At 62.1% G+C, this 47,869-nt stretch carries 39 protein-coding genes and 2 tRNA genes; 16 read left to right on the forward strand and 25 right to left on the reverse strand.

From position 1 onward, the window contains the following. Nucleotides 1-42 precede the first annotated feature (42 nt). From GM79_RS13070 to GM79_RS13090, 5 genes are all read left to right on the forward strand, one after another. Complete coding sequence (locus GM79_RS13070) at nucleotides 43-1,104, forward strand: transposase (RefSeq protein WP_035562095.1); 1,062 nt, start codon at nucleotides 43-45, stop codon at nucleotides 1,102-1,104. A 105-nt stretch (nucleotides 1,105-1,209) separates the two neighbouring features. After that, entirely contained in the window at nucleotides 1,210-2,208 is a 999-nt protein-coding gene (locus GM79_RS13075) for a YihY/virulence factor BrkB family protein (protein WP_051718862.1), read from the forward strand. Nucleotides 2,209-2,344: 136 nt separating this feature from the next. Continuing rightward, nucleotides 2,345-2,431 (forward strand) — tRNA-Ser (locus tag GM79_RS13080). A gap of 53 nt (nucleotides 2,432-2,484) precedes the next feature. After that, nucleotides 2,485-2,569 (forward strand) — tRNA-Ser (locus GM79_RS13085). A 483-nt stretch (nucleotides 2,570-3,052) separates the two neighbouring features. Continuing rightward, nucleotides 3,053-3,877: a universal stress protein gene (locus tag GM79_RS13090; RefSeq protein WP_035564576.1), complete on the forward strand. Its 825-nt coding sequence runs from the start codon at nucleotides 3,053-3,055 to the stop codon at nucleotides 3,875-3,877. Between the two features lie 254 nt (nucleotides 3,878-4,131). Here GM79_RS13090 and GM79_RS13095 read toward each other — a convergent pair whose 3' ends face one another. After that, nucleotides 4,132-4,581: a hypothetical protein gene (locus tag GM79_RS13095; protein WP_035564578.1), complete on the reverse strand. Its 450-nt coding sequence runs from the start codon at nucleotides 4,579-4,581 to the stop codon at nucleotides 4,132-4,134. 185 nt (nucleotides 4,582-4,766) lie between these two features. Here GM79_RS13095 and hemA point away from each other — a divergent pair, with 185 nt between their 5' ends. Next, nucleotides 4,767-6,038, forward strand: a complete 1,272-nt coding sequence (gene hemA / locus GM79_RS13100; RefSeq protein WP_035564580.1) for a glutamyl-tRNA reductase — start codon at nucleotides 4,767-4,769, stop codon at nucleotides 6,036-6,038. A 105-nt stretch (nucleotides 6,039-6,143) separates the two neighbouring features. On the opposite strand, the gene GM79_RS13105 is transcribed toward hemA, so the two are convergent. The 11 genes from GM79_RS13105 to GM79_RS13155 all read right to left on the reverse strand — a co-directional run bounded on the left by GM79_RS13105 (nucleotide 6,144) and on the right by GM79_RS13155 (nucleotide 17,866). Further along, the gene (locus tag GM79_RS13105; protein ID WP_035564582.1) at nucleotides 6,144-6,851 is read right to left on the reverse strand and encodes a hypothetical protein; all 708 of its coding nucleotides are present in this window, start codon (nucleotides 6,849-6,851) and stop codon (nucleotides 6,144-6,146) included. 92 nt (nucleotides 6,852-6,943) lie between these two features. Next, on the reverse strand, nucleotides 6,944-7,864 hold the full coding sequence (locus GM79_RS13110; protein ID WP_035564584.1) for a universal stress protein: 921 nt from the start codon (nucleotides 7,862-7,864) through the stop codon (nucleotides 6,944-6,946). Nucleotides 7,865-8,001: 137 nt separating this feature from the next. Next, entirely contained in the window at nucleotides 8,002-8,736 is a 735-nt protein-coding gene (locus tag GM79_RS13115; RefSeq protein ID WP_035564586.1) for a sulfite exporter TauE/SafE family protein, read from the reverse strand. 90 nt (nucleotides 8,737-8,826) lie between these two features. Then, entirely contained in the window at nucleotides 8,827-9,306 is a 480-nt protein-coding gene (locus tag GM79_RS13120) for a FixH family protein (RefSeq protein ID WP_035564588.1), read from the reverse strand. A 73-nt stretch (nucleotides 9,307-9,379) separates the two neighbouring features. Then, nucleotides 9,380-10,789: a cytochrome c oxidase accessory protein CcoG gene (ccoG, locus tag GM79_RS13125; RefSeq protein ID WP_035564590.1), complete on the reverse strand. Its 1,410-nt coding sequence runs from the start codon at nucleotides 10,787-10,789 to the stop codon at nucleotides 9,380-9,382. Nucleotides 10,790-10,890: 101 nt separating this feature from the next. Beyond that, nucleotides 10,891-11,781, reverse strand: a complete 891-nt coding sequence (locus GM79_RS13130; protein ID WP_081867747.1) for a cbb3-type cytochrome c oxidase N-terminal domain-containing protein — start codon at nucleotides 11,779-11,781, stop codon at nucleotides 10,891-10,893. Next, the gene (locus GM79_RS13135; RefSeq protein WP_035564591.1) at nucleotides 11,775-11,972 is read right to left on the reverse strand and encodes a hypothetical protein; all 198 of its coding nucleotides are present in this window, start codon (nucleotides 11,970-11,972) and stop codon (nucleotides 11,775-11,777) included. Before GM79_RS13135 ends, GM79_RS13130 begins: the two co-directional genes overlap by 7 nt. A gap of 161 nt (nucleotides 11,973-12,133) precedes the next feature. Beyond that, nucleotides 12,134-14,353 carry a cytochrome-c oxidase, cbb3-type subunit I gene (gene ccoN / locus GM79_RS13140; protein ID WP_081867748.1) on the reverse strand — a complete coding sequence of 740 codons (2,220 nt, stop codon included), beginning with the start codon at nucleotides 14,351-14,353 and terminating at the stop codon, nucleotides 12,134-12,136. A gap of 353 nt (nucleotides 14,354-14,706) precedes the next feature. Further along, on the reverse strand, nucleotides 14,707-15,207 hold the full coding sequence (locus GM79_RS13145; RefSeq protein ID WP_051718864.1) for a DUF2199 domain-containing protein: 501 nt from the start codon (nucleotides 15,205-15,207) through the stop codon (nucleotides 14,707-14,709). A 59-nt stretch (nucleotides 15,208-15,266) separates the two neighbouring features. Then, a complete protein-coding gene (gene ccoS / locus GM79_RS13150) occupies nucleotides 15,267-15,428 on the reverse strand; it encodes a cbb3-type cytochrome oxidase assembly protein CcoS (RefSeq protein ID WP_035564593.1) in 162 nt (53 codons plus the stop codon). A 14-nt stretch (nucleotides 15,429-15,442) separates the two neighbouring features. Beyond that, a complete protein-coding gene (locus tag GM79_RS13155; RefSeq protein WP_051718871.1) occupies nucleotides 15,443-17,866 on the reverse strand; it encodes a heavy metal translocating P-type ATPase in 2,424 nt (807 codons plus the stop codon). A 132-nt stretch (nucleotides 17,867-17,998) separates the two neighbouring features. On the opposite strand from GM79_RS13155, the gene GM79_RS13160 reads away from it, so the two are divergent. Further along, nucleotides 17,999-18,421: a group III truncated hemoglobin gene (locus GM79_RS13160; protein WP_316930114.1), complete on the forward strand. Its 423-nt coding sequence runs from the start codon at nucleotides 17,999-18,001 to the stop codon at nucleotides 18,419-18,421. Between the two features lie 78 nt (nucleotides 18,422-18,499). Here GM79_RS13160 and GM79_RS13165 read toward each other — a convergent pair whose 3' ends face one another. Further along, a complete protein-coding gene (locus tag GM79_RS13165) occupies nucleotides 18,500-18,817 on the reverse strand; it encodes a cupin domain-containing protein (RefSeq protein WP_035564595.1) in 318 nt (105 codons plus the stop codon). A gap of 474 nt (nucleotides 18,818-19,291) precedes the next feature. Here GM79_RS13165 and GM79_RS13170 point away from each other — a divergent pair, with 474 nt between their 5' ends. Further along, nucleotides 19,292-19,861 carry a hypothetical protein gene (locus tag GM79_RS13170; RefSeq protein ID WP_035564597.1) on the forward strand — a complete coding sequence of 190 codons (570 nt, stop codon included), beginning with the start codon at nucleotides 19,292-19,294 and terminating at the stop codon, nucleotides 19,859-19,861. A gap of 175 nt (nucleotides 19,862-20,036) precedes the next feature. On the opposite strand, the gene GM79_RS13175 is transcribed toward GM79_RS13170, so the two are convergent. Both GM79_RS13175 and GM79_RS13180 read right to left on the reverse strand, forming a co-directional pair. After that, the gene (locus GM79_RS13175; RefSeq protein WP_035564599.1) at nucleotides 20,037-21,083 is read right to left on the reverse strand and encodes a response regulator; all 1,047 of its coding nucleotides are present in this window, start codon (nucleotides 21,081-21,083) and stop codon (nucleotides 20,037-20,039) included. Then, complete coding sequence (locus tag GM79_RS13180; RefSeq protein WP_035564601.1) at nucleotides 21,061-22,671, reverse strand: PAS domain-containing sensor histidine kinase; 1,611 nt, start codon at nucleotides 22,669-22,671, stop codon at nucleotides 21,061-21,063. Before GM79_RS13180 ends, GM79_RS13175 begins: the two co-directional genes overlap by 23 nt. Nucleotides 22,672-23,292: 621 nt before the next feature. On the opposite strand from GM79_RS13180, the gene GM79_RS13185 reads away from it, so the two are divergent. Beyond that, on the forward strand, nucleotides 23,293-23,628 hold the full coding sequence (locus GM79_RS13185; protein ID WP_035564603.1) for a hypothetical protein: 336 nt from the start codon (nucleotides 23,293-23,295) through the stop codon (nucleotides 23,626-23,628). A 208-nt stretch (nucleotides 23,629-23,836) separates the two neighbouring features. Here the strand turns inward: GM79_RS13185 and GM79_RS23135 are convergent, their stop codons facing one another. After that, complete coding sequence (locus GM79_RS23135) at nucleotides 23,837-24,598, reverse strand: LytR/AlgR family response regulator transcription factor (protein WP_161787175.1); 762 nt, start codon at nucleotides 24,596-24,598, stop codon at nucleotides 23,837-23,839. After that, a complete protein-coding gene (locus tag GM79_RS13195) occupies nucleotides 24,588-26,414 on the reverse strand; it encodes a sensor histidine kinase (RefSeq protein ID WP_152559986.1) in 1,827 nt (608 codons plus the stop codon). The genes GM79_RS23135 and GM79_RS13195 overlap by 11 nt, the downstream gene beginning before the upstream one ends. A 241-nt stretch (nucleotides 26,415-26,655) precedes the next feature. Here GM79_RS13195 and GM79_RS13200 point away from each other — a divergent pair, with 241 nt between their 5' ends. From GM79_RS13200 to GM79_RS13215, 5 genes are all read left to right on the forward strand, one after another. Continuing rightward, nucleotides 26,656-29,844 carry a T9SS type A sorting domain-containing protein gene (locus tag GM79_RS13200; RefSeq protein ID WP_035564607.1) on the forward strand — a complete coding sequence of 1,063 codons (3,189 nt, stop codon included), beginning with the start codon at nucleotides 26,656-26,658 and terminating at the stop codon, nucleotides 29,842-29,844. 85 nt (nucleotides 29,845-29,929) lie between these two features. Next, nucleotides 29,930-30,133: a PID-CTERM protein-sorting domain-containing protein gene (locus GM79_RS25795; RefSeq protein ID WP_081867750.1), complete on the forward strand. Its 204-nt coding sequence runs from the start codon at nucleotides 29,930-29,932 to the stop codon at nucleotides 30,131-30,133. A 558-nt stretch (nucleotides 30,134-30,691) separates the two neighbouring features. Next, nucleotides 30,692-32,152, forward strand: a complete 1,461-nt coding sequence (locus tag GM79_RS13205) for an OmpA family protein (protein WP_081867751.1) — start codon at nucleotides 30,692-30,694, stop codon at nucleotides 32,150-32,152. A 190-nt stretch (nucleotides 32,153-32,342) separates the two neighbouring features. Next, entirely contained in the window at nucleotides 32,343-33,605 is a 1,263-nt protein-coding gene (locus GM79_RS13210) for a zinc dependent phospholipase C family protein (protein ID WP_035564609.1), read from the forward strand. Nucleotides 33,606-33,744: 139 nt separating this feature from the next. Further along, entirely contained in the window at nucleotides 33,745-34,602 is an 858-nt protein-coding gene (locus GM79_RS13215) for a T9SS type A sorting domain-containing protein (RefSeq protein ID WP_035564611.1), read from the forward strand. A 27-nt stretch (nucleotides 34,603-34,629) separates the two neighbouring features. Here GM79_RS13215 and GM79_RS13220 read toward each other — a convergent pair whose 3' ends face one another. The 3 genes from GM79_RS13220 to GM79_RS13230 all read right to left on the reverse strand — a co-directional run bounded on the left by GM79_RS13220 (nucleotide 34,630) and on the right by GM79_RS13230 (nucleotide 40,590). After that, nucleotides 34,630-36,015, reverse strand: coding sequence for a TolC family protein (locus GM79_RS13220; RefSeq protein ID WP_051718867.1), 1,386 nt, complete (start codon nucleotides 36,013-36,015; stop codon nucleotides 34,630-34,632). Nucleotides 36,016-36,071: 56 nt separating this feature from the next. Beyond that, complete coding sequence (locus tag GM79_RS13225) at nucleotides 36,072-39,149, reverse strand: efflux RND transporter permease subunit (RefSeq protein ID WP_035564613.1); 3,078 nt, start codon at nucleotides 39,147-39,149, stop codon at nucleotides 36,072-36,074. A 244-nt stretch (nucleotides 39,150-39,393) separates the two neighbouring features. Next, entirely contained in the window at nucleotides 39,394-40,590 is a 1,197-nt protein-coding gene (locus GM79_RS13230) for an efflux RND transporter periplasmic adaptor subunit (protein ID WP_081867752.1), read from the reverse strand. Between the two features lie 182 nt (nucleotides 40,591-40,772). Between GM79_RS13230 and GM79_RS13235 the strand changes: the two genes are divergently transcribed. Continuing rightward, a complete protein-coding gene (locus GM79_RS13235) occupies nucleotides 40,773-41,129 on the forward strand; it encodes an MGMT family protein (RefSeq protein ID WP_035564615.1) in 357 nt (118 codons plus the stop codon). Here GM79_RS13235 and GM79_RS13240 read toward each other — a convergent pair whose 3' ends face one another. Beyond that, nucleotides 41,130-42,485 carry a hypothetical protein gene (locus GM79_RS13240; protein WP_035564617.1) on the reverse strand — a complete coding sequence of 452 codons (1,356 nt, stop codon included), beginning with the start codon at nucleotides 42,483-42,485 and terminating at the stop codon, nucleotides 41,130-41,132. Nucleotides 42,486-42,834: 349 nt separating this feature from the next. Here GM79_RS13240 and GM79_RS13245 point away from each other — a divergent pair, with 349 nt between their 5' ends. Continuing rightward, the gene (locus tag GM79_RS13245; protein ID WP_051718868.1) at nucleotides 42,835-45,495 is read left to right on the forward strand and encodes a TonB-dependent receptor; all 2,661 of its coding nucleotides are present in this window, start codon (nucleotides 42,835-42,837) and stop codon (nucleotides 45,493-45,495) included. A 196-nt stretch (nucleotides 45,496-45,691) separates the two neighbouring features. On the opposite strand, the gene GM79_RS13250 is transcribed toward GM79_RS13245, so the two are convergent. From GM79_RS13250 to GM79_RS25490, 4 genes are all read right to left on the reverse strand, one after another. Next, nucleotides 45,692-46,105 (reverse strand): response regulator transcription factor, encoded by a 414-nt coding sequence (locus GM79_RS13250; RefSeq protein ID WP_051718869.1) that lies wholly within the window; start codon nucleotides 46,103-46,105, stop codon nucleotides 45,692-45,694. Further along, the gene (locus GM79_RS13255; protein WP_035564619.1) at nucleotides 46,102-46,917 is read right to left on the reverse strand and encodes a sensor histidine kinase; all 816 of its coding nucleotides are present in this window, start codon (nucleotides 46,915-46,917) and stop codon (nucleotides 46,102-46,104) included. Before GM79_RS13255 ends, GM79_RS13250 begins: the two co-directional genes overlap by 4 nt. 367 nt (nucleotides 46,918-47,284) lie before the next feature. Next, the gene (gene xseB / locus GM79_RS13260; protein WP_081867753.1) at nucleotides 47,285-47,587 is read right to left on the reverse strand and encodes an exodeoxyribonuclease VII small subunit; all 303 of its coding nucleotides are present in this window, start codon (nucleotides 47,585-47,587) and stop codon (nucleotides 47,285-47,287) included. A gap of 55 nt (nucleotides 47,588-47,642) precedes the next feature. Then, nucleotides 47,643-47,869, reverse strand: a 227-nt coding sequence (locus GM79_RS25490; protein ID WP_035564621.1) for a hypothetical protein, incomplete at its 5' end; no start/stop codon positions are given.

The following is a 47,869-nucleotide window of genomic DNA, read 5'->3' on the forward strand; positions in this document are numbered from 1 at the left end:
CTGATGTTACGCAGTATTTTTCCGTTCTAACTACCGTTTTCGATGGCCTGCACCCTGGATTTGTACACGGATTATCTCATCAGCTCGACGGGCCAAACTTCGGCTACGGGCCTCTCACGCCTGTTCGATGGGCAGCTTAGTCACGACCAGGTGACGCGCTGGCTCAGCAGCGTACACTTGGATTCACGCCAGGTCTGGGGCCATGCCAAACCGCTGATTCGGCAAACCGAGCGGACGTTGGAAGCAGCCGATTTTGCTGTTCTTATCGTCGATGATTCTATTTTGGAGAAGGCCCACACCGATGCCAATGCCCTGCTCTGTACCCATTACGACCATAGCCTGGGGCGGTACGTGAAGGGGCTCAATTTCGTGAGCCTGCTCTATGTGGCCGGTTCGCTCGCCGTGCCGATTGCCGTGGAGCTGGTGGAGAAAACGCAGGCCGTAACCGACCCTAAAACCCAGAAAGTGAGTCAGAAAAGCCCGCTGACGAAAAACGAGATGCTCCGCGCCATGTTGCGCGTGGCCCAAGAGCAAGTGGCCTACGGCTACCTGCTGGCCGACAGCTGGTATGCCTCGGCTGAGAACATGAACCAGGTGCGCGCGTTGGGCCACGACTTTATTTTTGCCCTGCCCACCTCGCGCACCGTGGCCCTGAGCGAAGTGGGGCGCGGCAATGGGGAATTCCAGGCCCTTGATACGCTGGCTTTCCCGGATGGGCAGCCCTTGCGCGTCTGGCTACGGAGCGTCGTGGAGGCGGTGCTCGTGGTCCGGCAAGTCTTTACAAATAAGGACGGTTCGCAGGGCGTGTTATATCTGGTGAGCAGCGATACGAATTTGACCGGGGAACAAGTGACGGTAATCTACCAGAAAAGGTGGAAAATCGAGGAGTACCACAAATCGCTCAAGCAAAACACGTCGATGGGCAAGTCGCCTACGAAAACCATCGATACGCAGGCCAATCATTTCTTTTCTTCCATCCTGGCCTACATCAAGTTAGAGAAGATAACCCGACAATTAGGCATTGGTCATTTTCGCCTCAAAGCCCAACTTTATTTGCGCGGACTCAAAGCCATGCACTACGCGTTAACCAAAATGGCTGCGTAACATCAGTTAGTAATTAAGAATTAGTAATGAGCAATTGATGACTTTATAAATAGCTTCAATGCTTTAAAAATTGTTAATTATTCATTCCTAATTACTAATTAACTAATGAAAGCCCCCGCCCTCCGTCGTGCCCGCTTCCCCGATGTGCGCAAACAGCGGGCATACCGCCGGCTGATTGTGGGGCTGAAGCGGCTGCGGCTGCCCGGCGGCCAAGCCTCGCTCTACGACGTGCTCGACCGGATTTTGCACGAGCTGCGCCTCGACAGTCTGGAGAAGCGGGCCGCTTACATGGCCTTCAACCTCACGGTGGCGCTTTTTCCGACCATTATTTTCCTGTTCACGCTCATTCCGTACATTCCCGTGCCGAATCTGAACGTGGATATCCTGCTGTTTCTGAGTGACTTTATGCCGCGGGAGCTGTACGCGGCTACGGCCTCTACTATTGAAGACATCGTGAACATTCCGCACGGCGGGCTGCTCTCCTTTGGTTTCGGTACGGCCCTGGTGCTCAGCTCCAACGGCATCATGGCGCTGCTCGATGCCTTCGAGAAAAAATACCCCTGGTTCAAGCACCGCGGCTATTTCCGCAAGCGAATGATTGCCACAGCTTTAACCTTCGTACTGGCCCTGATTCTGGTGCTGGCTATTGTGGGCATTTTCTTCGGCACCTACCTCATCGATTGGCTGGTCTTCTATGAAATCGTACCCGAGCGTCTGACCGATTTGGTGCTCACACTCATTCGCTACGGCTCGTTGGTAGGCCTGTTTTTGAGCACCACCTGCGTGATTTACTACTTCGTGCCGCCCGTGCAGGACAAGTGGCCCCTGATTTCAGTAGGGGCCATTGTGGCCACGCTGCTCATCTTTCTTGTCTCGTTTCTCTTCACGCTCTACGTTCGGATTTTCAACTCCTACAACACGTTTTACGGGTCCATCGGCGCGCTGGTCGGCTTCATGGTATGGCTCGAATTTGTGTGTATGACCCTGATTATCGGCTTTGAAGTGAACGTGAGCATGGATGCCGTGACCGGCCGCCGCCGGAAGATGCTACTGGAGCAGCTGGCCGAAAAGGCCCGGCAGGAGGGAACCCCAACCGCCCGGTAGTATCGTACAAGCCCCTTATTGCAGGGCTTTCGTTCTGAGTGCTTTAGAAGAAATTTTACAAATATTCTTCATTATTCCTTCCGCATTCCCTATTCCTTCCTAATTTTGCACTCCCCAATCACTCGGGGAACCTGTTAGAGAGGTGGCAGAGTGGTCGAATGCGACGGTTTCGAAAACCGTTATACCGGCAACGGTATCGGGGGTTCGAATCCCCCCTTCTCTACGCTTGTTTAGTTAAGAATTGAGAGTTGTAGCAATACAACTCTTAATTTATTTAGAGAGCTGGCAGAGTGGTCGATTGCGGCGGTCTTGAAAACCGCTGACTGTAACAGGTCCGGGGGTTCGAATCCCTCGCTCTCTACATAAAACCCCGTTTCCAATATGGAAACGGGGTTTTTGATTTGCCGGGGGAGCCAGATGGGATTTCATTCCTGAGTAGTTTGGGTAGCTACTTTCAATATTCAGGGCTTGCGCACTCAAGCGCTGGCGCATGTCTGCGACGCGTTGCTCCCTGGTTTTGCATCTCCGACGCGCGGGACCAACGAGACCAACGAGAATAGCCGGTGCGAACGGTGGCGTTTGGAAACGCCAAGCCAGGAAGTCACGCGTCAGAGACGCGCACCAGCGCCTTTACGTAAGTCCTGACCCTGTACTATTGGGTTTTTGCTCGTTCAGGGCCCGAATAATAATCAAGCAGGGGGGGACAAGATTGGGCCAGGCATAGCCCCGCGCGCAGCCCACTCCTTGATAAAAGTCATGCGAAAGCCTGACATCGCGCATGCCACTTGTCGCCCGCTCCCCGGTTCTTTGCTGCTACTGTTGTGCCTGCCTCAAACTCCGCCTTATGACGCCTTCGCTGCTGATTCTCACCGATTTCTTCCGGGCTGCCAACAAGGCGCTCGACTATGCCACCAACCTGGCCGGTCCTCTTGGGGCCCGGCTTGTGCTGCTGCACGTGCGCCGCGATTCCATCCTCGACCCGGAGGTGTTCACCGGCAAGCTATCCAACCTGAGTAATGAAGCCACGGCGCTGGCCCTGAGCCAAGTAGCCGAGGACCTGGTCGTGCCGGTGGTGGTTGAAATCGGGCATGGCCGCGTGGCATTTGCCGTGGCCGATGCCGTGAGCCGGCATCACCCGCTGCTGGTGGTGCTGGGCCGGCCCGACTATTCCGCCACGCCCGACGAACTGGTGCGCACCACCGCCCTCGACATCTTGCGTACGGCGCCCTATCCCATGCTCGTTGTGCCGCATACGCTCACCAGCACGGGGCTGCCCCGGCGCGTGCTGCTGGCCGTCGACGGGGAGGATTTTACCATCGGTCCGCACGCCGGGGCCATGCGCCGGCTGTCGCGCACGCTGGGCGCGGAGCTGACGGTGCTGCACGTGACGCCGGATGCCGCCGCCGATGTTGCGGAGGACGAAATACTGGCGTCGGTGCGGCGCACAGGGCTGGGCATCGACTTGGAGACTGCGATGCGCTTCCGGCGTGTGGTGGCAGCCAGTCCGGCCGAAGGAATTCTGCACGCTGCCCAGGCCGACGAGGTGGACTTAGTGGTGTTGCTGGCGCGGCCCCGCAGCTTCTGGGGGCAGCTGTTTCACCACAGTGCGACGGCTGAAGTACTGCTGCACAGCCCGGTGCCTGTGTTGGTACTGCCTACCCTGGCCTGAAACCAACCACTGTAGCCATATCTGATACGTTCTAGTCCGCCGCCCGTCACCCCCCGGTTTTACATTAACTGAACACTCTTCGCGTAGTCAAGTCCGAACGCAAGCTCCGGGCAATATTTTTAACAAAAAAATATGGATTATTGACTATTGAAAATGCCTGTGGCCGACGTAGCCACGTTCAGGCCGGCCGATGGGCAGCAGGAAACCAACGCGATGCTGCTGCTTGAGCCAGTCGTTTTAGCAGCGGCCTGAACTTACCTTCTTTCGGCCCGCCGCTGCTTAAGGCCGTCGGCCGTGAAGACCAGTGTGCGGCTGAGGTTGCTTTCGCAGGTCGCGGTTTCGTAGGTGATGGCCGCCGTGCGGGCATTCACGAATTTGGCGGCCTGGCATATTTTCCGGCTGGGGTAATGCGCAGTTAGGGTGTGGCGCACGCTGGCCGGCAGGGCGCTCAGGGCCAGGGGCGTGCCCGTGGCTTCCACGTCGCCATTACTGGTAAACCGAACGAATTGCTGGCCGGGTCCCTGATTAAAACTGACCTGATATAGTCCCTGCGTCTTTTTCCACTGTATTTGGGTGGCGTGCGGATAATGCTGCTGCAGGGCCACGAAGGCCAGCGGCGGTACCTGGTCGGGGCTGATGAGCTGGGCGTGGACGGCTCCGGCCGTTAGCAAGAAGGCCGCGCAGCATAAGAATAAGGTTTTCATAGCAGGCACGGTCGATTTAGCACAATGGTAAAGGTGGTGCGGCCCGGCGCGGTTCCCCATGATGTTTATCAGGCGGACGGGTGAGATGCGTCATGCCTCGCACCTTGGGTAAAAAGGACCTTTGTCGGTGGCCGGCCGGCTCGGGAGTAACCGCCGGGCCACTTCTTTTTTCTTTGTTTCCTCGCATGAACCAGCGCTTTAAAGTTGTCAGCCTCACCCACCGGCACGCGCCGCTGGCCATCCGCGAGCTGCTGGCCCTGGACGCACCCGCCTGCCGCGCCCTGCTGCTCGTCATCAGCCGGGAGCTGGGGCTGGCCGATGTGCTGGTACTGAGCACCTGCAACCGTACGGAAGTGTATTATAGCGACAGTCGGGACCAGAGCGCTGCCATTGTCGGGGAGCTGGCCCGGCTGAAAAACCTGCCCGACAGCGCTTCGGTAAGTGGCTGGTTCACCAGCATCACCAGTGCCCCGGCCGCGGTGCGGCACCTGTTCGAGGTGGCCCTGGGCCTGGATGCGCAGGTAATTGGCGACCAGCAAATCGGCCATCAGGTGAAGCAGGCCTACCAATGGTCGGCGGAGGCTGATGCGGCCGGGCCGTTTCTGCACCGGCTGCTCCACACGGTGTTTTTTACCCACAAGCGGGTGCGCCAGGAAACGGGTTTCTGCGACGGCGCGGCATCGGTTTCCTACGCCGCTGTGCAGCTGGTGGAGGACCTGACGGCACACCTAGCCAGCCCGCGGGTGCTGCTGGTGGGCGCGGGCACCTTCGGGGCGGATGTGGCCCGGCATTTCGGGGCCAGCGACCGGTTTGCGCACGTCACCATCTGCAACCGGACGCGGGATACCGCCGAGGCGGTGGCCGCTGAGTGCGGGCTGCAGGTGCTGGACTTTGCCGATTTGGCCCAGGGCATTCACACGGCCGATGTCGTTATCTGCTCCGTAGCAGCGGCTGCGCCCATCATCACCCTGCCGCTGCTCGAAAACCAGGCCGTGCTCAGCCATAAGTTTCTGGTGGACCTGTCGATGCCCCGCAGCATTGCGGCCGAGGTGGAAACTGTGCCCGGCGTGCTGCTTTATTCCCTCGATGCCATTCAGAGCAATGCCTCGGCAGCCCTGGAGCGGCGGCTGGCGGCCGTGCCGCAGGTGCGGGCCATCGTTGCCGAAAGCATGGCCGGGTTGCAGGACTGGAGCGAGGAGATGGAGGTTTCGCCCACCATTCAAAAGTTGAAAAATGCCCTGGAGCAGCTGCGGCAGGAAGAAATGAAGCGCTTCGCCAAGCGGATGAGTCCTGCCGAAGCCGGCTTGCTGGATGAAATCACGAAGTCGCTGATGCAAAAGGTGCTCAAGCAGCCCGTGCTACAGCTCAAAGCCGCCTGCAAGCGCGGTGAGCCCGGCCAGCTGGTGGAGCTGCTCAGCGAGGTATTCGACCTGGAGCGCCAACCGGCCCTGACCTGACCCAGCCAGTGGCAGTGGGCTGCGTGCCGCTCAACTGCTTAACCTTATCAAAAACACCCGGCCGATGCTTCAGCCGGGTGTTTTTGGGTAGCCAGCCCCGGTACCTCAGGCGGAGCAGGGCTCGCGGAGGTCGATGAAAATGAGGCGCCAACGCCCTCCAACCCCGGCCGATTTGGCAAAGTGAAACCGGAAGCCCGTGCGGGTTTGCAGCACCGTGCGCATGGTGCGGCCCTGCGCGGCCTTGCCCTGGGCCGCCGTGCCGCCCTTCACGGTCGCGCCGGGCCAAAAGTCCAGGCTCCGAAACGTGATGGCGGGGCCGGATAAGCAGCCCGATTGGGCAAAGCCCGCGTTCTGCCGGGTTTGCAGGTCGCAGTCGGGTTCGGGCAGCTGCGGCACCGTGCGTAGCTGCGGGCAGGTCATGAGCTGTTTATCCAGCGAAAACAGGGGCAGGTTCTGGGTGGCGCGGCGGAAAACGGCCACTTCGGCCACCCGCGTCACCAGCGGCATGGCGCCGGGCTGTTCCAGAATCCAGAGGCCAAACTCCGGGTCGATGAGTTGGTTGAGCACCCCGGCATCGTGGCCGCGCAGGGCGCCTTCGAGCAGCAGCCAGGCCCCGGCCACCGACGTGTCGGCGGGCATCACCGCTTTTTCGGTGCGCGCGGCGGCGGAGTCGGGCTTGGGAACGGTGGCCGGCAAGGCCTGCACCGAGGCCTGAGCGGGCACCTCGTCGGGCATGCCGTTGGGGTTTTTGGCATCGCAGGCGGCGAGCAGCAAGGCCAGCGCGGCGCAGGGAAGGAGGGCAGAAATGCGCATGGAATCGGGAGGTAAGGGGTTGGAATGGCCTGGGCAACCTTTGCGGCTGGCAGCTGGGCGTGAGGTCTTTAAGGCTATCGTGGCGCTGCTGCCTACACCCACGGAATGGTGTGGTAAACCGAACGGGCGCTGGGCGGTGCCAATGTTTCCGGGTGCTGGGCGCAACGCGCGCAGCAGGCTTCCTGCGCCTTGTGGTACCCGGCGGCGCGCAGCACCAGCACCGGAATCTGGGTGTGGTAGGCCTGCGTTTTGGCATAGCAGGTGGCAAAGTGTTGCGCCAGCTGCCCGGCACTGGTGGGCGCAATAACCAGCAAATCGGCGTGTTCCCGGTCGCAAAAATCGTCCAGGCCTTCCAGCCGGGCCTCGTCCTCCACCAGGTGTTCGGTAACCGGTGCGGGCCAGGCCAGCTGCGCGGCGGCGGCGTGCAGGGCTTGTTTCAGGGGCCGCCGCTGGGGCCGGTCGTGGGGCGCGTAAAATTGCACCAGCTCCAGCGGTACCGGAAAAGCATCCGCCAGGGCCGAAAGCCGGTGCATCAGGCTGTTGTCCAATACCCCAAAATCGGCGGAGAATACCACGCGCCGGGGCAGGGAGCGCCGGCCCGGCGGCACCACCAGCACCGGGCAGGTTAGCAATTCGGCCAGTGCTGCGGCATGGTCGGCGGGTGTTGCCTGCTGGCAGCAGTCAATGGGTTCCAGGCCCATTACCACCAAATCGGCCGCGCACCGGATGGCCTCGGCCTGCATGTGGTCGGGCAGTACGCCCGCCAGCACCCGGTAGCTGTAGTGAATTCGCCGGCCGTTCTGGCGGGTGAGCTGCTGGTAGCGCAGACGCTCGACTAAGCTGCGCAGTCGCTGCTCCTCGGTGGCCAACACGTTGGCTGCTCCGGCGGACGCGGCGGGAATGCAGTGCAGCAGCACCACTTCGGCCGGCCAGCGCACGGCCAGCTTGTTGGCGTAGGCCAGCGCGTGTTCGGCGGCCGGCGTATGGTCGATGGGAACAAGAATGGTTTTCATAAGCAGAAACGGTGGTTGTTAGGCAAAAAAGTGGGGGCTTGAGCGGTAAGCTGCAAGCTTTTATTTTGATTGTCAATTGGTTGCTAGCGACTAAATGTGCGTTTGTCTTTGCGCAACTATTCGATGGAAGGAGGCGGTTAATGGCAATCGTACACCGGGGCTGGCTGGGCGGCGCTGGCGGTAGTCGTGGCCGGCGGGGGCAGCTGCGGGCTGAGGTAGGGAATGCCCAGCCCCAGGCCCCGCACGATGAATACCACCGCCAGCACCGAGGCCGCGTAGGGCACCGCCCGGCGCATGCGCGTGCGCCAGAGCAGCGGCACCAACCGTCCGCTCAGCGAGAGCCCGAACATGAGTGGCAGCGTGCCCAGCCCAAAGCAGGCCATGTACAATGCCGCGCCCGCTACGCCCGGCGCACTCAGCGCCCCGGCCAGTGCGAGGTACACCAGGCCGCAGGGCAGCAGGCCGTTGAGCACGCCCGTGGCGTACAGGGCAGGCAGCGTGGGCCGCTGAAACAGGCGGCCCAGGGTGTTTTTCACCCAGGCCAGCGGCCGGTTCAGCCCCAGCGCCCCGGCCAGGCGGCCGGTGTAGCGCTCCGGCACGGCCACCAGCAGCAAAATCAGCCCGCCCGAAGCAATGGACAGGCCCTGCTGCACGCCGGCCAGGCGCAGGCCCTGGCCGGCCAGCCCCGCCCCGGCTCCCAGCGTGGCATAAGTCGTGGCCCGGCCCAGGTTGTAGAGCAGGCGGCCACCGGCGTAGCGCAGCGGCGACGTCGTTTTATCCACGCCGCCGGGCAGCGCCAGGGCAATGGCCCCGCACATGCCCACGCAGTGGAAGCTGCCCAGCAACCCAAACAGGAATCCAGCGAGAATCAATGGGGGAATGGAGGAATGGAGGAATGGGTGAGTGGGTGAATGGGGCGCTTGGGTGATGACCTGCTTTCATTCACCCATTCGCTCATTCACTCATTCACTCAGCGTGAGGTCTTGTTGAAAAAAATAGGCTTGCCCGCCCGCCGTGAAATCGAGCTGGACCCGCCAGAAGCCGGGCGCCATTTTGCTGGTGTTGATGAGTTGCCGCAGGTCGGCGGTGGGTTGCAGGGGCAAGGCAAAATCCAGGGCCTGATTGGAGGGGCGGAAGAAGCGAACCTGCCCCTGCGCGGCCTGGCCCGCCAGCGCGGCGGGCAGCTGCAGGGTGAGGCGGCGGCTGGCGGCATCGTGGCGCACCTGCACGGGCGTGGGCAGGGCGGTGGTGCGGGCCACGGCGTCCATGCGCTGCTGGTGGGCCAGCTCCTGTTGGTAGTAGTCGGCGCTCACCAAGTTCACATCGGACTGCATGGCCTGGTACACCATGAAGCCGATGTAGAGGGCAAAAAGGACAAATACCGCAACGATGGCATAAGGCCAGGCGCTGGATTTGGGAGGGGAGATGGCCGGGTTAGTCATGGGTTGTTGTGATTCTGGAACGGTCGTGCTGAGCGCAGATGAAACACACCTGCTTGGTTTAGCCAGCGGCGCATCACTGCGAGGGCCCGAGAAACTTGGTGCTGGTTTCCGAAATCAGCTCGCCGTTGCTGAACAGGCCGATGCGGATTTTCTGGTTGGTGCGGTGCAGGGCGGTGCGGGGCAGCTCGGCAAAAAAGACGCCCTCGGTGCTGCCCTGCGCGGGCAGCTTCAGGCCGGTGGCGCCGACGAGCGAAATCTGGCCTTCTGCGGGTTCGATGATGCGCAGGGTAATGGGGTAGCGGCGGTTAGTTTTGTTGATAACCGAGATGTTGTAGAGGTTGGTGATGGTGTTGCGGTCGGTTTTCTGGAAGAGCTGGCCGGGCGTGCGCAGCACGGTAGCTTCCACGTTGGAGCGCGAGACGAGCAGGCCCGTGAGCACGGCCAGCAGCAGCACCAGCCCGCCCGAAAGCGCCTTCACGCGGCCCGTGAACCGGAACTTGGTGCCGTTGGCAATACCGTTTTCCGAGGCGTGGCGAATCAGCCCTTGCGGCAGGTTCACGAGGTCCATAATGGAGTTGCAGGCATCGATGCAGGCCGTGCAGTTGGTGCATTCCATCTGGGTGGCGCCATCGCGGATGTCGATGCCGGTGGGGCACACCTGCACGCACTGGTGGCAGTCGATGCAGTCGCCGGCGGTGCGCGCCTGGTTTTTGTGGAGCTTTTCGCGCGGCTCGCCCCGCTGGTAGTCGTAGGCCACCACGAGGCTGTCCTGGTCGAGCAAAACCCCTTGCAGGCGGCCGTAGGGGCACACAATGGTGCACACCTGCTCCCGAAACCGCGCAAATACGGCGTAGAACACACCCGTGAAGCCGACCATGGCCGCCAGCCCGCCCAGGTGGGCCGTGAGCGGGTCGGTCACGATGGCCACCAGCGCATCCGAGCCGATGATGTAGGCCAGAAACGTGTTGGCAATCAGAAACGAGAGGGCCAGAAATAGGACGTGCTTGGTGGTTTTACGCCAGGTTTTGTTCCAGTCCCACTCGGCGCGGTCCAGGGCCTTTTGCTGCGCCGAGTCGCCTTCCAGCCAGTACTCGATGCGCCGGAATACCATCTCCAGAAAGATGGTTTGGGGGCACACCCAGCCGCAAAACACGCGCCCGTACACCACCGTGAAGAGGATGATGAAGACCAGAAACGTGAGCGTGGCCAGCAGCAGAATGAAGAAGTCCTGGGGCCAGAAAATCTGACCGAGGATGATGAACTTCCGGGCCGGCAGGTTCCACATCAGCAGCGGCAGGCCGTTGAGCCGCAGCCAGGGCCCGGCAAACAGCACCGCCAGCAGGCCGTAGCTCAGCCACTTGCGGGCGCGGTAGAGCCGGCCGGCGGGCTTTTTGGGGTAGAGCCACACCCGCTTGCCCGCCGCATCCACCGTGGAGATGTGGTCGCGGTACGTGTCGTCGGGCTTGAATTGGGGGGAGGCCATGAGCTGATTAGTGGATAAAAAAGCACGTCATGCTGAGCGAAGGGGAGCGCAGTCGAAGCATGACGTGCTTATAAAATGGCAAACCGCTCATTACCGCCCGGCTACCGGCTAGCCAACGGCTTACCCGCCGCTTCCTTTTCGCCCTGCGGCGGCTTGGCATTGGCCGGCTTGGAGCCTTGTAAACTCAGGGCGTAGGAGGTTACCTGCAAAATCTGCTTGCCCGAGAGCTTGCCTTTCCAGGCCACCATGCCCTTGCTGGGGATGCCGTATTTGATGGTTTTGTAGACGTGGTTCACCTCGCCGCCGTGCAGCCAGAATTCGTCGGTCAGGTTGGGGCCGACTTTGCCCTCGGCGTTGGCCCCGTGGCAGGGGGCGCAGTTGGTGAGGTAGATGCTTTTGCCGCTGCTCAGGTCGGTGGCGGTGGTGAGGGCCGCGTAGGTGGTGAGCTTGGTGGGGTCGTCGGCGCCGGCCGAGACGAGCAGGGCCGCCTGGCGCATCTCGGTGTCGTACTCGGCTATCTGCAGCTGGCCATTCGTGGTGAAGTGGTAGTAGCCCACGTACCCGAAGGCAAAGGCGATGGTGAAGCCAAACCCGTATTTCCACCACGGTGGCAGGTCGTTGTCGAACTCGTGGATGCCGTCGTAGTCGTGGTCCAGCACCTCGTCCCGGTACTCGCCGCGCACCAGCCTGGCATCGCCCACCAGCAGGCCCAGCACCTTGCCGCTCCAGGTATCGTGCACCGTGGGCAGGTCGTAGAGCTGGCGCAGCTGGGGCTTCATCTGGAAGATGACGGTGAGGCCCACCAACAGCAGCACCAGCAGCAATAGCCCCAGCACGCCCAGCAGCAGCCAGAACAGCAGCTCCTGCTCGCTCATGGTGGCGGGCTTGGCGGGCGCGACGGCCGCCGGGGTTTGGGCACTTGCCAAGCCGCTCAGCAGCAGGCCGGCGGCGGTCAGCCACCCCAGCCGCATGGTTCTGATGGGCGTTAGCATGACGGTTCGGGCTTAGCGGGGGTGAGCGGCTCGTCTTCCAGCAGCGGCAGCATGCTCATGGCGGTGATGTGCTGGCGGTTGACGACCACCACGTACCCCAGCAGGCCCACGAAAAAGACGAAGAAGATGACGAAGGAAATGAGCGGGTAAATGGCAATGCCCGTGATGGACTGCAGAACTTCTCTGTACATGGTGCTTGGGATTTTGGAGGATTGGGAGGCGTTAGGCCGTCATGCAGAGCGTAGCGAAGCATCTCGCGTGCAGCAGTAACTCAATCGTTGGCTGCACTGACCTTCGGTTCAACGACGCGTGCGAGATGCTTCGCTGCGCTCTGCATGACGTTCCTGCGTGGCTACTGCGCCGCTTCGGCCGAGGCCGCCACCTGCTCGGGCTTCACCTTGATGTCGGTGCCCAGGCGCTGGAGGTAGGCAATCAGGGCCACGATTTCCCGGTCGGATTTCACGTCGATGTCCTCCTTTTTCAGCTCGGCCACAATGCCCTGGGCTTGCTTTTGGGCGTCGGCCACGGCTTGCTGGTCGTAGCCGGCGGGGTAGGGCGTGCCCAGCTGCTGGAGCACCCGGATTTTGGCGGGCAGGTCGGAGTAGTCAATCTCATTGTCGAGCAGCCAGGGGTAGGGCGGCATAATGGAGCCGGGCGACATGCTGGTGGGGTCCATCATGTGGTTGTAGTGCCAGGAGTGCGGATACTTGCCGCCCACGCGGTGCAGGTCGGGGCCGGTGCGCTTGCTGCCCCACAGAAAGGGCCGGTCGTACACGAACTCGCCCGCTTTGCTATACTCGCCGTAGCGCTCGGTTTCGGAGCGGAAGGGGCGCACCATCTGGGTGTGGCAGTTCGAGCAGCCTTCCTTGATGTAGAGGTCGCGGCCCTGTAGTTCCAGCGAGGTGTAGGGCTTCACCGCGGCAATGGTGGGCACGTTGCTTTCCACCAGAAACATGGGTACCATCTCGATAACGCCTCCGATGAGGATGGCCACCGTAGCGCCCACGGCCAGCTGAAACGGGCGGCGCTCCAGCCAGCGGTGCCAGTGGCCGCCGGTGGCGTGCGGGTCCTCGGCGGCGGGCAGCAGCGCGGGCGCTTCGGCCTTTTCGTTCACCAGCAGCGTGCCGCCCTTGGCCGTCTTGTACAGGTTGAACATCATCAGAAACACGCCGCTCAGGTAGAGCACCCCGCCGATGCCGCGCAGGTAGTACATAGGCACCAGCTGCAGCACAGTTTCGAGGAAGTTGGGGTATTGCAGCATGCCCTCGGCATTGAACTGCTTCCACATCAGGCCCTGCGTAAAGCCTGCCCAGTACATCGGAATGGCGTAGAAGAGGATGCCCAGCGTGCCCAGCCAGAAGTGCGTATTGGCCAGCTTGGTGGAGTGCAGCGGCGTTTTGTAGAGCCGCGGCCACAGCCAGTAAAGCATGCCAAACGTCAGGAAGCCGTTCCAGCCCAGGGCGCCCACGTGCACGTGCGCCACAATCCAGTCGGTGAAGTGAGCCAGGGCGTTCACGTTCTTCAGCGAAAGCATCGGGCCCTCAAACGTGGCCATGCCGTAGGCCGTGATGGCCACCACGAAGAACTTGAGCACGGGCTCGGTGCGCACCCGGTCCCAGGCGCCGCGCAGGGTCAGCAGGCCGTTTATCATGCCGCCCCAGCTCGGCGCAATCAGCATAATGCTGAAGGCCACGCCCAGGCTCTGGGCCCAGTCGGGCAGCGAGGTGTAGAGCAAATGGTGCGGCCCGGCCCAGATGTAGATAAAAATCAGCGACCAGAAGTGAATGATGCTCAGGCGGTAGGAATACACCGGCCGTTCGGCCGCCTTGGGCAGGAAGTAGTACATCAGGCCCAGGTAGGGCGTGGTGAGGAAGAAGGCCACCGCGTTGTGGCCGTACCACCACTGCACCAGCGCGTCCTGCACGCCGGCGTAGGCCGAGTAGCTTTTCATGAAGCTCACCGGCAGGGCGGCCGAGTTGACGAGGTGCAGCACGGCCACCGTGAGAAACGTGGCGATGTAGAACCAGATGCCCACGTACAGGTGCCGCTCGCGCCGCTTGGCAATGGTGCCAAACATGTTCCAGCCAAACACCACCCAAATCACCGTGATGGCAATGTCGATGGGCCACTCCAGCTCCGCGTATTCCTTGCTGGTGGTGAGGCCCAGGGGCAGCGAAATCACGGCCGAAACGATGATAAGCTGCCAGCCCCAGAAGTGAATCTTGCTGAGCACGTCGGAGAACATCCGGGTCTTGCACAGGCGCTGCAGCGAGTAGTACACCCCCGTGAAAATGCCGTTGCCGACGAAGGCAAAAATAACGGCGTTGGTGTGCAGCGGCCGGATGCGGCCGAAGGTGGTGTAGGCGTTGCCCATGTTCACCTCGGGCCTGGCCAGCTCGAAAGCCGCCAGCACGCCCACCAGCATCCCGATAATGCCCCAAACCACCGTGGCAATGCCAAAGTCGCGGACAATCCGGTTGTCGTAGAAGAAGGTTTCGATGCTGCGCGTGGGTGGCGGCACCACCAACAGCGGCAGCGAGGCCCTGATGGGTGATTCTAATTCAGCTTGCATGGGCCTGAGTAGCGTATTTTTTACTGCTTCAAAGGTCCCCCAGGGGCATTTTCGAATAGCTGACAAACGTCAGGTGAAGAGCTGATTGATGTCAGGCGGACGGGGGCTAACATCAAAAAAGGTGATTTTTGATGTTAGACGAATGCTTGTTTAATTTAGATAGGACTTACGCATTCAGTAGCTGGCGCGCGTCTCCGACGCGTTGCCCACTGGTTCCGCGTCTCTGACGCGCGGAGCTAACGAGACCAGCCGGGGCGAACGGCGGCGTTTGGAAACGCCAAGCCAGCAAGCCACGCGTCAGCGACGCGCGCCAGCTACTGAATGCGGAAGTCCTGTTAGAGATATCCGCAGTGCTATCCGTGCATAGCAATTTCAACGAGTTCTGTAACCCGCTGCCACGTTATTCCTGTCTGCTGCTCCTGCGTTAAAACGTGTCCTTCCTCAATTATCTCGACCACGGGGATGATGCCGATTTCCTGCGTGTGCAGCATCGTTTGAATATTGAGTGTTTCCGGATAGCCCGGTAGGGTGGTCTGGAGCCAGCCAAAATAAGCTGGGTCGTTCATGCGCTCCGGCTCATTCCATATTTCATTGGTGCGGCGGAAATTCGTCTCGCTCACACTCGCCCAAACGTTCCAGCAAAATCCTTCATCCGTATCGATAACCGGAATTTTAATGCGGCCCCTGATGAAAAAATGGGCGTCGTCTACCACGCACAGGCTTTCTGTGAGTTCTATTCTCTCTTTCCTTTCTTCCAGCGGCACACTGAAGTAATAATCGGGAAATTCTGCCCCGAAACACATGGGGAAATCAGCGTGAAATTCTCCGCAACGGGAGCAAGTGAAACCTTTCATAGGAGCAGTTTGGAAACCCGATTTAAGTAGCAGTGAGGCTCCAAAGATACTTTTAGCAGCTAAGGTTGCTTCTCCTGTGTAGTCTCGTCCTCAAACAGCATCCGCACGGCGGGCGTGTAGGTGTCCTCGTACTGGCCCGAGCGCACGGCCCACAGGAAACCGCCCAGAAACGTGAGAGCCACCAGCAGGCTAATGGCGATAAGCAGGAAAATGATGGTCATGGGGCGAGTGCAGGTTATAGCTGGCGGCGGCGGGCGGCGTAGCGCACCAGCAGGGTGGCAAAAACCATCACGCTGAGCGAGCTGATGGGCATGAGAATGGCCGAGGCAATGGGCGTGAGCAGGCCCCGCACCGCCAGGCTGAGGCCGATGCCGTTGTAGCAAAAGGAGAGCCCAAACGTAGCCAGCACGATGAATCGGCAGTCGCGGGCGAAGCGCAGGATGGTGGCCAGCCGGCCGAAGCTGCCGGCTTCCAGAATGGCGTCGCAGGCGGGCGAGAAGTTGGTGAGCGTTTCGGTGAGGGCAATGCCGACGTCGGCCCGCTGCAGGGCGCCGGCGTCGTTCAGGCCGTCGCCCACCATCACCACGCGGCGGCCCTGCTGTTGGAGCGCTTCCACATAAGCCAGCTTGTCGAGCGGCGACTGCTGGAACCGCAGCTCGGCCCCGGCCCCGAAAAGCTGGCGCAACCGGGTTGCATCGGCGGCGTTGTCGCCGGTGAGCAGCGCCAGCTGGTAGTGCTGGCCCAGCTCCCGCAGCAGCGCCGGCAGGTTTTCGCGGTACGGGCTGCGGATGTCGTAGCAGCCGCCCGGCTGCTCATTCAGGGCCACATACACGCGGCTTTGCTGCTCCGGTGGGGCCGTTTCCGAGGCGTTGGCCCCAACAAAAGCGGCCGAGCCCACGCGAACCCGCGTGCCGGCCACCACGCCGCCAATGCCCTGGCCGGGGATTTCGGCGTACGCTTCGACCGTAAAACCAGTAGGCCCCAAGTGCGCGGCCAGCCGCTGACTAAGCGGGTGCGTGGATTGACTGACGAGGGCCGCCACGCGCTGCGCATCGTCGGGGGAAAGGGCCGGGCCGGAGAAGCTGACGGGGGAGAGGTGGGTGTCGGTGAGCGTGCCGGTTTTATCAAAAACCAGCGTGTCGGCCCGGCTCAGGGTTTCGATGACCGCGGCGTTTTTCAGGTAAAGCTGGCGGCGGCCCAGCACCCGCAGCGCCGCGCCCATGGCGAAGGGCGTAGCCAGCGAGAGCGCGCAGGGGCAGGCAATAATGAGCACCGAGGTGAAGGCGCGCAAGGCCATTTGCGGGTCCTGGGGGTACCAGTATAGCACCGAACCCACGGCCAGCGTGAGCGTGAGGGCCACGAAGTAGCGGCCGACGTGGTTGGCGTAGGTTTCCAGGGTGGGCCGGGCTTCCTTCTCGAAGGCGGGGTTGTTCCAGAGCTGGGTGAGGTAGCCCTGCGACACTTCGCGCACCACTTCCAGCTCCACGGCCTCGCCCACCTGCCGCCCGCCGGCATACACCACTTCGCCCACGGCCTTGGCCACCGGCACGCTCTCGCCCGATACGAAGCTGTAGTCAATCAGCCCGGTACCGCGCAGCAGCACGGCATCGGCCGGAATGATTTCCTGATGGCGCACCCGGATGCGCTGCCCGGCCAGCAGCTCTTTCACCGACACCGACTGCTCGCCGGCTTTGGTGAGCAGCGTCACGGCCACGGGAAAGTAGGAGGTGAAGTCGCGGTCGAAGCGCAGGGCGTCGTAGCTGTGCTGCTGCACCCATTTGCCGATGAGCATGAAGAACACCAGGCCCGTGAACGAGTCGAAATAGCCCGGCCCGCGCTGCGTGAGCACCTCAAATACGCTGGTCGCAAACAGGGCCGTGAGCCCCAGGCTGATGGGAAAATCGAGGTTGATGTAGCGCTGCCGCAGCCCCTGCCAGGCCGACTGGTAGAAGCTCCGCGCACTCACCACCAGTACCGGCAGGGCCAGCAGCAAACTCAGCCAGCCAAAAAACCGCCCGAAGGCATCGTGCAGGCCTTCGGTGAAGGAGAAGTAGTCGGGAAAGGCCAGCAGCATCACGTTGCCGAAGCCGAAGGCGGCCACGCCCAGCTGGTAATACAGCGTGCGGCTGGCGGCGTGGGGCTGGGCGCCCAGCTCGGCCAGCGTAATCTGCGGCTCATAGTTGATGGCGGCCAGCAGCGCCACCACGTCTTTGAGGCTGGTGCTGGCCGGCTCATAGCTCACCGTCAGTTCCTTGCGCAGGAAATTCACCCGCGACTCCCGGATGCCGGCGTTCAGCTTGAACAGGTTTTCGAGCAGCCAGATGCAGGAGGCGCAGTGCATCTGCGGGATGCTGAGCGTGAGCCGGGCCAGCGTGGGCGACCGAAACGCCAGCAGCTGGCTTTGCACCGATTCCAGGTCGAGGTAGTCGAAGCGGCCGGGTAGCTCCACGGTTTTCACGCGCTGGCCGGCCTGTGCGTCGAGGCGGTAGTAGCCGCACAGGTTGCTGGCCGCCAGCAGCTCGTACACGGCCTTGCAGCCGGCGCAGCAGAAATGCAGCTCGGTCTGGCTGGTCAGCTCAATGGCCTCGTCGGGGCAGTCGTCGCCGCAGTGGGTGCAGGCAATGCGGGTCAGGGTTTCGGGGGCGGCGGTGAGGGGCACGGGCGGGCAGGCTATTGGCAGCCCCAAAGCTCCGGCCTGCGGTGCCCCGGAAAGCTGATGAATGTCAGCATGGGAGCTGATTCATTTCAGCGGCGCGTTGTTCCAATTATGAGACCTTTGCCACCTTGTCGTGTGCAGACAACCGACCGCCTCGTTTTTATCACCATGCTCAACTCCCGCCCCGACATTGCCACCGAAGCCGACGTGCGGCTGCTCGTGGATACGTTCTATGCCAAAGTCAACCACGACGCCCTGCTCGACCCGGTGTTCAACGGTTTTGCCCACGTCGACTGGCCCCGGCACTTGCCCCGGATGTACGATTTCTGGAGCGGCCTGCTGCTGGGTACCGCCCGCTACCAGGGCCGGCCCTTCCCGAAGCACATCCCGCTGCCCATCGATGCTACCCACTTTCAGCGCTGGGTGGCCTTGTTCCAGGCTACGGTCGACGAGCTGTTTGCCGGGCCGACGGCGGCGGAAGCCAAGCTTCGGGGCCAGGCCATTGCCCAGGTATTTGAAGCGCGGCTGCGGGAGCGCGGCTCCCTTAGCATTCTCTAGTCGCCGTAGTTGATGCCAGTAGAGCGGCCCTTCTCCGATATTTCGGAGAAGGGCCGCTCTTACAGATGGTAGCTGCCGTTACCGGTATATCAGAATCCGGGCCGCTTCCAGGCAGTGCAGCGCGTGGGGCGCCCCGCTGGGAATAATGACATAGTCGCCGGCTGTTACTTCGGTGGGCACGTCTTCCTGGGTGATGATGAGCCGGCCCGCCAGCACCGTCACAAACACGTCGACGGCGGCGTGGTGGGTGGGCATGGTTTCGCCGGCCACAAAGGTTTTGTAGATAATCTTCTGGCCGCTTTTGTCGAGAAGCACGAGGGCTTTTTGTTCGCCGGCGGGGGCGTGGCTGCCTGCCAGCAGGCTGCCGGATTTCAGGGGTGGGTAAGTCAAGGTCATGGCAAACAGATTTGGGATCGCAGCGAAAGTGAACCGGCGTTAGCAGCCCGCGCCTGCGCTCCCTCCGCGTTGTTCGCCAAGTCGGATTGTGGTTCCTGGTTCCTGCGTTCACAGGCGGGTGCGTGGCGGTTGCTCAGCGCAAAACTACCGTCCTCTTTCCGGCCCCCACCTGATAAATTTCACCCCCCGGCCTGAGCTTCATCAGTTGCGGCAGAGGCACTCAGCAGCCCGCGAAACGCGTCCGCCGCGTCCGCCGTGCTGCTTTATCGGGGCTGTAGGGTTGGGCATTTGCGAAACGCATTCCTAACGCGGTTTCGTAAACTTTAATTGGTAGACGAGTTTCTTAAACTCGCTAAACGCAACAGAGAAATGTTCCGAGTGCTCACGGAACGAGATGGTTGTTTAGTTTAGTGGTTTATGATAAATAGGGTACATTCAGAGTAATTACTCCTGCTTCTTGTCGAGCCCCCTTTCATGAAGACGCTCTTTAACACTCTATTCTTCTTTCTATTAGCCTATCATCAGGTTTATGGTCAGACGACTAATATTTTGGGGTCCGCAAATTCTAAAAAAGCAATTGCCATACGTACCCACACCCTTGGTGGCGTGACGCGTATTCAGGTGACTTATGCGAAAAGAAACTTTTGGGGCAGCTACGTGGCGAATGAAAGACAAAGTTTTTTAGACATTAAGACAGTGCATCAGGGGGACACTCTGATTGTCTATCCGACTCTAAATAGCGTCTCTGAAATCGACCATTCTTCCTGTTCCGACAAGCGCCCGCTCTTCATATTATCGGACTCTTTAGGCTCAGAGCGAAAAATTAACTGGCTTGTATGTGAGTTATCCCTGAAGGCGAAGCTGGTCCAGCAACGCCAGGTGGGGGCCAATGTCTTCTGGGATTATGAACTCAGCTCTCCTTTGGTGGCCTCCCATATCCCCTTCATGCGGAGATTGACGCTTGATAAAGAGTGCAACGTGTTGGAGGTGAGCATCTACTCGGATGAGGACAATAAGGACCACGATTACCACCATAACCTATAAGTAAGGTGGGAGAGCGGGCAACTAGCCGTGTTTCACCGACGCTTATGCCGGGCGCTTACCTGCTATTAAATCGCCTGCCTTCGTTGAATATTGTAGGAACCAGCATCCCTGATGCTTAGTCGTTCTAGTTTAGCGAAACGGTGGTTTCCGTTTCCTGCCAACACCCCAACCACCCCTACCACCGCGCCCGGCGCAGCTTCTCGGGCTCCAACACCCGGATGCACTTGGGCATCAATTCAACCAGTCCGTCGGCTTTGAACTCGCTGAGCGTGCGAATCAGCGACTCGGGCGCGGTGCCCACCATGGCGGCCATGTCGTCGCGCGCAAGCTGAATGCTGCCTTCGGCCCCGGCCTGTTCGTGCAGGCGGAGCAGCACGTCGGCCACGCGGCGGCGGATGGAGCTGTAGGCCATGGCCAGCAGCTGCGTTTCGCGCTCGCGCACCCGGCCCGCCAGCAGGCGGATAAACTGCTGGCCCACCGCTGTGTTGCGTAACAGCAGCTGCGTAAAATCATCCTGCGGAATGTACACCAGCTCCGCGTCATCCACGGCCACGGCCGAGTCGGTGTGCGGGGTGTGGTCGAGCAGGGCGAGGTAGCCGAAGAACTCGCCGGGGCCGTAGAGGCCGGTTATCAGCTCCTTGCCGCCGTCGGTGATTTTCACGGTTTTCACGCGGCCGGCCTGCACGAAGTACACCCGCGTGGGCTCGTCGCCTTCGAGGTACACGTCCTGCTTTTTGCGCACGGCGTGGGCTTTGCGGTCGGCCGAGAGGCTGCTCAGGTTGCCCAGGGCGCTGGCATCGTCCAGAAACTCGCCCAGGCCCTGCGTGGTGGGCGCATACTCCGGTTTGAGGTGCTGGAAGCGGTTCAGCCGCCCGCCAATGGCGCTCAGCAGCTCAGCTTTGTCGAAGGGCTTGGTGAGGTAGTCGTCGGCGCCCAGGGCCATGCCGCGGCGCAGGTCGGTGCGCTCGGTTTTGGCGGTGAGGAAGATGAAGGGCACGCCGGCCAGGTGCTTGTTCTGATTGAATATCTGAAGCACGCCGTAGCCGTCGAGCACCGGCATCATGATATCGCAGACCACTAAATCGGGCTTCGTGGCCAGGGCCTGGGCCACGCCCAGCTGGCCGTTTTCGGCCGTGAGCACCGCGTAGCCCGCCATTTCGAGCAGCTCGGCGGTGTTCTCGCGGATAATTTCGTCGTCTTCAATTAGCAGAATCGTTTTCATAGGGAATGGCGATGGTGACGGTGGTGCCCACGTTCAGGGCGCTGCGCAGGGCCACGGTGCCCCCCATCAGCTCGAGGTATTTGGCAATGATGTAGAGCCCGAGGCCGGTGCCGGGCACGGTGCTCACGTTGCGGGCCCGGAAAAACCGCTCGAACAGGTGTTCCTGGTCTTCCGGCGAAATGCCCACGCCCTGGTCCTGCACCGTGAGCGTGAGCTGCCCCGCCTGGCAGGTGGCGCGGACCTGCACAACGGTATGCTCGGCGGAATACTTGATGGCGTTGGAGAGCAGGTTGACCAGGATTTTGCGCAGCAGCGAGGCATCGAGCCGGATGAGCCCGGTGCACGTCGCCTCGTGCTCGATGCGCTGGCCCTTTTTGAGCAGCGCCTGCACATCGGCCACCGTTTCGACCAGCAGCCCGGCCATGTCCAGCGGGGCCGGCGTGGCGGCCACCCGTCCCTCCTCAATGCGGCCCACCGAGAGGAACTCCTCCAGAATGTCGTTCAGCTGCTTCACCGAGGAGCGGATGCGGTCCACGTGCTTGAGCTGCTTGTCCCTTTGCGGGCCCAGCGCGTAGTCGGCAATGAGCTCGGCTGAGGTGAGCACGCCGGTGAGCGGCGTGCGAAACTCGTGCGAGGCCATGCTCACGAAGCGCGATTTCATCTCGCCCAATTCCTGCTCGGCGGCCAGGGCCTGGGTGAGTTCGCGGCCGCGCTGCTCCAGTTGCTCCAGGGTGTTCATCAGGGCGTGGGTGCGGTCGGCCACTTTCTGTTCCAACTCGGTGTTGAGGCGGGCCACGCGCTGCTGCTGGGCCACCAGCTCCAGCTCGGCATCGTGCTTGGCCGTCACATCGAGCACGTAGGCCACCACGTAGAGTTCCTTGTCGAGATGAAAGTAGCTCAGGCTCACTTCCACCGGAAAATCGGTGCCGTCCTGGCGCTGGCCGCGCAGCACGCGGTTGTGGCCCATGCCACGCACCTGGGGGTGGGCGTTGAAGCTCTCGCGCAGCTGCTGGTGGTGGCGGCCGGCAGCGTTGGGCACCAGTACTTCGATGCGCTGGCCCAGCAGCTGGCCCGGCGCATAGGCAAACTGCCGCTCGGCCAGCTGGTTAGCCGATACGATGTCGCCCGCCCGGTCGCACACAATAATGCCGATGGTGGCGTTGGTCACCACGGCCTCGAAGCGGCGCACGCTGTGGGCCAGCTCGCGCTCGGCCTGCTGCAAGCGGCTCAGCTCGGTGATGTGGATGAGGAAGTAGGGTTTCGGGCCGTCCAGGTAGTACGTCAGCTCCAGGTGGGCGCGAAAGGCGTCGCCGGTGTGGCGACGGAGGTTGGCTTCCACGGTGTGGCGGCCTTCGCGCTGCGCCTGGTCGCATAGGGCTTGCCACTGCAGGCCGGTCCAGGGCGGGGTGCGCAGCGAGTGGTCGGGGTCGGCCAGAAACACGTCTTCCGAGGGGTAGTCCAGCAGGCGCACGCCGGCCGGGTTCACCTGCGTAAACCAGCCCAGGGCCGGGTCGTAAATCCCGAAGAATTCCTTGGACTGTCGGTAGAGCAGCTCGGTGAGGACGCTGGAAGAAGAGCTGGCGAGCATGGAAGAGGAGGGGTGCGGTGAATGCCGGCGGCGGCCTGTTTTTTGGCAAGGTCGGCACTGGCGCGGTTTCAGGCCCGGTATGTCGTTCTGGTTACAAGCCAAGAAAGCAGAAGTTGAAATCCCACGGACCGTCTTTCGGTTTGAACGCTGTTTACACCGATATGGACTGCTTCCAGCTGCTTTAAGCAGCCGCGCAGAAGTAGTCGTATTTTAACGTAGTCTGTCATGCTCTATCTGGCGTCCGCCTGCCGAATCATTTCTACCACTGCGTCAATACCGTTCAACGAGGCGGTAGAGCTGCTTCGGCTGCGCTCAACATGAGAACTTTTACTACGCAAATCAGCCGCTGGCGCGCGTCTCTGACGCGTTGCCCACTGGCCTGGCGTTTCCAAACGCCGCCGTTCGCCCCGGCTGGTCGCGTTGGCCACGCGCGTCGGAGACGCGAAACCAAGGGGCAACGCGTCGCAGACGCGCGCCAGCAGCTGAGTGCGTAAGTCCCAACTACGGTTTTTTTGCGCGAGTGCTCAAACCTGACAACTGTCAGCCCGGCGCCTGATGGGCATCATCCGGACAGCTGCCGTCAGTCGGTAAATTTGCAGCCACTTGATTTCACGGGGCCCGATGCCAGCCACCTCCTTTCCATCTTCCGTGCCCGCCGATGCCGCGATGCTACTGGTGCTGCTGCCGGCCGTGGGCCCGTCCCCGCAGGGGCGGGCGGCCACGCTGGCCGCGCTGGCGGCCTTGCAGCGGGAGCTGGGGGCGGCCATCCGGGTACTCACCGTGGACGAGCTCAGCCACCTCAGCGTGGTGCGCAGCTTCTACGCCACCGACCTGCCGTGCTTCGTGCTCGTGCAGCAGGGGGTAGAGCTGCTGCGCCAGAGCGGCCTGCCCGAGGGCGAGGGCATTGTGCCGCTGCTGCTGGGCAAGCTCGGGCGCAGTGGGGTAGCCGTTGCCTAGCGACTGGTTCTTTTTGTGGGAGAGGACGTTACGCGCAGTCGGCAGCTATTCGCCGCCGATTTCGTTGGGAACCAAGCCGAAGCGGGCCGGTGCGCTACGCTTTTGCTTTTTGGATTCCAGCTCCTGGGTTGTAAGCTAAGCAGTTGCGTAAAAGCAACCGTATGGCGCTCGGCATGACGGTGCTTGTTTTACCTATTTGGACCGGCTTTTAACCTAGCAGCTCCCGTAGCTGGTGGGTAGCCAGATGGCCGTTTTCGAAGCTTTCGGGGCCGCAATACACATGGTGGTCGTCGTAGTGGGTGATGAATTTGGCGTTGAGCACCGTGCCCCGGTTCACCCTGAAAAACTGCTCGTGCAGCTCCGGCGGCAGCAGCTGGTCGAGCACGTAAGTGAGCGAGCCCCGCATGGCGTAGGAAAGGCGCAGGGCCGGGGCCCGGAGGGTAACGTAGTTCTTGCCGGCCTCCAGGCTGGCTACTTCGCTCCAATACAGCTTCACGATTTGCCCGCCCACCTTCACGTAGAAATAGTGCGTGGGGCCGGTGGGAGGCTCGTCGGGCAGGGGGAGGGACGCCGGGGTCCGAACCATGTTGTGCGCCAGCGCCGTCTGGATGGCCGCAAACAGGGCCGCATCATTCACCGGCTTGATGAGGTAGCCGCTGGGCTGCAAGCGGGTCGCCTGGCGGATGGTTTCGAGGTCGCTGTAGGCGGTGAGGAAGATGAACGGGGGCGGCGTGGGCTGCTCGCGCAGCTGCTGGGCCAGGGCCAGCCCGTTGAGCAGCGGATTGGCATTGTGCAGGTTCAGGTCGAGCAGCACCAAATCGGGTTGGTACCGGGCAAAGGCCTGCTGGGCTTCGGCGTAGGTATAGCAGGTGGCCAGCACCTCGTAGCCCAGGTCTTCGAGCGTGAAACATAGCTCCTGGGCAATCAGGGCTTCGTCTTCGACAATGAGAATGGTGATTTTAGGCTCCATGAGGCGGGGGGCTGGGGGCGGTTTCCGGGGCGCCATCCGGAATGCACAGCTCGTAGTGGTACGGCTGGTGGGGGGGCGTGGTGAGGGTGGCCCCCAGCTGGCGGGCAAGCAGCGTAATAATCTGGGTGCCCAGCCCGCTTTCCGGGTCCGCATGGGGGAATGGGGCGGCGAGCGGCGAGCGGCCGTTGTCGGCGTATTCGATGCAGGTGCCGTGGGCGTGGCGGTGCACGCTCACCATTATTTCGAGGGTCTGCCCGTCGGTGTCGGCGTACTTAATGGAGTTGGTTACCCATTCATTGAGGATGAGCGCCAGCGGGAAATAGCTGTCGGGGGGCAATTGCAAGGCATCGGTTTGCAGGTGCGTCACCACCTGGCGGTCGTTGGCCAGGCACGCCGCTACGGCGGAAATGAGCGTGCGCAGGTGCTGGCCCAGGTTCAGGCCGGCGGAGCTGCGCAGCAGCTGGTTGTGCAGCGCGGCAATGCTTTCCACGCGCAGGCGGGCGGCCTGGAGCTGGGCCAGTACTTCGGCGTTGGTGGTGCGGCGCTCCTGCATGCGCAGCAGGCTGTAGAGAATGTGCAGGTTGTTTTTGACGCGGTGCTGGATTTCCTTGTTCAGTAGTTCTACCTGGGCCACTTTGTCGTCGAGCTGCCGGTTCACGGCCGCCACTTCCTGGTTCACGCCGGCCAGCTCCCCATTCACCACCGCGAGGTGCTGCGACTGCACCCGGGAGCGCCGGCCCTGGCGGGCCAGGTAAAAGCTCAGCAGCGAAATGATGACCAGGGCCGCACTCAGGCCCCCGGTGGTGCGGGCGCGGGCGGTGCGGGCGTCCTGGGCCTGGGCCTGCTCGCGCTGCCCGCTGGCCACCAGCTCGCGGCGCAGGCGGTCCAGGTTGCCGCCATCCACGAGGCTGTCGCCGATGCGCACAGCGATGCCCTGGTATTGGTAGGCGGCCTGGTACTGCCGGGCGTCGGCGTAGAGCCCGGCCAGCTGCTGGCTCAGGAAAAGGCGGTCGAGCCGTCGGGCCGATGTGCGGTAGGCCTGGTCTAGCGAATCGAGGTAGGGCGACGCCAGACGGCGGCGGTAGTACACGTCGAGCCGGGCCTGCACCAGGTAGTAATGCGTTAAAAAATCGTAGGAACCGGGGTCGTTGACCACGCTGGGGCGGTGCGCGAACTCGCGCAGCAGCGAGTCAGCCAGGGCATAGTTCTGCACGCCGGTGCTGCTCAGAGCCATTTCCACTACAAACAACAGCCGCCGGCGAATGGAATCGGGGTAGGTCCGGAGCGCGGGCCGGAGCTGCCGCAGCGTTTGGACGGCGCGGAGGCTGTCGGGTACTTTTTCGTAGGCGTGGGCCACCAGGTAGCGGGCGTAGAGGGCGCGGCTGCCCTGGCCCGGCAGCCGCGCCAGCAGCGTGGCCGCCCGCTGGAAATAATCGATGGTTTTCTGGGGCTCCTTGTTCCAGGCATCGTAGAAGCGGCCCCGCGCAAAGGCGGCTTCGGCCAGCAGCAGCGAGTCGCGGCCTTGGTCGGCCAGGGCCTGGGCGCGGTCGTAGTACGTCAGGGCTTGGGCGAAGGACTGGTAGCCCGACTTTTGAGCGTACACCGAGTCGCCGGCCCGCAGCAGGGCAAAGAAGGTAGCTTGCTGCGGGCGGAAGCCTGGAGTCAGGTAATCTGTGGGGGTGGGGGTAGGGGAGGCGGCCTGGGCGGTGGGCACTGGCGGCGCGGGCTGGCAGGCCGCAACCAACAGCAGCCCCAGCACACACCCGCCGCACAGCCACTGGCGGGCTAGTGCCCAGACTGTTACAAAACAACTCATGCCGCGAATTAGTAGCAAAAAACAAAGGTAGCCCGCCAGGCCCGCCGTCGCCGCCCCGACCTCAAAAATTGAGGTCGGGCCTCAAATACCTTGCTTCGGGGTGGCTTTCAGGCCCTGTTTTGTATTCCCAATCGCAACACCCGCCCGGCCGCCCGCCGGGCTTTTTGTTTTTCCGGGCCGCTGAACCCGGTGAAGCTGGTGGGCTATTCGAATCATTTTTTACCCTTTGACCCCTGTTTTTATGGAAAACCCCTTCTCCTCATTATCACGCACCAAGCTGGCCCGGCGCTGGCCGACGCTGGCGCTGCTGGCCTTGCTGCAATGGGTGCTGCCCCTCAGCACCCTGCTGCTGGCCAGTGCCTGCTACACCACTGCCTACGGGCAAGCCAGTGCCAACTCCATCTCCAGCATTGAGCCCAGCAACGGGCCAGTAGGTACCGTCGTGACCATCACCGGGTTTAGCTTCACGCTCTCTTCCACCATACAGTTTAACGACGTAGGGGCGACGAATGTCACTTATATATCAAACACTCGAGTGACAGCAGTAGTACCGGCCGGAGCCACTACGGGCCCCGTAACTGCAGTAACGAAGGGTGATAAATTCGGCGGCCCCACCTTCACGGTGGGCACGGCTGCCACCGCTCCGAGCGTGACCACGCTCGCCGCCACCGATGTGGCTGCCATGGCCGCTTCCTTCAACGGTAATGTAACGGACGATGGCGGCGCCACCATCACCCAGCGCGGGGTGGCCTACAGCAGCACCAACAGCGTGCCCACCGTTGCCGACTCGCGCACCATTAACACCGGCACCACCGGCACCTACACGCAGTATTCGGCCGGGCTCACGCCCAGCACCCTGTACTACACCCGCGCCTACGCTACCAATTCGGTGGGCACCACTTACGGCAGCGTGGTCACCTTCAGCACGGCGGCCTCCGCGCCCTCGCTCACCAGCATTGCGCCCACCAGCGGCCCGATAGGGACGGTTATCACCCTCACCGGTACGGGTTTCACCAACGGCAGCACGGTTAGCTTCGATAATACCTTCGCCGCCACCAGCGTCACCTATTTTTCGCCCACTAAACTGACGGCGATGGTCCCGACGGGGGTGAGCCCGACCTTTACCTACGCCGTGAGCGTGAGCAACGCCAACGGCACCAGCTTCGGCGGCGGCTCCTTCACCGTAACCAGTGCGCCCATGGTCACGACCAATACCCCCGACGACCTGACGAGCACCAGCGCCACGCTGGGCGGCTTCCTGCTGACCAACAACGGCACCGTGACCGAGCGCGGCGTGGTGTACAGCGCCACCAACGCTACCCCCACCACGGCCAACGGTACCAAAGTGGTCATGGACAACACGCTGCGTAACTTCTCGCAGACCGTGACGGGCCTCACGGCCGGCACCACGTACTACGTGCGGGCCTACGGCATCAATGAAAACGGCACCGGCTATGGCGGCGCCCTGAGCTTCGTGACTACGGCCGCTGCTGCCCAGGACCTGACCATCAGCACGGGCAGCGTGGACAGCCCGGTGAGCATCGCGGCCGGCACTTACGGCAGCATCAACGTGACCAGCACCGGCTTTGCCGTGCTCGGCGGCGCGGTGGTGGTGAACACGGCCTTCACGGTGGATGGTAGCCTCGATACCAACTGCCAGGCCCTGACCGGCGCGGGCAGCTTTACGCTGGCTAGCGGAGCCACGCTCGTGGTATGCGATGCCGACGGCATCAGTACTGCCGATGCCACCGGCGCGGTGCAGGTAACGGGCACGCGCAGCTTTGGTGAAGAAGCCAACTACTACTATAGCGGGCCCACGGCGCAAAGCACCGGCGACGGCCTGCCCGCCGAGGTGCGTAGCTTGACTACCGACAATAACCGGACCCTCACCCTCACGCAAAACCTGGATATCCGCCAGGTGCTGGCCCTGGATGGGGACGCCGATTTCGCTACCAACGGCCAGGACCTGACGCTGCTCTCCGACGAAAGCGGCACGGCCCTGCTGGCCAACCTGGGCCAGGGCAAGACCCAGGTGCGCGGCGAAATCACGGTGCAGCGCTACATCGACCCCAGCCTGAATGACGGCCTGGGCTACCGCCACCTGAGCGCTCCGGTCTTCAACCTGACCGTGGGAGCCTTTGCCCCGTTGCGCCGTGTCCTGGTAACGAACCCCGACTACAACACGGCCAAAGCGCCCGGCACCGTTTCGCCCTTCCCCACCATTTTTCGCTACGACCAGGCCCGGCTGGCTACCTCGATGGCCACTACCCTTTCGGCTTTCGACAAGGGCTGGCTCTCGCCGACCGACCGCAGCGACGACGCCCCCCTGGGCAGCACCGGCTTCACGGTGCAGCTGCCTGGCGCGGCCACGCTCCGCTTCATTGGCATACCGAGTCAAAGCGCGGTTCGGCTATTTCTCGACCGGGCCAGCGGCGCCACGGCTGCTGACGCGGGCTGGAACTTCATTGGCAACCCCTTCGCCTCGCCCCTGGATTTCAGTACCATTACCGCCAGCCAGCGCACCAACGTGGATGCCGCCTTCTACACCTTTGAGAGCACCAGCCAGTACGACGGGCAGTACCGCAGCTACGTCAATGGCGTGGGCGCAAACCCGCTCATCGGTTCCAGCCAGGCATTCTGGGTGCGCGTGAGCGCCGGCCAGACCGAAGGCAGCCTGCTGCTGACTAATAACAACCGGGTGACCGAATACAACCGGCAAGCCCCCGTGCGCCGTGGCACCGCCGACCAGCGCCCCCAGGTGCAGCTGCAGCTGGCCGGCCCCGGCAACAAGCAAGTCGACAACCTGTTCGTGTACGCTCAGGCCGGTTCCACCGCCGGTTTCGACGGCGAGTTCGACGCGGCCAAGCTGGCCAACACCACCGGCCTGAACCTGGCCACGCTCACCCCCGCCGGCCAGCAGCTAGCCGTTGATGGCCGGGCGGACTTCGCCACCGCCACCAGCATCCCACTGTTTGTGGGCGTGCCCACCGCCGGCCGCTACACCCTGAGCGCCGCCACGCTGGCCAACCTGGATGCTACTCACGTCGAGCTGGTCGATAACCTGACCAACACGCGCACGCTGCTCACGGCCGGTAGCAGCTACGCCTTCACCCTGACGGGCTTCACCGCTCCCGGCCGCTTCTGGCTGAACCTGCGCCCCACCGCGACCCCGCTCGCCACGGCCGCCCAGGGCCTGGCCGCGCAGGTACTGGCGTACCCCAACCCGGCCCACGGCCAGTTCACGGTGCTGCGCCCGGCGGGCAAAGTAGCCGCCGCCGTGCTGCTCAACAGCCTGGGCCAGACGGTGCGCACGCTGACGCTGCCCACCGCCGAAACGGTGGTGAGCCTGCGGGGCCTGGCCAGCGGGGTGTACACCCTGCGCTTCACGCTCGACGGCCTGCCCGTTACCAAGCGCATTGTTATCGAGTAATGCCGCTTTCCCGGCGTCCCGGCCCGGATGGGGCGGGACGTTCAGGGATACCTTTTCGCCGCTTTCACCTGTTCTTATTTTCTTTATGAAACGCATCTGTATATTTCTCTTGGTGCTGGCGAGCGCAGCAATGGCCCAGCAAGCGCTGGCCCAGCCCAGCAGCGGCGGCCCCCGGCCGGGCGACGCCGCCGGCCCCACCACGGTGCCCATTGATGGGGGCGTGAGCCTGCTGCTGGCCAGCGGGGCCGCTTACGGATTGCGCCGCCTGCGCCCGCGCCGCATCAGCTAGGCTGCTGGCTCCATCCCGATTGCGGCCCCGGTGGGCTGCCTTCCTCAAACCCAACTGTAGGGGCCGTTCTGGCTGCTGCAGTTGGGTTTGTCGTTTCTGGTGGGTAACGCAGGGGCATTCACCACCATTTCCGGCCGCAGCCCCTCTTTTGAAAAGCCAGGAAATAACTGTGCGTAAGTTCTGGGTTAGCAAAAACACTGCGTAATTCCGCTTCGGAAATGGTAGAGAAGACAGCTTCCAGCTTTCATTTTTAGCTCCCCAAAAACCATGGCAGACAATTGATTGGAGCCGGATGGGTGCCCGCAAGTGCCCGCTGCCTGGGGAGGTAAGTCCTCTTTTGGGGGCTGCACCCGAAAGCTATGGGCTGTTGGTAATGCCTTGGATTGCTACGCGTAGCTTATGCAAAACAGCTCCTGAGAATGTAGCGCGGTCGTGTGGACTACTAAATCTTCCTATAACCTTGGAGAGAAAGTTTGGGTATAGAATCGAAGCCTGGTCTGGTTTTTACCCTCGTGGTTTACTATTTACAGGCTGCTTTTACCACCCAAACAGTTTTCTATGAGTTATTTACGTACCGCAAAAGCGGCGTTGCTGGGCGTTGCCCTACTGGGAAGTTTACCCGGCTACGCCCAAACGGCCGACCGCAAAACGGCCATCAGCCTTTCCGGCAGCGCGTTCCAATACAAAGGCAACTATGGCTCCCATTTCTGGGATTTGGGCAAAGCCAACGGCGGGCCCGGCCTGGGCATCAGCCGCTACCTCACGCCGGGCCTCGACCTGGGCCTGCACCTGGGCTACGTGGAGCTGAAAGGCAGCCAGCCACAGAGTGCCGCCAACAGCTTCAGCACCAACCTGGCCACCGCCAACCTGGGCCTGAAACTCAAGCTAAACAACGGCTGGGCCATTAAGGAAGACGCCGTGGTTCAGCCCTACCTGATGCTGGCGCCGGGCCTCTCGTACCTGAGCCGCGAAGGCACCGTGCGCGGCAACAACGTGGAAGGCAACGCCATGCTGTTTGATATTTTTGGCGCGGCGGGTATCAATTTTCAGATAACCGACGGCATCGGCCTCTTCATTCAAACCGGCCAGCACGTGCCGCTGGGAGCCAATATCGACGGCGAGCCCAACCGCGACGACGACAGCTTCGACGACCGCTACCTGCAGCACACTGCCGGCCTCACCTTTTCTCTGGGCAAAGCCAAGGACACCGACGGCGACGGGGTTTCCGACCGCAAAGACAAGTGCCCCAATACGCCCACCGGCGTAGCCGTGGACCCCACCGGCTGCCCCCTGGACGGTGACGCCGACGGTGTGCCCGACTACCAGGACAAATGCCCCACCGAAAAGGGCCTAGCGGCGCTCGAAGGCTGCCCCGACCGTGACAACGACGGCGTGCGCGACGGCGACGACGCCTGCCCCGATACCCCCGGCACCATGGCCCTCAAAGGCTGCCCCGACGCTGACGGCGACGGCGTATCGGACCCCAACGACAAGTGCCCCGACACCCCAGCCGGCACGCAGGTAGACGCCTCCGGCTGCCCGCTGGTGCTGGACCAGGACGGCGACGGCATCCCCGATAACCTGGACAAGTGCCCCGACACCGCCGCCGGGGCCCGCGTTGATGCCACGGGTTGCCCAATGGTTATTGACCCCGCCATTCAGGGCCTGGAAGTGCCCATCCGCTTCAAAACCAACAGTACCGTTATCGAGCGCAGCTCGTATCCGGCCCTGAATAAGATGGTGAACGCCCTGAACGAGCGGCCCGACTACAGCCTCCGCATTACCGGCCACGCCGATAGCCGCGGCACCGACGAGTACAACCAGGGCTTGTCGGAGCGCCGGGCCGAAGCAGTGAAACGCTACTTCACGGGCAAAGGCCTGGATGCAAGCCGCATCCTGACCGAAGGCCGGGGCGAGGCCGAGCCAACCGCGCCCAACACGTCGGCCGCTGGCATGTCCCGCAACCGGCGCGTGGAGTTCAAGTTTGACTTTGTGCCCACGCCCACGCCGCTGCCCTAGTCAGGCGTAGCTGAAGCAGTAGCAAGCCGGCGGATTGAGAAGGGGAATACTCCTCTTTTCAATTCGCCGGCTTTTTTTGCGTGGTTCCCGGCCCGAACACCGGGCTTGGGCCGGATGCGCCGGCCGAAGTGGGGGCAACGGTGGCGGGTCATTTGCCGTTGGAGAGCTTTCGGTTGTGCTTAAATTTCCTATGGTTCGTTTTCTTTTTCTGCTGCTGGCTGCATCGCTGGCTTTTGCGGCCCGTCCGGTGGCGGCGTATTCCGTGCTCACCCACCAGGCCAACATCGATTCGACCTGGGAGCGCACCCTAATGCCGGCCCTGCAGCGGCGCTACCCCGGCGGTACCGACGAAGAGATGGCAGATGCCAAAGCCTACGCCTACGGCGGGGCCATTATCCAGGACATGGGGTATTATCCATTTGGTAATGAGCTGTTTACCAATCTGACGCATTATGTGCGGTCGGGCGATTTTGTGCGAAACCTGATAAGTCAATCGGAGAACCGCAACGACTACGCTTTTGCGATGGGGGCCCTGGCCCACTACGCGGCCGACATCAGCGGGCACGCCGACGGCACCAACCGCGCCATGGCCAGCGTGTACCCGGAGCTGGCCGCCAAGTTTGGCCCGTCCATCACCTACGAGCAAGCCCCCAAGCAGCACACGCAGCTGGAGTTTGCCTTCGATGTGGTGCAGCTGGCCAGCGGCAAGTACCGCACCCAGGAATACCACAAAAACTTTGGCTTCAAGGTGAGCAAATCGGTACTGGAGCGCGCTTTTTTGCAAACCTATGGGCTGGAGATGGGCAAGGTGATTGCCAACGTGGACCTGAGCATTGCCTCCTTCCGCTTCGCGGTGAGCCAGCTCATTCCGACGGCCGCCCGCGCCGCCTGGCACTACAAGCGCAAGGACATTATGAAGCTGAGCCCCGGCGCCCGGCGGCGCGACTACCTCGAACGCACGAGCCCGCGTCAGTTCGAGAAGGAATACGGCACCGAGTACGAACGGCCCGGCTTTGGGGCCCGCATTATTTCCTACTTCATTCGGGTGCTGCCCAAAATCGGGCCGCTCAAGCCTTTTGCCTTCAAGCTGCCTACTCCCGAAGCCCAGGCGTTGTTCAAATCCAGCTTCCGGGGGGTTATGGCTAATTACCGGGCCGATATAGCCCGGCAGCCGGCCGATACCTCCGCTTCGCCTCTCACCCTGCCCAATACTGACTTCGATACCGGCCGCCCCACCCGCGCCGGCTCCTACGCCCTGGCCGACGAAACCTACGGCGAATGGCTGCGGATGCTGGCTAAGGACAAGTTTGAAAAAATCAATCCCAAGGCCCGCCAAAATATCCTAACCTTTTACAATGACGAACCCAAAACCCCGGCTTCGAAGGAGGAGAAGGAGGCCAGCAAAATGCGCGAAACGCAGGAAGCCCTGGCGCAGCTGCGGGCCCTGAAGTAGGCTGCGGCAGCCAGGGGGGCTTGTCGGGCAGTAGAGGCGGCCGGCCGGAGGTGCTTACCTTTCCACAGCGCCGGGTAAGCGTTGTGGCCGGCTATTGGCGATTGAAAACCTTTTGAACCACCTGATATTGCTACTCCGTATGAAATCAAACGTACGCTTGCTCGTGCTGCTGCTGCTATTCGGGCTGGGCGCCGCCCCCGCGGTCGTGGCCCAAAACCGGGCTGCGCGTTCTGAGAAACACGCTTACCACCAAACCCAGGTGGTGCCGGTGTTGGGCCAGCAGCGGCTAAAGCTGGAGGCCCAGCTAACCGCCGCCGACCAGGCAGCGCTGGCCACTTACCGTCGCCAACTGAAAGAGCTGCGGCAGCAGCGCCACGCCCTGCGGCAAAGCCTCGCCCCGGCCGGCCCCGGCACTACCCGCCCCGCGCCCACCGCTAACCAGTTGTTGCTGCGCCAACAGTTATCGGCCCAAACCAAAACCCTGATGCAGGCCGTGCGGGCCATGGCCCAGCGCTACCAGCCCGTTATCAAGCAGCTAGCCGAGGAGGTGCAGCCACAGCAGCAGCAATGGGTCGCCGACTTGCGGGCCATCACCTTGCGGTATGCTACGCCCGAACAGCAGCAGCGCCTGGCCGCTCAGGCGCCGCGCCGGCTGCAGCGCAGCGCTTATTTTAGTCCCACTGCCTTTTTGCTTCGGGAGGCCCCGGCCGCCCTGGCGGCAACCATTGCCGCGCGCCGCGCCGTCAGTTCCAGCCTCTATCCTAATCCCGTGGCCACCACCGGCCAGCTCGATTTTGAGGTAGCAGCCGCGGGTGCTGTGGCAGTGGCGTTGCTCGATGCCCAGGGCACCCAACTGCGCACGATGATGGCCGAGTCCCAGGCCGAAAAAGGGCCGCGTACCCAGCAGCTGGATTTGCGCGACCTGCCCGCCGGCCTGTATTTCTACAAAATCACCACCCCAGCCGGTAGCGAAACCAAACGCTTTATAAAAGAATAAAGCCAGCTACAGAACTCGCAAGCCTTGCTACTCTCGCACCAGCCCGCCGCTCAGGCGGCGCAGGGCAATTTCGGCCTGCTTGGCGGCATAGCGAATGTCGAGCAGGCGGGTTTCGGCATCGAGCTGGTTGCGCTGGGCTTCGCGCAGTACCAGCGGCGTGAGCAGGCCCAGGCGGTAGCGTTCCAGGGCAATGGCCACGTTCTGGCGGGCCAGCTGAATATTGGTTTCTTCGAGGTCGAGCAGCTGCAGGAAGTTCCGGTACTGGGCAAATGCCGAGGCCGCGTCGGCGTCGAGTTGGAGCGTGGTTTGGCCTAGGCGGAGTTCGCCTTGCTCCTCGGCCACGCGGGCGTTTTGTTCCAGCCGCCGGATGTTGAAGCCGTTGAAAATGGGCACGCTGGCCGTAATGCCGTAGTTCAGGCCCTTCACGTTGTTGATGCTGGTGGTGAGCACCGGGCCGGTGGGCAGGTTAATGAACTGCGCGTTGTTGATGTTGCGGTTCAGGCCGTAGCCCGTCACAAAACCGATTTGGGGAAAGCGCGAGGCCCGCACCAGCCGGCGGTTGTACGTGGCCACATCGAGCCCCAGCTGGGCCTGGGCTAGGCGCGGGTTGTTGGCCTTGATACCGGCCGTGATGGTTTCCTCGCGCAGGTCGCGGGTCACGGTCAGGCTGTCGCTGGGTGCGAAATCGAGGCGTGGGGTGCGGCCCAGCAGGTTGTTGAGGGTGATTTTGGCAGCCGTCAGAGCTTGCTGCTGCTGCAGGAGCAGGCTGCGGTCGGCGTTGTAGTCCACGCGGGCGGTCAGGACCTCTACCTTGGCCGCTACGCCCACGTCTACCTGGGCCTGGGTGAGGTCGATGCGGGCCTGGCCGATTTTTAGCGCCTCTTCCAGCGACTTTATTTTGCCGCCCTGCCGCACCACGTCGTAGTAGGCGTTGGTCACGTTCTCTACGGTTTCCTCCACCGTGGCGCGGGTGATTTGCTGCTGCTGCTGGCGCAGGGTTTTCAGCCGGTCGTAGGCAATGAACATGCCCAGGCCGTCGAATAGCGTCCAGCCCAGCGTTACGTTGGTATTCAGTTGGTTGGAAGTGCCCCCGTTTATCACGCGCGGCTCATTCGTTCCAACGGTAGAAGTAATATCGTTTCGGTTGAACGTGCGGGTGAGGTTGGCGCTGATGTTGGGCAGCTGGCCGGCATTACCGCGCGTCACGTTGTTCGCGGCAATCACTTCATCCTGCCGCGAGAGCAGAATGCCATAATTATGCTGCAGCGCCGCGCTGATAGCGGCTTGCAGCGACAGCAGCGGGGCCGGCGCCACGGTAGCCGGCCGGGCCAGCTGCTGGGGCCGCGCCACCGGTACCTGCTGTGCCGCAGCTGCGAAAGGAAACAGGAAAAGGAAGAAGCGAAAAGATTTCATGCAAAGGAATTCGGAGCAAAAAACGTCCCCTCCTTGGTAAGGAGGGGAGTACGACCTTAGGCCGATACGGCGTCGGCTGGTTTGGACTTGTGCTTTTTGGCCGTGGCGAAGTACGAATACATCACCGGTACAATGTAGAGCGTGAGCACCGTGGCAAACAGCAGTCCGCCCACCACGCCAATGCCCATGGCCCGGCGGCTGAGCGCGCCCGCGCCGGTGGCAATGGCAATGGGCATAATGCCCAGAATGGCGCACAGCGAGGTCATCAGAATAGGGCGGAAGCGCGCCGTAGCACCTTCAATGAGGCCGGTCATGTAATCCACGTTGAACTTCTCGACGCGCTGGTTAGCAAATTCCACGATGAGAATGCCATTTTTGGTCACGAGGCCAATCAGCATGATGATGCCGATTTGCGAGAACAGGTTCAGCGTCTGGTTGAAGTACCACAAACTGAGCAGCGCGCCCGAGAGCGCCAGCGGCACCGTCACCATGATGATGACCGGGTCGCGGAAGCTTTCAAACTGCGCGGCCAGCACCAGGTAAATCAGCACCAGGGCCAGGCCAAAAGCGAAGAGCAGCGACGAGGAGCTTTCCTCAAAGTCGCGGGAAGTGCCCGCCAGCTCGGTGGTGAAGGTGTCGTCGAGGTTTTGCTCGGCAATGGCACGCATGGCCGCGATGCCGTCGCCCAGGGTTTTGCCGGGGGCCAAGGAGGCCGAGAACGTGGCCGAGTTGTAGCGGTTGAAGCGGTAGAGCTGGGGCGGCGTGCTGCTTTCTTCCAGCCGGATTACGTTGTCGAGCTGCACCAGCTCGCCGGCGGCGTTTTTCACCGACAGCAGGCGCACGTCCAGCGGCTGGTTGCGGTCTTCGCGGGCTACTTGGCCAATAATCTGGTACTGCTTGCTGCCCCGGATGAAGTAGCCGTAGCGCTGGCCGCTGAGGCCGGCCTGCAAGGTTTGAGAGATGCTTTGCACCGAAATGCCCAGGCTTTGGGCCTTCTCGCGGTCGATGTTCACGCGCAGCTCGGGCTTGTTGAACTTCAGGTTCACGTCCACGAACTGGAAGGTGGGGTCCTGGCGGGCCAGCTCCAGAAACTTGGGCACCACTTCGCGCAGCTTCTCAAAGTCCTGGGTTTGCACCACAAACTGCACCGGCAGGCCGCCGCCGCCGCCACCAATGCTTTGGTCCTGCGACACCGACGTGCGGGCGGCCGGTAGGTTCTTCACGCCCGCGCTCACGGCGTTGGCCACCTGGTCCTGGGTTTCGGTGCGCTCTTCGGCCTGCACCAGAATGACGCGGGCAATGGCCGAGTTGGAGCCCCCGGCAAAGCCCGGCGAGGTCACTGTAAACACGCTGTTCAGGTTTTTGGCGCCGGCCGAGTCTGTTGCCACCCTGGTCAACTGGTCAACATAATTGTCCATGTACTCGAACGAAGCGCCTTCCGGGCCGGTCGCGTTGATGTTTACGCGACTGCGGTCCTCCACCGGGGCCAGCTCCGAGGGAATGATTTTCATGAAGCCCCAGATGCTGCCGCCCGTCACCACTATCATCACCCAGGCCAGCCAGCGGTTGCGCAAAAACGAGCGCAGACTGCCCTGGTAGGCATTAATCATGCGTTCGAAGAACGGCTCGGTTTTGCGGTAAAACCAGTTGTGCGTTTCCTGCCGCTTGAGCAGCTTGGCGCACATCATGGGCGTGAGCGTGAGCGACACGAAAGCCGAAATCAGCACCGAACCCGCCACCACAATGCCGAACTCGCGGAACAGCCGCCCCGTGATGCCCGTGAGGAACACCACCGGCAAAAACACCGCCGCCAGCACCACCGTGGTGCTCACCACGGCCACCAGAATTTCTTCGGTGCCCTTGATGGCCGCTTCCTTGGGCTCTTCGCCGTCCTCAATGCGCGAGTAGATGTTTTCCAGCACCACAATGGCGTCGTCCACCACCAGGCCAATGGCCAGCACGATGGCCAGCAGCGTCAGCACGTTGATGGAGAAATCAAGCAGGTACATCACGAAGAAAATACCAATCAGCGACACCGGAATGGCCACCACCGGAATGAGGGTGGAGCGCCAGTCGCGCAGAAACAAGAAGATGATAACCACCACCAGCACAAAGGCTTCGATGATGGTGTGCTCCACCTCGCTGATGGAGTTGCGGATAAATACCGAGTTGTCGATGCCCGGCCGCAGCTTCAGGTCCGAGGGCAAATCTTTGCCGTACTGCTTGAGGCGCTTGTTGAACTCGTCGGCAATCTCAATCTGGTTGGAGCCCGGCTGGGGCACCACGGCCAGGGCCACGCCCGGCACGCCATTTACCCGGAAAATGGTCTGGTCGTTTTCCGGGTACAGCTCGGCGTAGCCAATGTCGGAGAGGCGCACGAGCGAGATGTCGTCTTTGCGGATAATGAGGTTGTTGAAGTCCTCCACCGAAGTCAGGCGGCCCATGGTGCGCAGCGTGAGCTGGGTGGCCGCGCCCTGCACCGAGCCGCTGGGCAGCTCCACGTTTTCGCGGGTAAGGGCGGCCTGCACGTCCACGGGCGACACGCTCAGGGCCGAGAGCTTCACTGGGTCCAGCCACAGGCGCATGGAGTATTTCCGCTCGCCGTACACCCGCACCTCCGACACGCCCGGAATGGTCTGCAGCCGCTCCTTGAGGGAGTTGTTGGCGTAGTCCGTGAGCTCCAGCAGCGTGCGTTTATCGGAGTTGAGGTAGGTGATGACGATGGGCTGCGAGTCGGCGTTGGCCTTGCTCACCACGGGCGGGTCAATGTCGCGCGGCAGGCGGCCCTGCGCCCCCGATACCTTGTCGCGCACGTCGTTGGCCGCCGTTTCCAGGTTGTAGTCGAGGTCAAACTCCACCGTAATCTGGCTACGGCCGTCGCGCGAGTTCGACGTCATGTTCTTGATGCCGGCAATGCTGTTGAGGGCTTCCTCCAGCGGCTCGGTCACCTGGCCCTGCATCACGTCGGCCGAGGCCCCCGTGTACGTAGCCGACACCGTGATAATGGGCGGGTCCACGCTCGGGTATTCTCGAATACTGAGGTAGCGGAACCCAATCACCCCAAAAATGATGATGACCAGGCTCATCACAATGGCGAGAACCGGCCGGTTGATGCTAGTGGTGGAAAGACTCATTTCTTTTTAATATAGGGCGATAAACTCCCCTCCTTACCAAGGAGGGGACGTTCAGCCGCAAGGCTGAACCGGGGTGGTTGTGGCGTTGCACGAGTTGGGCATACGAGGCAGTTGAAAGAGGCCACTTTTACAGCCCTAATGCCAACCCTGCGGTGGCACCACCCCCGTTCGAGCCGTTGAGTCAAAATCCCCTCCTTAGCTACGCTGACCTTCGGTTGGTAAGGAGGGGATTTTGACTCAACAACTACTTCATTACACGCACAGCGTCACCCGGCTTCACCTGCAAAATGCCGGTTCGAATCACCGTGTCGCCCACCGCAAGGCCTTCCGTTATTTGAATGACCTTATCGGAGCGAATGCCGATTTTAACTTTCTGCGGTACCATTTTGCCGTTCTTCACCGTGTACACGTTGTAGCCGCTGGCTTCCGGAATCACGGCTTCGGTGGGCACTTGCAGGGCGGTTTCGGTTTCGCCCAGCTTCAGGTTTACCCGCACGAAAGCGCCGGGGCGCAACTCGTTGTTGGTGTTGGCGAAGCGGGCGCGCACGGGTTGGGTGCGGCTCACGGGGTCAATCTGCGGGTCGATGGCGTACACCTTGGACTCGTAGGTCTTGTTGGTGGTTTCGTCCACCACGCTCACCACGTCGCCCACCCGCACGTTGGCGGCAAAACGGCCGGGTACGGCAAAGTCAATCTTCACGGGCCGCACGCGCGAGAGCGTGGTGATTTCGGTGCCGGGGCTCACGTAGGTACCCACCGTGGCCGTGCTCAGGCCCAGCACACCGGAGAACGGGGCGCGCACGTAGGCTTTGGCCAGCGTGGCACGCAGGGCCTGCAGGTCGGCCTGGGCCGTGAGCAGCGCGTTGTTCGACTGCTCGTATTCCTGGGCGCTGATGTACTCCTTGTCCAGCAGGGTGCGCTGGCGCTTTTCCTGGTCGCGGAACAGCTTGATGTTGTACTGTTGCTTCTGGATGGCGGCCTGGGCTTCATCCGCATTGATGCTGAACAGGAGCTGGCCCTTGCTCACCGCCTGGCCTTCCTTAATATTAAGGCTGGTGATTTTGCCCGACAGCTCGCTTTTGATGATGACGGATTCCTCGGCCAGCACGGAGCCGGTGGCCGCTACCTGGTCGGTGAGGCTGGTGGCGGCCACCACGTACACCTGCACCGGCACGAGCTGGTCTTTGCCGCCCGCTCCGCCCTTTCCGCCCGCGGCGCCACCTTTTTTATCGCCTCCCGCGCTGCTGGGGAAGTAGGTCATTTTTACAAAAACCAAACCGGCAATGACCACCGCCGCCAGCAGCCAGCCCAGCCAGCCGCGGCCTTTGGACGGCGGGGTCTCGGGCTCGTACTCGTAAAGCGGAGGAGCCGCGCTGGGGCCGGGCGTGGTCGTCGTATCCCACTGCGGGGCAGGGGCAACGGTGTTGGTTTCAACTGGCATAGATGGCAAGAACGCGCAAGCGGCAACGGATGTTTAAGGCCGGCCCTGACGCCCGCGCAAAGCGGCGGGAAGGGTGGTTGGCCAGGGCGTATATAGTGCAAATTTTGCCCGAAAGGTTGCTCCCTGCCACATAAAATAGACGTAGGGCGGCATCACCCGGACCGAAACCTATCTTCGTCCCGATGAAGCCAACTGCCCAAACCGCCCCCGAACCCCGCAATTTTTTTCAGGACGTGCACGAAGTCGTGCGCCTTATTCCGGCCGGCCGGGTGAGCACCTACGGCACCATTGCGCACTACCTGGGCGCCCGGCACGGCGCCCGCACCGTGGGCTACGCCCTGATGGCCGCCCACACCGCCGACCAGTACGTGCCCGCCCACCGCGTGGTAAACCGGCTGGGCCACCTCACCGGGCGCCTGCATTTTGCCACCCCCACCGCCATGCAGGAAGCCCTGGCCGCCGAGGGTGTGCGCGTGGAAGAAGACCGGGTGGTGGAGTTCGCCCGGCTGTTCTGGGACCCGCAGGTGGAGCTGGCGTAGCTAGGGCTTGCGCGGTCGCTCCAAAGCATCTACTTCGGCTTCGCCCTGGCGGGCAGGCATTAGCTGCCAGGGGCTGAGGGCGGAGTTGGCTACCAGCTTCACGTAGTTGGCCGTGGCCACATTCGGTACCGCCAGGAGCGTGGGGCCGCCCACCTTCCCCAAGCTCAGGCGCACTGGACTGCCGTAGTGCGGGCAAGCCAATTCCACATATTGGCCCGGCTTCAATTGCCCTATCTCTTTGTCGGCGAGCAGTATCCGTTGGGGTTCCTCCAAGCCACCCAGTGGCCGGTAAACGTAGATGAAAGCAGAGTCAGCCCGCTGGGGCTGGCCGGGCGGCGGAAAGAGGGCCGTCTGGCCCGTGCGCATGTCAAGCGCATAGGCCACTGGTTGGCCAGTGTCATCCTCTTGCCTGTTTGGAGCCGGTTTGCCCGTCATACCGCCGGGCTTTACATTATAGCCCAAAGCGCGTTGGTTCGCCGCCATTACATTCAGCGGAGCAGGACCGATAAACGTGTAAAAGTCACGTTGGGGCACCAACTGATAGTACATGTTCTGCCCACGAGATGGGTATTTTTGGCGCAAGTATAGGTGGCGGCCATCGGAGAAGCCCCAAATATCCCGGGTGCTCACTCGCTCGCCATCCGCGTCGTGGGCCGATGCGCGCAGCAAAGCGGTGCCTTCCCAACCCACACTCTGGAGGCGAAGGGTATCAAGGCGCAAGCGAACGGTCGTGTCGGGCCGATTGGCCAGAAACGATTCGAAGAAGTAATAAACGCCAGCCCGTGGTTGGGCAACACTCAAAATAGCCGGCCGGAGCGCCGCGGGTGGGCGGTCGGTAGCGAGCTGGGCATACGTGCGGGCGGGGCGTTCTGCAGCTTTCTCCCAATTTACATTGGCTAGCTGCATCAGGCAACGATTCAGCAGCAAAGCCAAATGCGGCACGTGGATGGCCGTAGATTCCAGCGCCCGCGTACTGGTGTGGTCGGCCACGCTACTCACGAAGTGGTAGCCGTCGGTAAGGCGGATGTACACGTCGGCGGCCACGTCGGCACTGGCCTGTTCGGTAAAGCCGTTCAGTACCTCGCCCACCCGAAACTGCCGGATGCACAGCACCACGGGATGGTCGGCGGGGCGGCTGGGGAGTTGTTGGCGAAGCAAGCTGGTAAGCTCAGGTTCAAGGCCCTGTCGGAAAAACACCACGGCCGGTTGGTTTTGCAGGCCGCGATAAACCGTGCCAGTCACGGGCTTGCCAGGGCGGCCATCTACTACCTGCTCCACATAAAACGTGCGGTTGGGCACGCTGATGGTTTGCTTGCTGAAGTTCAGGTAGTAAGCCTGCCCCTGCGCGGAGGGCATACCCATTAGCATCGCCACCAGGCCTGGTAAAAAGAATAATCGGGCGATAGAAAGAAGCAACTGATTTCGCATGTTTTGAGCGAGGTAGAAAGGGGCGATAAGTAGACCGGCAGAAGCCGCCGTGTGCCCGCAGCTTACAAAAGCCAAAGCTAACCACCGTTTCGATTTTGGAAGTCCGGGTTACTGTTCTCCGGTATACCATATTTCAAAGCGCTGAGCAATTGGGCAGTAGCCAGCTAGATACATGCCTTTTTGCGAATGAGTGTTTCCGGCCCGGTCCCTCTGTCCGGTCCCGGCCAAACCGTATATTTGTGGTCCCCGGAGTGTGCCGGGTGCTCTTTTAGTAGGTATGAAGCACTTTTTTACTGTTTTACTCACGGTTCTATGCACGCTGCCGGCCCTGGCGCAGACCACCTTTTCCATTCGCGGGCGCGTCCTCGATAAGGTGACGGGTGAAACCCTGCCCGGCGCCACGGTGCAGGTAACGGGCAGCGGCCAGAACACCGGCAGCGGCGCCGATGCCGACGGCTCCTACAAAATCCCCAACCTGCCCGCCGGTACCTATCAGGTGCAGGCCAGCTTCATTGGTTACAAGCCGCTCACCCAAACGGTCAAAATAGCCACCCAAAACGTGGTGGCATCCTTTTCGCTGCGCGCCGACAACGCCAGCCTGGAAGAAGTGACCGTGATAGCGGCGCAGGCCCAGGAGCGGAGCACGCCGGTGGCCTTCTCGGCGGTGAGCGAGGTGAAGCTGCGCGAAACCCTTTCCAACCGCGACCTGCCGATGATTCTCAACGAGACGCCCGGCGTGTACGCCACGCAGGGCGGCGGCGGCACCGGCGATTCGCGCATCAACGTGCGCGGCTTCGACCAGCGCAACGTGGCCGTGCTCATCAACGGCGTGCCGGTGAACGACATGGAAAACGGCAACGTGTTCTGGTCCAACTGGGACCTGGGCGACGTGACCAAGTCGCTGCAGGTGCAGCGCGGCCTGTCGGCTTCCAAGATTGCCGTGCCCTCGGTGGGCGGCACCATCAACGTGCTCACCAAAGGCTTCGACGACAAGAAATCGGTGCTGGCCCGCGTGGAAACCGGTTCCAATAACTACCAGAAATACTCGCTCATGCTCAGCTCGGGGCAGCTGAAGGGCGGTTGGGCCGTGACAGCTTACGGCTCGCGCCGCACCTCCGACGGTTGGGTTGACAAGGCCTTTGATGATGCCTGGACCTACTTTGGCACCGTGAGCAAGCGGGCCGGGCGGCACAACCTGTCGCTCACCGGCCTGGGCTCGCCCCAAAAGCATGGGCAGCGCTCGTTCCCGACGCAGGTGGCGCTGGTTTCGGATGAGAAAGCCCGCGAAATCGGCGTGAAGCCGGTGGCCAACGGCAACCGTGGCTTCCAGTACAATCCGTATTGGGGCACACTCGACCGCTACAGTCTTGATGCCAACGGCAACAAAGTGAGCAACGGCCAGGAAGTGCTCAACGAGCGCACCAATTTCTACCACAAGCCCCAGATTAACTTCAACGACCTCTGGCAGGTCAACGACAAGCTATTTGTGTCTTCGGTGCTGTATGCTTCTTATGGCACGGGCGGCGGCTCCAGCGGCCTCACCAGCGGCGGTTCCAGCACCATTGCCCAGAACAGCGTGACGGGGCAAACGGATTTTCAGAAAATCTACGACGACAACGTGGGGCAGGGCATCAATCCGAACCCGACCGGCCGGGCCACGCAGTTTCTCATCAACAGCGTGAACAGCCACCGCTGGTACGGCTTCGTGGTGGGCGGCGACTACCTGCTCACCGACAAGCTCACGCTCTCGGCCGGCGTGGACGGCCGCGACTACGTTGGCCTGCATTATCGCGAAGTGCGCGACTTGCTGGGGGCCAAATTCGCCACTAACTCCGGCAACCGCAACGTAGACCCCGCCACGCCTTTGCAGGTGGGCGACAAGCTGGGCTACAACTACGACGGCAAAACCCGCTGGCTAGGCGGCTACTCGCAGCTCGAATACAAGACGCCGCTGCTCTCGGCGGTGGTGAGCGCCACGCTCTCGCAGGTGTCGTACAAGCGCATCGATTATTTTCAGCGCCGCGCGGCCGACAACCAGCCCATCGAAACCGATTGGACCCGTTTTACGGGCTACAGTGTGAAGGCCGGCGCCAACTACAACATCTCGGAGCACGACAACTTCTTCGCCAATATTGGCTACAACAGCAAGGTGCCGTTCTTCAACCTGCTCTACACCAACCAGGGGCGCAAGTACGACAACGTGAAGCCCGAAGGCATTTCGAGCGCCGAAATCGGCTACGGCATCACCTACCCCAGCCTGAAAGTGACCCTGAACGCCTACTATACGCTGTGGGCCAACAAAACCACCACCTCGTTTTCGGCCGCTACCGGCGAGGCCGTGTATAGCAACGTGCGCAACGTGAACGCCCGCCACGCCGGCGTGGAGCTGAGCGTGGCCCAGGAAATCAGCCGCCGCCTGCAGCTGAACGCGGCCATTTCGCTGGGCGACTGGCGCTGGACGGGCCGCGGCCTGCTCAACCAAACCTTCGAAGACGGCTCGTTCGTGAACCCCGACGTGGTGGACCAGCCCGTGTACCTCGACGGCACCCACGTGGGCGACGCCGCCCAGAACCAGTTCCAGATTGGTCTGCGCTACGAGCCCTTCCGTGGGGCCTACATCCGGTCGTCGTTCCTGCTTTTCACCAAGTACTACGCCGATTTCAACCCCGAAACCATCCTCGAACCCACCACCAGCACCGACTCGTACCGCTTGCCTACCTCGCGCAACCTCGACCTGCACATGGGCTACGAGTTCAAGCCCGTGCTGAACGACCGGGTGCGCTTTGCCCTCAAAGGCTCCCTGCTCAACGTGCTCGACGAGTACTACTTCACCGACGTATCGAACCGGGGCAACACCAACACCAGCAGCCCCGCCGACCTGCAGGCCTTCTTCAACCGCGGCCGTACGTTCACCGTGGGCCTCTCGGCCACGCTGTAAAGGCAAAACGGGTAAGGGCCTGGCGCGCGTCTCCGACGCGTGCCTGTTGGCTCCGAGCCTCTGGCTCGTGGTGGGAGGGCGTTTGCAACGTTTAGTACACGCCCAGGCCACAGGCCCGAAACCAGTGGGCAGCTCGTCGGAGACGCGTGCCAGCCTGTTGATGCGTAACAGCAGGACCTTAAACTCACCACTTCACCTACCGTGTGCCGGCGGCAGCGGCGGCCATTACGGCGCTACGCATTTCTTCGGGCGACGTGTTTTTGACGAGGTAGCTGTGGGCGCCCTCGGCCAGCACCGTGCTCACCAGCGAGGGGTCGTCGTGCATGGAAATGATGACCACGCGCACTGCCGGAAACTGCGTGCGCAGCAGCCGGGTGGTTTGCAGGCCGTCGAGGATGGGCATTTGCATGTCCATCAGCACCACGTTGGGCTGGCTGCCCTGGTCGAGGAGTTCGAGCAGTTCCTGGCCGTTGCCGGCTTCGCACACCACCTCAATGCCCGCGTAGCCGCTGAGCAGGGCCCGCAGCCCTTTGCGAAAGAGAATATGGTCGTCGACGATGGCGAGCCGCACGGGCGTGGAGCCGGTCGCGGGCATGTTGTTGGAAGTCATGAGATAAGGGAGTAAGAGGGAGTAGGCATGCCCGTAGGCAGCAGCGTAACTGGTAGAATGGCCTCGACGCAGGTGCCCACGCCGGGCTCAGAATGATAATGGAGCTGGCCCCCGAGCACGGCCACGCGGCTGCGCAGGTTGATGAGGCCCATGCCTGCCGGCTGCCCATGCGGACCCGGCGGCGGCAATTCTCCCAATGCTTCCAGGTCGAATCCCTGGCCATCATCGGAGTAGGTGAGGGTGAGCTGGCCAGGTAGGAGGCTCATGCGCAGCACGATATGTTTGGCATCGGCGTGCGTTAGGCCATTGCTGAGGAGCTCCTGGGCAATGCGGTACACCATGAGCTCGTGCGGCGGAATGAGCCGTCCTATCGGGGTTTCCTGCTCCAGCTGCACGTCCGGGCCGTTGTCGGCGGGCACGGCCTGTACCAGCGCGCGCAGGGCCTGGGCCAGGCCCAGCTGCTGCAGCGTGGCCGGCTGCAGGTTGCGGGAAATGCGCCGCACCTCGGCTACGGCCTGGTCAATCAGGGCGCTGGCTTCGGGTACGGGCGGGCTGCCGGGCGCAAACAGGTGCAGCTTGGCCAGCGCCAGAATGGTGCCCACGCCGTCGTGCAGCTCGCCGGCAATGCGCTGCCGCTCGTCTTCCTGGGCCACCAGCGCGGCGGTGAGCGCTTGTTGCTGGGCGGCGGCTTTTAATTGGGAAAGCTCGTTTTGCTGCTGAGTTCTGGCCCGTTGGGAACGCGCAACAAACCACACCAGCCCGAGCCCGAGCAGGAGGGGAATGAGCAGCACGAAAGGCGAGAGTTCGGTCACAGGAAGGCCACCCGATAGCGGGTGAAAATCACAAAAGAAGTGAAAAACCGCGTTCTATTCTTCCCGAATAAAAGCGGGGCCTTGGGCAAAGCGCGGGCGCCATACTTCAAAGTCCGGGAAAGTAAGCAAAGATTCGTTCTGGTAACGTCTCCGCTCAGCACCCGGCCTGCACTCGCAGCATATCAGCGGGGCGGCTTTTGATGCTAAAGAATTGAGGGAATGCGATTTTAGCGTTGTACCAATACTTTCTCAACGAAAAACAGCGTGTGGGATACTTGGTCAAATATAAAAAACAAGAGGTTATTTAGGATTTATAGTGCGGCAGTAGCTCTCGCTTAGTACGGCCCAACCCGGCCGCTCAAATGAGCTACCAGGGCCGGCCGGGGCCGCCGGGCAGGTTGTCATTTTCGTCGTCGTCTTCCACTTCTTCCCCGCTTTCTTCTTCGTCCTCATTGTCTTCCTCTGATAGCTCATCGGCGTCATCTTCTTCGTCCAGCGAGTCAAACACCCGGTCCAGGGAAGCTTCGGCGTGGCGCAGCTTGTGGCGGCAGAGGCGAATGAGCTCGGCCGAGCGTTCGACGCGCGCGGTGAGGTCGTCCACATCCACAGCATCGGTTTCCAGGGCACGCAGAATGGTTTCCAGCTCTTCAACGGCTTCGCGGTAGGTCATTTCTAGGTATCAGTTAGCAGTTAACAGTGAGTAGTTAACAATTGGTATGGAGGAATTATTGGGGCTTTTCTAGTGAGCCGAGAGCATTTTTATGCCCGGTTAGTTGGCCATTGGCAACTGTCAGGCGTAGCTCCTGGCGGTGCAGATAGCGCTCCAAAGTCAGTTGGAGGCGGAAGCGCTGGCGCAGCACGGCTTCGCGCCGGCGCTGGTGGTGGCGGGTAAAGCGGCTCAGCAGGGCCCGGCCAAACCGGCGCAGGCCGCGCTGTTCGCGGGCCAGCGCCC

Source organism: Hymenobacter sp. IS2118 (assembly GCF_000715495.1).
Lineage (GTDB): Bacteria > Bacteroidota > Bacteroidia > Cytophagales > Hymenobacteraceae > Hymenobacter.

Bases quoted from the DNA above. Each gene is read 5' to 3' on its own strand.
- GM79_RS13195 (WP_152559986.1), bottom strand. From the start codon at position 26,414: ATGAGTTGTTTTGTAACAGTCTGGGCACTAGCCCGCCAGTGGCTGTGC.
- GM79_RS13185 (WP_035564603.1), top strand. From the start codon at position 23,293: ATGCCAGCCACCTCCTTTCCATCTTCCGTGCCCGCCGATGCCGCGATG.
- GM79_RS13095 (WP_035564578.1), bottom strand. From the start codon at position 4,581: ATGAAAACCTTATTCTTATGCTGCGCGGCCTTCTTGCTAACGGCCGGA.
- GM79_RS13175 (WP_035564599.1), bottom strand. From the start codon at position 21,083: ATGAAAACGATTCTGCTAATTGAAGACGACGAAATTATCCGCGAGAAC.
- GM79_RS13250 (WP_051718869.1), bottom strand. From the start codon at position 46,105: ATGACTTCCAACAACATGCCCGCGACCGGCTCCACGCCCGTGCGGCTC.
- GM79_RS13245 (WP_051718868.1), top strand. From the start codon at position 42,835: ATGAAGCACTTTTTTACTGTTTTACTCACGGTTCTATGCACGCTGCCG.
- GM79_RS13215 (WP_035564611.1), top strand. From the start codon at position 33,745: ATGAAATCAAACGTACGCTTGCTCGTGCTGCTGCTGCTATTCGGGCTG.
- GM79_RS13105 (WP_035564582.1), bottom strand. From the start codon at position 6,851: ATGCGCATTTCTGCCCTCCTTCCCTGCGCCGCGCTGGCCTTGCTGCTC.
- GM79_RS13130 (WP_081867747.1), bottom strand. From the start codon at position 11,781: ATGCTAACGCCCATCAGAACCATGCGGCTGGGGTGGCTGACCGCCGCC.
- xseB (WP_081867753.1), bottom strand. From the start codon at position 47,587: ATGACCTACCGCGAAGCCGTTGAAGAGCTGGAAACCATTCTGCGTGCC.
- ccoG (WP_035564590.1), bottom strand. From the start codon at position 10,789: ATGGCCTCCCCCCAATTCAAGCCCGACGACACGTACCGCGACCACATC.
- GM79_RS13165 (WP_035564595.1), bottom strand. From the start codon at position 18,817: ATGACCTTGACTTACCCACCCCTGAAATCCGGCAGCCTGCTGGCAGGC.
- GM79_RS13230 (WP_081867752.1), bottom strand. From the start codon at position 40,590: ATGCCAGTTGAAACCAACACCGTTGCCCCTGCCCCGCAGTGGGATACG.
- GM79_RS13170 (WP_035564597.1), top strand. From the start codon at position 19,292: ATGAAGACGCTCTTTAACACTCTATTCTTCTTTCTATTAGCCTATCAT.
- ccoS (WP_035564593.1), bottom strand. From the start codon at position 15,428: ATGACCATCATTTTCCTGCTTATCGCCATTAGCCTGCTGGTGGCTCTC.
- GM79_RS13145 (WP_051718864.1), bottom strand. From the start codon at position 15,207: ATGAAAGGTTTCACTTGCTCCCGTTGCGGAGAATTTCACGCTGATTTC.
- GM79_RS13090 (WP_035564576.1), top strand. From the start codon at position 3,053: ATGACGCCTTCGCTGCTGATTCTCACCGATTTCTTCCGGGCTGCCAAC.
- GM79_RS23135 (WP_161787175.1), bottom strand. From the start codon at position 24,598: ATGGAGCCTAAAATCACCATTCTCATTGTCGAAGACGAAGCCCTGATT.
- GM79_RS13180 (WP_035564601.1), bottom strand. From the start codon at position 22,671: ATGCTCGCCAGCTCTTCTTCCAGCGTCCTCACCGAGCTGCTCTACCGA.
- GM79_RS13200 (WP_035564607.1), top strand. From the start codon at position 26,656: ATGGAAAACCCCTTCTCCTCATTATCACGCACCAAGCTGGCCCGGCGC.
- GM79_RS13110 (WP_035564584.1), bottom strand. From the start codon at position 7,864: ATGAAAACCATTCTTGTTCCCATCGACCATACGCCGGCCGCCGAACAC.
- GM79_RS25795 (WP_081867750.1), top strand. From the start codon at position 29,930: ATGAAACGCATCTGTATATTTCTCTTGGTGCTGGCGAGCGCAGCAATG.
- GM79_RS13205 (WP_081867751.1), top strand. From the start codon at position 30,692: ATGAGTTATTTACGTACCGCAAAAGCGGCGTTGCTGGGCGTTGCCCTA.
- GM79_RS13120 (WP_035564588.1), bottom strand. From the start codon at position 9,306: ATGACTAACCCGGCCATCTCCCCTCCCAAATCCAGCGCCTGGCCTTAT.
- GM79_RS13070 (WP_035562095.1), top strand. From the start codon at position 43: ATGGCCTGCACCCTGGATTTGTACACGGATTATCTCATCAGCTCGACG.
- GM79_RS13210 (WP_035564609.1), top strand. From the start codon at position 32,343: ATGGTTCGTTTTCTTTTTCTGCTGCTGGCTGCATCGCTGGCTTTTGCG.
- GM79_RS13075 (WP_051718862.1), top strand. From the start codon at position 1,210: ATGAAAGCCCCCGCCCTCCGTCGTGCCCGCTTCCCCGATGTGCGCAAA.
- GM79_RS13235 (WP_035564615.1), top strand. From the start codon at position 40,773: ATGAAGCCAACTGCCCAAACCGCCCCCGAACCCCGCAATTTTTTTCAG.
- GM79_RS13225 (WP_035564613.1), bottom strand. From the start codon at position 39,149: ATGAGTCTTTCCACCACTAGCATCAACCGGCCGGTTCTCGCCATTGTG.
- GM79_RS13240 (WP_035564617.1), bottom strand. From the start codon at position 42,485: ATGCCCTCCGCGCAGGGGCAGGCTTACTACCTGAACTTCAGCAAGCAA.
- GM79_RS13135 (WP_035564591.1), bottom strand. From the start codon at position 11,972: ATGTACAGAGAAGTTCTGCAGTCCATCACGGGCATTGCCATTTACCCG.
- hemA (WP_035564580.1), top strand. From the start codon at position 4,767: ATGAACCAGCGCTTTAAAGTTGTCAGCCTCACCCACCGGCACGCGCCG.
- ccoN (WP_081867748.1), bottom strand. From the start codon at position 14,353: ATGCAAGCTGAATTAGAATCACCCATCAGGGCCTCGCTGCCGCTGTTG.
- GM79_RS13220 (WP_051718867.1), bottom strand. From the start codon at position 36,015: ATGAAATCTTTTCGCTTCTTCCTTTTCCTGTTTCCTTTCGCAGCTGCG.